Annotated in this window: 34 protein-coding genes (2 of these 34 running past the window's edge); 14 read left to right on the plus strand and 20 right to left on the minus strand. The window is 72.0% G+C overall.

The genetic code is table 11. The features are described 5' to 3' along the window. Together Adu01nite_RS27470 and Adu01nite_RS27475 are read right to left on the minus strand one after the other, a co-directional pair. Positions 1 to 229, minus strand: partial view of a sigma-70 family RNA polymerase sigma factor gene (locus tag Adu01nite_RS27470; protein WP_203730719.1) — the beginning only. It extends 311 nt beyond the left edge of the window; 229 of the gene's 540 nt are visible here — the first part of the coding sequence; it begins with the start codon at positions 227 to 229; its stop codon lies beyond the left edge, outside the window. A gap of 56 nt (positions 230 to 285) precedes the next feature. Next, positions 286 to 1572, minus strand: coding sequence for a S8 family serine peptidase (locus tag Adu01nite_RS27475; protein WP_203730721.1), 1287 nt, complete (start codon positions 1570 to 1572; stop codon positions 286 to 288). A gap of 128 nt (positions 1573 to 1700) precedes the next feature. Between Adu01nite_RS27475 and Adu01nite_RS27480 the strand changes: the two genes are divergently transcribed. Both Adu01nite_RS27480 and Adu01nite_RS27485 read left to right on the plus strand, forming a co-directional pair. Continuing rightward, positions 1701 to 2702: a LysM peptidoglycan-binding domain-containing protein gene (locus tag Adu01nite_RS27480; protein ID WP_203730723.1), complete on the plus strand. Its 1002-nt coding sequence runs from the start codon at positions 1701 to 1703 to the stop codon at positions 2700 to 2702. Beyond that, complete coding sequence (locus Adu01nite_RS27485) at positions 2690 to 3952, plus strand: S8 family serine peptidase (protein WP_203730725.1); 1263 nt, start codon at positions 2690 to 2692, stop codon at positions 3950 to 3952. The genes Adu01nite_RS27480 and Adu01nite_RS27485 overlap by 13 nt, the downstream gene beginning before the upstream one ends. Before the next feature lie 394 nt (positions 3953 to 4346). Here Adu01nite_RS27485 and Adu01nite_RS27490 read toward each other — a convergent pair whose 3' ends face one another. From Adu01nite_RS27490 to Adu01nite_RS27540, 11 genes are all read right to left on the minus strand, one after another. Next, on the minus strand, positions 4347 to 18959 hold the full coding sequence (locus tag Adu01nite_RS27490; protein WP_203730727.1) for a WXG100-like domain-containing protein: 14613 nt from the start codon (positions 18957 to 18959) through the stop codon (positions 4347 to 4349). Between the two features lie 6 nt (positions 18960 to 18965). Further along, on the minus strand, positions 18966 to 19316 hold the full coding sequence (locus Adu01nite_RS27495) for a hypothetical protein (protein ID WP_203730729.1): 351 nt from the start codon (positions 19314 to 19316) through the stop codon (positions 18966 to 18968). Between the two features lie 31 nt (positions 19317 to 19347). Beyond that, positions 19348 to 22104, minus strand: a complete 2757-nt coding sequence (locus tag Adu01nite_RS27500; RefSeq protein WP_203730730.1) for an AfsR/SARP family transcriptional regulator — start codon at positions 22102 to 22104, stop codon at positions 19348 to 19350. Positions 22105 to 22126: 22 nt separating this feature from the next. Beyond that, on the minus strand, positions 22127 to 23020 hold the full coding sequence (locus Adu01nite_RS27505; RefSeq protein ID WP_203730732.1) for a hypothetical protein: 894 nt from the start codon (positions 23018 to 23020) through the stop codon (positions 22127 to 22129). Between the two features lie 122 nt (positions 23021 to 23142). After that, positions 23143 to 23760 (minus strand): class I SAM-dependent methyltransferase, encoded by a 618-nt coding sequence (locus Adu01nite_RS27510; protein ID WP_203730734.1) that lies wholly within the window; start codon positions 23758 to 23760, stop codon positions 23143 to 23145. A 69-nt stretch (positions 23761 to 23829) separates the two neighbouring features. Continuing rightward, entirely contained in the window at positions 23830 to 25527 is a 1698-nt protein-coding gene (locus Adu01nite_RS27515; RefSeq protein ID WP_203730737.1) for a DUF1996 domain-containing protein, read from the minus strand. 283 nt (positions 25528 to 25810) lie between these two features. Next, positions 25811 to 26560, minus strand: coding sequence for an SDR family NAD(P)-dependent oxidoreductase (locus Adu01nite_RS27520; protein WP_203730738.1), 750 nt, complete (start codon positions 26558 to 26560; stop codon positions 25811 to 25813). A 1-nt stretch (position 26561) separates the two neighbouring features. Further along, positions 26562 to 27569, minus strand: a complete 1008-nt coding sequence (locus Adu01nite_RS27525) for a zinc-dependent alcohol dehydrogenase (RefSeq protein ID WP_203730740.1) — start codon at positions 27567 to 27569, stop codon at positions 26562 to 26564. After that, positions 27569 to 28420 (minus strand): fumarylacetoacetate hydrolase family protein, encoded by an 852-nt coding sequence (locus tag Adu01nite_RS27530; RefSeq protein ID WP_307836655.1) that lies wholly within the window; start codon positions 28418 to 28420, stop codon positions 27569 to 27571. The genes Adu01nite_RS27525 and Adu01nite_RS27530 overlap by 1 nt, the downstream gene beginning before the upstream one ends. A 23-nt stretch (positions 28421 to 28443) precedes the next feature. Next, the gene (locus tag Adu01nite_RS27535; protein WP_203730744.1) at positions 28444 to 29307 is read right to left on the minus strand and encodes an SMP-30/gluconolactonase/LRE family protein; all 864 of its coding nucleotides are present in this window, start codon (positions 29305 to 29307) and stop codon (positions 28444 to 28446) included. After that, the gene (locus tag Adu01nite_RS27540) at positions 29304 to 30068 is read right to left on the minus strand and encodes an IclR family transcriptional regulator (protein WP_203730746.1); all 765 of its coding nucleotides are present in this window, start codon (positions 30066 to 30068) and stop codon (positions 29304 to 29306) included. Before Adu01nite_RS27540 ends, Adu01nite_RS27535 begins: the two co-directional genes overlap by 4 nt. Positions 30069 to 30175: 107 nt before the next feature. Between Adu01nite_RS27540 and Adu01nite_RS27545 the strand changes: the two genes are divergently transcribed. The 7 genes from Adu01nite_RS27545 to Adu01nite_RS27575 all read left to right on the plus strand — a co-directional run bounded on the left by Adu01nite_RS27545 (position 30176) and on the right by Adu01nite_RS27575 (position 39134). Continuing rightward, complete coding sequence (locus tag Adu01nite_RS27545; RefSeq protein WP_203730748.1) at positions 30176 to 31942, plus strand: dihydroxy-acid dehydratase; 1767 nt, start codon at positions 30176 to 30178, stop codon at positions 31940 to 31942. Then, positions 31942 to 32631, plus strand: a complete 690-nt coding sequence (locus tag Adu01nite_RS27550) for an SDR family NAD(P)-dependent oxidoreductase (RefSeq protein WP_203730750.1) — start codon at positions 31942 to 31944, stop codon at positions 32629 to 32631. The genes Adu01nite_RS27545 and Adu01nite_RS27550 overlap by 1 nt, the downstream gene beginning before the upstream one ends. A gap of 37 nt (positions 32632 to 32668) precedes the next feature. Continuing rightward, a complete protein-coding gene (locus tag Adu01nite_RS27555; protein WP_203730752.1) occupies positions 32669 to 33607 on the plus strand; it encodes a TIGR03560 family F420-dependent LLM class oxidoreductase in 939 nt (312 codons plus the stop codon). A 151-nt stretch (positions 33608 to 33758) separates the two neighbouring features. Continuing rightward, the gene (locus Adu01nite_RS27560) at positions 33759 to 34982 is read left to right on the plus strand and encodes a hypothetical protein (protein ID WP_203730754.1); all 1224 of its coding nucleotides are present in this window, start codon (positions 33759 to 33761) and stop codon (positions 34980 to 34982) included. Then, positions 34982 to 36151: a hypothetical protein gene (locus tag Adu01nite_RS27565; protein ID WP_203730755.1), complete on the plus strand. Its 1170-nt coding sequence runs from the start codon at positions 34982 to 34984 to the stop codon at positions 36149 to 36151. Before Adu01nite_RS27560 ends, Adu01nite_RS27565 begins: the two co-directional genes overlap by 1 nt. 15 nt (positions 36152 to 36166) lie before the next feature. Next, positions 36167 to 37423 carry a hypothetical protein gene (locus tag Adu01nite_RS27570; protein ID WP_203730757.1) on the plus strand — a complete coding sequence of 419 codons (1257 nt, stop codon included), beginning with the start codon at positions 36167 to 36169 and terminating at the stop codon, positions 37421 to 37423. Between the two features lie 58 nt (positions 37424 to 37481). Then, positions 37482 to 39134: a serine/threonine-protein kinase gene (locus tag Adu01nite_RS27575; protein ID WP_203730759.1), complete on the plus strand. Its 1653-nt coding sequence runs from the start codon at positions 37482 to 37484 to the stop codon at positions 39132 to 39134. Here the strand turns inward: Adu01nite_RS27575 and Adu01nite_RS27580 are convergent. Next, positions 39131 to 40561 carry an RICIN domain-containing protein gene (locus tag Adu01nite_RS27580; protein WP_203730761.1) on the minus strand — a complete coding sequence of 477 codons (1431 nt, stop codon included), beginning with the start codon at positions 40559 to 40561 and terminating at the stop codon, positions 39131 to 39133. The two genes, Adu01nite_RS27575 and Adu01nite_RS27580, sit on opposite strands and share 4 nt — an antisense overlap. Before the next feature lie 24 nt (positions 40562 to 40585). Continuing rightward, positions 40586 to 41644: a LacI family DNA-binding transcriptional regulator gene (locus Adu01nite_RS27585; protein WP_239132736.1), complete on the minus strand. Its 1059-nt coding sequence runs from the start codon at positions 41642 to 41644 to the stop codon at positions 40586 to 40588. A gap of 129 nt (positions 41645 to 41773) precedes the next feature. Here Adu01nite_RS27585 and Adu01nite_RS27590 point away from each other — a divergent pair, with 129 nt between their 5' ends. Next, a complete protein-coding gene (locus Adu01nite_RS27590) occupies positions 41774 to 43201 on the plus strand; it encodes an RICIN domain-containing protein (protein ID WP_203730763.1) in 1428 nt (475 codons plus the stop codon). Between the two features lie 53 nt (positions 43202 to 43254). Here the strand turns inward: Adu01nite_RS27590 and Adu01nite_RS27595 are convergent, their stop codons facing one another. After that, complete coding sequence (locus Adu01nite_RS27595; protein WP_203730765.1) at positions 43255 to 44511, minus strand: M14 family metallopeptidase; 1257 nt, start codon at positions 44509 to 44511, stop codon at positions 43255 to 43257. A gap of 166 nt (positions 44512 to 44677) precedes the next feature. On the opposite strand from Adu01nite_RS27595, the gene sigK reads away from it, so the two are divergent. The 4 genes from sigK to Adu01nite_RS27615 all read left to right on the plus strand — a co-directional run bounded on the left by sigK (position 44678) and on the right by Adu01nite_RS27615 (position 48404). Continuing rightward, the gene (sigK, locus tag Adu01nite_RS27600) at positions 44678 to 45292 is read left to right on the plus strand and encodes an ECF RNA polymerase sigma factor SigK (RefSeq protein WP_203730767.1); all 615 of its coding nucleotides are present in this window, start codon (positions 44678 to 44680) and stop codon (positions 45290 to 45292) included. Further along, on the plus strand, positions 45289 to 46023 hold the full coding sequence (locus Adu01nite_RS27605) for an anti-sigma factor (RefSeq protein ID WP_203730769.1): 735 nt from the start codon (positions 45289 to 45291) through the stop codon (positions 46021 to 46023). Before sigK ends, Adu01nite_RS27605 begins: the two co-directional genes overlap by 4 nt. 72 nt (positions 46024 to 46095) lie before the next feature. After that, entirely contained in the window at positions 46096 to 46734 is a 639-nt protein-coding gene (locus Adu01nite_RS27610) for a fasciclin domain-containing protein (RefSeq protein ID WP_203730771.1), read from the plus strand. Then, positions 46734 to 48404 carry a molybdopterin-dependent oxidoreductase gene (locus Adu01nite_RS27615; RefSeq protein WP_203730773.1) on the plus strand — a complete coding sequence of 557 codons (1671 nt, stop codon included), beginning with the start codon at positions 46734 to 46736 and terminating at the stop codon, positions 48402 to 48404. Before Adu01nite_RS27610 ends, Adu01nite_RS27615 begins: the two co-directional genes overlap by 1 nt. Positions 48405 to 48876: 472 nt before the next feature. On the opposite strand, the gene Adu01nite_RS27620 is transcribed toward Adu01nite_RS27615, so the two are convergent. The 4 genes from Adu01nite_RS27620 to Adu01nite_RS27635 form a co-directional block, all read right to left on the minus strand. Beyond that, entirely contained in the window at positions 48877 to 49458 is a 582-nt protein-coding gene (locus Adu01nite_RS27620) for a hypothetical protein (RefSeq protein WP_203730775.1), read from the minus strand. Then, a complete protein-coding gene (locus Adu01nite_RS27625; protein WP_203730777.1) occupies positions 49449 to 55589 on the minus strand; it encodes a polymorphic toxin-type HINT domain-containing protein in 6141 nt (2046 codons plus the stop codon). Before Adu01nite_RS27625 ends, Adu01nite_RS27620 begins: the two co-directional genes overlap by 10 nt. A gap of 148 nt (positions 55590 to 55737) precedes the next feature. Then, complete coding sequence (locus Adu01nite_RS27630) at positions 55738 to 56814, minus strand: substrate-binding domain-containing protein (protein WP_239132737.1); 1077 nt, start codon at positions 56812 to 56814, stop codon at positions 55738 to 55740. Continuing rightward, positions 56811 to 57671, minus strand: the end of a protein-coding gene (locus tag Adu01nite_RS27635; protein WP_203730779.1) for a heparinase II/III domain-containing protein. Its footprint extends 936 nt past the window's final position; the window shows 861 of its 1797 coding nt (coding positions 937–1797); its start codon lies beyond the right edge, outside the window — the gene reads right to left on this strand; its stop codon occupies positions 56811 to 56813. Before Adu01nite_RS27635 ends, Adu01nite_RS27630 begins: the two co-directional genes overlap by 4 nt.

The following is a 57671-nucleotide window of genomic DNA, read 5'->3' on the forward strand; positions in this document are numbered from 1 at the left end:
CCACGATGAACAGCCAGCGGCGTTGCGTCTCCGGCTCGGTGTCCAGCGACTCGATCGACCGCCAGGCCCGCACCATCGTCTCCTGGAGCAGGTCCTCGGCCAGCTGCCGGTCGCCGAGGGAAAGCTTGAGCAGGAACCGCAGCACCGCTTCGGCGTGTGCGTCGTGCAGGCCGCGCATGACCTCGGCCGCCCGGCCGTCCGCCGTCTCGGGCACAGTTGTCGCCACCATTCAGCGACTCCCTCCTGCCGGTCCGTCCGGCCACCGTGGAACCTACCGGGCGCGTGTTAATCGTCTGACATCGCTGGGTGTGAGGTGCGTCGCCGGCGCGCGCCGAACAGCAGGGCGCCCACCGCGAGCAGGCCGAGGAGCACCGTGGCGACCAGGCCGCCGGGGGAGCTGAGCACCGACGAGCCGGTGCCGGATCCGCGGACGGCGGCGGCCACGTCGAGGAAGCCGGTGCTGTCCGTGCCGTCCACGATGCGGTCGGCGACCTGCGCCGGGGTCAGGCCGGGCTGGGCGCCCCGGATCAGCGCGGCGGTGCCGGCCACGAACGCCGCCGCGAACTCCGGGCCGTTCGCCCGGACCTGCCCGGAACCGGTCCGGGCCAGGCTGACGATGTCCGATCCGGGGGCCACCAGGTCGGCCGCGCCCTCGGCGTACGTGTCGACGGGTTTGCCGTTCGGCCCGGCCCCGGCGACCCGCAGCACGCCCGGCGGCACCGGCACGTCGGCGGCCGCGGCCGGGACCACGACGAGGACGCCGGCCGCGACCGCCGAGGCGAGCGCGGTCTGCACCCGCGGGTCGGTGAGGTCGGTGCGCACCCCGAGCAGCGCCACCTCGGCCCGGCCGTCGATCGCGGCCCGCAGCCCGGCGGTCAGGGCGTCCCGGCCGGCCGTCGTGCCGGTGCCGATCCGCACCGGCAGCAGCGTCGCTTCGGGGGCCACCCCGACCAGGCCCGCATCCTTCTGCGGAGCTGCGGCCAGCACCCCGGCCAGTGCGGTGCCGTGCCCGGTGCAGTCGTTGTCGGCCCGGCCGGTGCCGTCGGCGGCACTGACGTCGGCACCGGGCAGGACGCGGCCGGTCAGCGCCGGGCTGGCGCCGGTGATGCCGGAGTCCAGGACGGCGACCAGCACGCCGGTGCCCTTGCCCCGGGTCCAGGCGGATTCGGGCGCGAGCTTCAGCTGGGCCCAGGACAGTCCGGAGACCGGGCGGCCGGTCGCCGTTCCGCAGTCGCCGACGGCGTCGGGCGGGGCGGCGTCGGGCACCGCGCCGTACTCGACGCCGGTGCCGGCCGCGTCCCACGGCAGGATCAGCACCCAGCCCGCGGCGAGCGGGCCGGAGCCGGTGACGGTGACGCCGCCCGGTTCGGCGCGGCCCCGGTTGAGGGCGAGGATCTCGGCGGCCCGGCCGTCGTCGCCGAGGGCCCGCAGCGCGATCTGGGCGGGGCTCTCCGGATGGCCGTCCACGGCCCGGACCACGGTGTACTTCCGGTACTCACCGGACGGGCTCGGGTCGGCCGCGGCCGGCGCACCGGCCCAGCACAGGATCACGGCGAGGCAGGCGGACACCACGGCGGCGCGCGAGGGGAACAGCGCGGAACTCCTGTGCTCGAACGGGACCAGGGGCCACCGGAATCTACCGGTCGCGGATTGCTTTTCCGCAACGGTGAACCGTCCGCGCCGGATCACGTAGTAGACGCGTGAACGCTGTCATCCGGCGCCTCGCCGCGCTGCTGCTGGGATGCTCGGTGCTGCTTGCCGCCGCGCCGGCCCATGCCGATCCGGCCGGCAAGTATTACGTCGTCGGCGCCGGGGACTACCTCTTCTCGATCGCCCTGCAGACGCTCGGCACCGGCGACCGCTACCCGGAGATCTACGACCTGAACCGGGACCGGCCGCAGCCGGACGGCGGCCGGATGACCGATCCGACGGTGCTGGAGGCCGGCTGGATCCTGCTGCTCCCGGCGGACGCGCACGGCCCGGGCGTGCTGGATGCCGCGCCGTCGACGGCCGAGGCGCCGCCGCCGAACGAGCCGAAGTCCGAGCCGGGGAACCCGCTGTGGCTGGTGGTGACGGCGCTGGTCGCAGCGACCGCGATCGTCGGCATGGCGGTGGCCGTCTTGATCGTCCTGCGCCGCCGCGCGAGGCCGGCACCGGAGCCGGCCGCGCCGAGCGATCCGCCGCCGGCTGTCGAGGACGGACAGGATCTGACCGTACGAGGATCGGCCGGCGCCCTCGACGTACGCGTAACCGGATCTTCGCAATGGTTGCCGCCGGGTGAGACGCCGAGCGCGATGGGTCTGCCCGCCGAGCTGGGCGTGGCCGGCGGCTGGCATCTCTGGATCGACCTGTCGCTGGTGCCGGACGTCTTCACGATGACCGGCGACACCGAGCTGAGCCGCGCGCACGGCCGGGCCATCGCCGAATGCCTGGACGCGGCCGGCCACCGGGTCATCGTGGTCGGCGAGGCGCTCGGCCGGAAGACGCCGGCGAGCTGGCAGCGCCTGACCGCGTTCCCCGCCGACCCGGCCGGACTGGCCGGCGTGGTGTTCAGCGGCGGCCTGCGCGGCGACGAACTCGCCGCCGCCCGCCGGCTGACCGCCGACACCGGCGGCCGCGCGGCCCCGGTCCTGATCGGACGAATGATGCCGGCCCGCTGGTCGGCCGTGAGCCGGGCCGAGGGGCAGAGATGCGCTTCCTGATCGCGGCGGCGGTGCTGCTGGGCTGGCTGGCCGGCACGGCGGCCCCGGCGGCGGCCGAGGACGGGTACGTGAAGTACTACGTGGTGGCCGACGGTTACGCCGGGAAGCCGGAGACGGCCGCCGAGGTCGCCGGCCGGTTCCTCGGCGGCGCGGCGCGGGCCGCCGACATCGTCCGGCTCAACGAGGGCCGCACGATGTCCGGCGGCATCGGGCTCACCACCGCCGGGCAGTCGCTGCCGGCCGGGTGGCCGCTGATCCTGCCGTGGGACGCCAACGGGTCCGAGGTCGGCTACGGCCGGCTCCCCGAGGTGGTCGCGGCGAAGACGGCCGCCGCGTGCGGCCCGGCGGGTCCGGCGAGCGCCGGCGGTTCGTGGCCGGACGAGGTGCTCGGCCTGGATCGGGTGCGGTCGCTGACCAGGGGCGCCGGTGTGCTGGTGGCCGTCGTGGACTCGGGCGTCGACCGGGCGGTCCCGGGCTTGGCCGGGCGGGTCGACGTCGGCGCCGACCTGACCACCGGCCGGACCGGCGACAGCGACTGCCTGGGCACGGGCACGGCGATGGCCGGGCTGATCGCCTCCGCCGACGGCGGCGTCGCCCCCGAGGCAAGGATCTTTCCGGTACGGGTGACCAGCGGCCCGATTCCCGCCGATCCGGCCCGGGTCGCGACCGGGATCGAGGTGGCGTTGTCGGCCGGCGCCCGGGTGATCGCGCTCGGCAGCTACGCCGGCACATCGGCTCCCGCGGTCGAGGCGATGGTGGCCAACGCGGTGGCGCACGACGTGCTGGTGGTGGCGCCCGCCGGACCGGAGGGCAGTACGCCCGCCACCGACGGCGTACTCCGGGTCGGCTCTATCGCGGCCGGCGGCGCGTCCGCCGACGTCTCCGCCGCCGGGGTGGCGGAGGTGACCGCCCCGGGCGTGGACGTCACCGTTCCCGGCCCGGGCGAATCCGGAACCCGGGTGGCGAGCGACCCGGCGTACGCCGTCGCCTACGTGGCCGGCACCGCCGCCCTGGTCCGCGCCGCTTTCCCGAAGCTTTCCGCCGCCCGGGCCGAGCAGCGGATAACGCAGACCGCACGCGGCACCGGCCTGCTCGACCCGCCGGCCGCCCTGGCCGCGACCAACGCCCCCGAGAGCGGCCGGGTGTGGGTCGCCGCCGCCCCGGCCGCCGGCGTCGCCATCGCCGCAGCCGCGATGTTCGCCCGCCGCCGTCGCCACGCGCTACACCCGAAAGCGGCGTCCCTGCCGTGACCGACCCCGGACACCGCCCGGAAACCAAGCCACCCGGCCGGGTGCCGGGGGCCGGGGCTACCGACTTTGCGGAAGTTGGGCCCTCGCCCCGGCAGTCAGAGGCCGGGATCCTTGAAATCGGGGTCTCGTCGCACGCCCAAGGCCCCGACATCAAGAAAATCGAGTCCTGACCCCCGCCGCGCAGACCCCGCTATCCAGGAAATCGGGCCAGCCGGCTCGCCTCACGTCGACATACGGCCACGCCCTGCCACGTGAAGCCGCTGCGCGAGGTAGCCCCAGCCCACCCGAAGCCGACTTGATCTCCCGAACCACCCGGCATCTCGCGCAGGCCGGTGGCATCTTGCGCAGGCCGGCGGAGGGCCGGCCGACGGGACGAGTGCTCAGCGGGACTCGGTCATCGCGTTGTCGGGCCGGCGCCCAGGGCCCAGCTTCCGTTCCCCACCCGGGTGGTGCCGGCCGGTGCCGGGGTGCTGATCCAGACGCTCAGGCCGGAGCTGGTCAGGCGCTGCCAGAGGGTGTCGTTCCCGGTCACGATCACGACGTGCGGAGCTACCTCGATCTCGCGGTCCGCGCCCATGTCGAACAGCGCCCGGCGCACTTCCCGTTCGAGGCGTTCGACGATCTGCGCGCGGGTGGCGGTGGCGCCGGCGCCGGCCTCCACGTTGACGATGACCTCCTCGCCGCGGGCGATCTTCTGGGCGGTGTCGAAGGCCAGCTGCTGGAATCGCAGCGGGTCGAGCCGGGGTGTGTCGCCGTCGAACGTGACGTCGAGGGACGCGGGCGGGTCCCAGGAGAACGGGCGGACCCACGCGGGGACCTCGTGGTGCACGTTGTGGGTGGCGCTGTTCAGCCTGCCGGTCGGTGCCATGCCGGGCGCCCAGGTGGCCGTGCCCTCGTCGTCGACGAAGAGGTAGGTGTGCACGCTCGCCCACGGCTTGTACCAGCGGCCGGGGACCTTGGTGCCGTCCTCGTCGAAGTAGCCGTCGGCGGCCAGCGCCCGGTTGAACCACGCCTTCTGCTCATGGTCGTGGTCGCCGGGGCGGGCCGGCGAGAACTCGTTCGTGGCCGACAGGTCGCCCCACACCAGGACGCCGTGGAAGTCGATGCCGACCGCGCTTCCCTGCGTGGTGATGATCCGGTGCCCGTGCTGGTCGGCGGCGGCGAAGCCCTGCGGCAGGCCCGCGTGCACGGGCGTGGTCGGGCTCGGCGGCGCGGCCGCCTGGCCCTGGTGGCCGGAGACGGTGCGGATCCAGCGGCGCATGTCGTCGCCGGTCACCACCTCGGCCGGGTCGATCGGCATCAGCTGCAGGAACCCGTTGAGCAGCGTGGAGAGTGCGACGTCGGTGGTGAACAGGGCGGCCTTCTGCGGGTCGAGCTTGCCCTCCTTGGCCAGCTCCTGCACCACCTCGGCGAACCCGCCGTTCCTGACCTTGTCGACGATGGTCTCGCGGGTGTCCGACCAGACCTGCCGCAGGGCGCCCTGCAACCGGGTCGGCTGGGTGTCCGGGCTGCCCTCCTCGACCACCGCGATCTGCTGCTTCGCCAGGCGCAGCCGCTCCTGGAGGATGCTCTCGGACACCTTGGTGATCACCAGTTTGGCGATCTCCCAGCCCGGCGCCAGGCCGAGGCCGATGGACGCCGCGTCGAGCATCAGGCCGAGGCCGATCCGCTGCTTGTTGGCGATGTACTGGGCGAGCGCGAGCGGGTTCTCGTCCAGGGTGCTGACCGCGACCAGGGCGGAGTTGCCGGCCCGGAACACGTGCCGGTGCCAGACGGCCAGGGACTCGATCACGGTCTCGCGGCCGAGGCTGACCCCGAACGCCACCAGGCCGGGCACGAACGAGCCACCCACGTCGAACGCCCCGACCACTGTATTGATCTTGTCGGCGTGGTCCTTGACGAGGTCGCGCACGGCGTCCTCCCGGGCGTGCACGTGCGCGTTGACCGCCGCGTTCTCGATCGCCTCGCGGGCCGACCGGCCGGCGTTCTTGACCGCCAGGTTCAGCGCCGCCACCGCGGTCATCAGGGCGGCGGGTGAGCTCTCCGGGTCGAGCCGCAGGCCGGCCGAGGCCCGGTCGACGGCCAGCAGCGCCATGCTGATCGAGCGCCGGCCGGTGTTGACCGACATCGCCACGATCGGCTCCTGCCAGACGAACTCCCGGTGGACCAGCTGGTCGAGGGAGGAGAGCACCCGCCGGCCCACGCTGATCGACCGGAACAGGCCGACCAGCAGCTCGTCGTCGGGGCTTGGCCGGCCGGCCAGCGCCAGGGCCGCGGCCGGGTTCGTCGGGTGCAGGACCTGCAGGGGGACGGGTACGTCCATCGCGTTCGCCACCGTGGCCAGGCTGTTCCGCATACCGGCCGCGAGCACGCTGCCGTCCTGCTCGGACGGGCCGACCCGGCGCTTCTGGAGTTTGTTGGCGTCGCGCTTGCCCTGCGGATCGGTCGTGGTCGGCGGGTCGAGCAGGGACAGCACGCCATCGCTCGCGGCCGAGGTCACGTCGAGCGGCGCCGGGCTGGAGACGACCCGCCGGGTGCCGTCGGTGGCGAGCTGCCGCAGGTGCCCGCGGCCGTCGGTGACGGTCCGCATGATCGCGAAGCGCGGGTCCTCGGCGTCCAGGTAGGAGTAGCGCGGGCCGCCCTGAGTCTCGACCAGCACCAGCGCGTCCCCGGCGCGGGCGACGAGCACCGCGTGCCGCGGCTTGTCCGGCGGCTCCAGCACGACCACGGTGGCGTGGCCGGGCTGCAGCGCGGTGCGCAGGCCGGGCAGGCCGGCCCGGGTGAACGCGCCGCCGAGCCGGTCGGCGATCGTGTCGACCGGCCGCGACCCGGCGCCGCTGTCGGTGGTCCGGCCCACCCCGCCGAGCTCGCTGAGCACCTGGTTGACCCGCAGCACGCAGTCGACCAGCGGATCGCGGGTGTCCAGCGGGGGTGAAGTGTCCAGGGTGGTCATGGCCGTCCGCAGCTGCGCCGGGAGCACGTCGGCGGCGTCCGGGGTGGTGTTCTCGACGATCCGGGTCGTGGCGCCGGGCGTCACCTCGATGAGGGTGGCCGGGTCCACGGTGACGTCGGCCCGGCCGCGCGCCCAGGTGGCCTTGCGGATCTCGGCGCCGACCCGCTCGACCAGCCGTTCGCGTACCGCGGCCGCGTCCTTCCCGCCGACCTCGACCTTCGCGACCGGTACGCCGTGCGGCGCGTCCACGATCCGGCGCGCCACCTCGGCCGCGAACAGCTGGAAGCTCAGCGGGTCGGCCGGATCGGTGAGGGTGCCGGTCGCCGCCCAGGCGAAGGGGTGCACCCATTCCGGGCGCTTGCGGAGCTCGGTGGCGACGTTGTACTCGCCGCTGTTGATCCCGCCGGTCGTGGCGAACGCGGGCGCCCAGGTCACCGCGCCGTCCTCGGCCACGAACAGATAGTTCTGCTCGCCCTTGAAGGGCTGGTACCAGCGGCCCTTGACCTTCGCGCCGCCGCTCCGATCGGTGTAGCCGTCGTGGTGCAGGATCCGCTTGCGCCACTTGGTCAGCGCGAGGTTGTGCTCGGCCGGCCGGGTGGGGGTGAAAGCCTTGGTCTCGGGGTCGAGGGTGCCTTCCACGAGTACGCCGTGGAAGTCGACGGCGACCATGCCAGGTTTGATCAATACGATCGGCCGGCCCGCACCGTCGACCCGGTCGGAGTGCGCCGGCAGCGGGTCGTGCTCGGGCGCGACCGGACTGACCGGCGACGGCGGGACCGCCTTGGTGTGCCCGGTGATCTCGCGGATCCACCCGTACATGTCGGCGGTGGTCACCGGCTGCACCGGGTCGACCCCCATCAGCTCGAAGAAGCCGGCGAGCAGCGGCCCGAGCGTGAGTTCCTCGATCATCTGGCCGGCCTTGAGCGGGTCGAACCCGGCCCCGGTGGCGGCGTCGGCCATCATCTTGACGAGGTCGCCGGAGGCCATCTTCTCCCGCATGGCCTGGTTGAACTCTTTCCAGACCCGCGCCTTGACCCGGGCCACCTTGGACACCGACGGGTCGGCGCCGAGTTCGTCGTGCACGCTGACCCGCAGCCGCTCGTCCAGGTAGCTGTTGGCCGTGGTGGACAGCGCGATCCGGACGAAATCCCAGGCCGGCGTCATGCTGCCGGCGATCGAGAGGGCGTCGAGCAGCAGCGTGAAGCCGCGTTTCTGCTGGGCGATCACGTGCTCGGCGACGGCGTACGGGTTCGTGTCGAGGGTCGCCATCGCGGCCAGCACCGAGTGCTCGCCGTTGAACTCGCGCTCGCGGAACACGGCGAGGGAGCTCAGCGCCGTCTCCCGGACCACCGAGACGCCGAGCGAGGCGGCCGCCGGAATCGGCCCGGACCCGAGGCTGAGCAGGCCGAGGATGCCGTTGAGGCGCTCGCTCACCTTCTTGATCGTGGTGCGGGCCCGGCTGGGCTGCTGCTCGACGTGGACCTCGATGCTCTTGTGTTCGAGCATGGCCTTGACGTCGTGCCCGGCCTCCGAGATCTCCCGGGCGAGCCGGGTGGTCTGCTCGGCCACCTCCGGCGTCAGGGTCTCCGCGCGGTTCGCCGCCACGTACTGCTCGAGCACCCCCTCCAGCTGCTGGACGGCGGTGTCCACGTCCCGGCGCGCCGACCAGACCTGGTAGGTGGCCAGGGCCGAGGTGCTGACGAACTCGGAGTCCAGCAGCTGGGCGAGGATCGCGGACTGCCGGTGGCCCTCGCCGACCTTGCGGATCACGCCGGTCATCAGCATGGCGTCGGGGTGGTCGGGGCCGAGCGCGATGGTGGCGGCCGGGCCCGCGGCGGTCAGCCCGAGCTCGGGCGCCGCGACACCGGTCGTCTTGAGGGCGGCCATCAGCGCGTACCCCTGTGGCCAGCGGAGCGTGTCGCCCAGCGGCGGCGGGGGATGGGGGTTCGGCTTGTGCAGGCGCCGCCGATTGTCGAAACCCTGCGCATCGTTCGTCGACGCCGGGTCGGTCATGGCGCGCGCGGTCCGGCCCGCCGTCTCGGGGACCACCGCGCCGGCCACCACGCCCCTGCCCTCGGTCACCCGGACCTGCAGCAGCTTGCGGTCCGGGCCGAGCACGACCTTGACCATCGGCAGGTCGTCGTCGCCGAGGATCTCGTAGCGATGCTCCGGGACGGCCTGCGTCTCCAGCCGCACCAGCCCCTTCGCGGTCATCTGCACCGGCACCACGTGCTTGGCCTGACCGGGCGCGTCGATCAGCAGAACCGTCACGGTGCCCTCGGCGAGGGCCGCGCGCACGTCGGCCACGGTGGTGTCCTGGAAGGTGCCGCCGAGCCGCTGGGCGATCCGGTCGGCGCCCTTGGCCGCCGTGGCCTCGTCGATCGTCACCGCGGTGCCGCCGAGCTCGCTGAGCACGGTGTTCACCCGGCTCACGCAGTCGGTCAGCACGTCCTCGTCCTCCCGGCGGACCGGGTCGAGCTTGGCCATCGCCTCGCGGACGCGCGGCGAGACCAGCTCGGCGACGGCCTGCTCCGGCGGTGCGGTCACGGTCGGAGCGATCTCCGGGGTACGGGTGGGGGTGGGGGCGCTCATCCAGGCGACCGCCCGCGGATCGCGGGTGAGCATTCCACGGCGTACGGCAAGCGGCTTGGGGGTTTCGGTCTTCTGCCCGTCGTCGACGATTTCGATGATCGAGGCGTGACTCTCGTCGGTCCGATCCAGGCCGCGCATCAGCTGGGCCTTGCCGACCTCGTGGTCGATCCGCTCGGCGAGGCGGTCCCGCACGGCCTCCGCCCGCTGCCGCGCGTTCTCCGGGCGGAACGCGTTGCTGCTGTGGCCCTCGATGTAGACGGTGACCGGGGCGGCGTCGACGATCCGGCGGGCCGCCTCGAACGCGAACTGCTGCATCTGCAACGGGTCGACCTTGGGCGTGGCCGTGTCGGTGGCGTCGAAGTCGACGTCGAGGCGGTCCGGCGCGGTCCAGGTGAAGCTGGTGGCGAGCCACTTCGGGTGGTTCATCACCTCGTGCCGGATGTCGTGCTGCACGCCGCGGGAGCCGCCGGTGGCGGCGGTGGCGGGCGCCCACAGCGACCGGCCGTCGTCGGTGACGAAGAGGTAGTCGAGGCGGTCCGGCCACGGCTGGTAGAGACGCCCGGTCACCGCGTCCGTGTCCACCATCTCGCGGTACTGGTCCTTGCCGAGCGTGCGGCCCTGCCAGCGGGCCTTCTCGACGTGATGGTCGCCGGGTTCGGCCGGGGTGAACGTGCCGTCGGTCAGGTCGCCCCAGATCAGCGAGCCGTGGAAGTCGATGCCGACCCGATGCCGGCCGCCGCTGTCGTCCACGGCCACGATCGGGAAGCCGTTCCGGTCGGTTCGCGGGAACCCGATCGGCGGCCGGGGGTGCACGGGCGTCTCCGGCGCCGCCTCGATCGTCTCGGCGGCCGGCAGCCCGCCGATCCGGTTGCGCCAGTCGTGCACGTCGTCGCTGGTCAGCACGGACAGGGCGGAGATCTCCAGCCACTGGAAGACGCCGCCGAGCACGGCTTCGAGGACCGTGTCGGTGACCAGCTCGCCGATCTTGAACGGTTCTGCGCTCTCCTTGGCGACCTCGGCCAGCGTCGACTTCAACTCCGCGCTGGTCAGCTTCTCCTTGAGGGTCACCTTCGTGTCCGCCCAGACCCGGACCATCGCGCCGTGCAGGTCGGTGTCGCGCGGGGTCCCCTCGAGCAGATCCTTGGTGTGCTTGAGCTTCTCGTCGAGGTACTTGTCGGCGATCTTGCCGATGGCGGTCTTCACGATGCCCCAGCCGGGCAGCATGCCGCCGCCGATCGACACCGCGTCGAGCGCCATCTTGACCGCCAGCTTTTCGCGGGCGTTGACGTACTCGGCCATATCGGCCGGTTTGAGTCTCGCGACGGCGTCGAGGGTCGAGTGGTCCCTGGTGAAGTTGTGCAGGCGGGCCGCGGCCAGGGCTTCGAGCAGGCCGGCCTGCAACGCGGAGAAGCCGAACGAGACGGCGCCGGCGATCGGCCCGCCGGGGATCTCGAACAGGGTGGTGATCTCGGCGAGCTTGCTGCCGTGCTCCTCGATGAGCTGGCGGACGCTGTCCGGCTGGGCGCGCAGGTAGGCCTCGGTGACCCGGGTCTCCAGCGCGGTGCGGGCCGACTCGGCGGTCCGGGCGGCCGTCCGGGACACCCACTCGATGCTGCTCATCAGCTCGGACGCGATGAGCAGCGCGTCCTCCGCGTCCGGCGGGATCCGGGTGAACGCGATCAGGTCCTGCTGGATGGCGGCCACCGCCCGGTCGATCTGCAGGCGCGCCGCGAAGATCTGGGTCCACGCGACCGGCCCCGAGGACACGAAGTCCTGCCCGCGCAGCTGGTCGAGGACGTTGCCGAGCCGCTGGGCGTTGCCGGCGACGCGCAGCGCCTCGCTGACCATCGAGGCGTGGTCGAACCCCTTGTCCACCGGCGAGGCCAGCACCGCCTCGGCCATCGGGGTCAGGCTCGAGTGCAGGTCGGGCACCGGCGCGTCGAGCGGTGCGAACACGGCCCGGGTCGAGTTGCCCAGCAGCATCTTCACCGCGCGCGGGCCCTGCTTGTGGAGCACGTTGGCGTGTGGCCGGCCGTTCTCCATCAGGAGCTTGGGCAGGGTCTCGACCGGTGGGGCCTCGATCTCGTCCCATGAGTCGGAGCGGGACGGCTCCGGTGTCAGCTTTCCGTGCGGGCTCACGGTGGCCGGCGGATCGAGCTGGGCCAGCACGGTGTCGCTCGGGGCGCCGTCGACCACCATCGGCTCGGCGCTCGCCACCACCCGGCGGTCACCGGCCTGCAGCAGTCGCCCCTCGGCGTCCGCGGGCACCTGCATGAACCGGAACCGCGGGTCGTTGTCGGCCAGGTATTCGAAGCGCGGGCGCCCCTGGCCGGGCTGGGTCTCCACCAGCACCAGCGCGTCCCCGGCCCGGACCACCAGCACCGCGTGCCGCGCCTGGCGCGGCGCGTCCAGCACCACCGCGGTGGCGTGGCCGGGCCGCAGCGACGCGCGCAGCGACCGCAGGCCGGCCCGGGTGAACTCGCCGCCGAACCGCTCGGCGATCGTGTCGATCGGGCGCCGGCCCGAGCCGTCGTCGACGGCGCCGCGGCGGACCGCACCGAGCTTGCCGAGCGCATGGCCGACCCGGACCGCGCAGTCCACCAGGGGGTCGTCGGACGGCCGGCGCGGGCCCGGGAACCGGTCGGTCTCGGCCAGCGCCTCGGTCACCGCCGCCGGCACCAGGTCGGCCGGCCGCGGGGCGGTCACCTCGGCGAGTTGGACGGTGGCGCGGCCGCGGCCGGTCAGGCCGGTCACCGTGGTCTCGGTGGTGTCGGCCACCACCGAGACGTACTCGGCCGGGTCGACGGTGGGCTCCGGAATGCCGCGGACCTGCGCCGCCGCGCGCACCGCGGAGCGCAGCCGCTCGGCCACCGCCGCCCGGACCGTCTCGGCGCGCCGGCCCGCCCGCTCGGTGTCGAGGCCGAGCGTGCTGCGGCCGGAGACCTGCACCCGGACGGTCGGCACGCCGTGCGGCGGGTCCACGATCTGCCGGGCCGCCTCGGTCACGAACTGCTGGAGCTCCCACGGATCGAACTGCGGGCCGGTCGTCTCGGAGCGGGCGAAATCCACCTCGAGGGCATCCGGCGCGGTCCAGTCCAGGCCCAGGTGCACCCAGTCCTGGTGCTTGCCGAGCTCGGTGGCGATGTTGTACTCGTCGCTGTTGGTGCCGCCGGTCGGCGCGAACGCGGGCGCCCAGGTGGCGGTGCCGTCCGCGGCGACGAACAGGTAGGTCATCTTCGCCGGCCACGGCCGGTACCACTTTCCCCGCACCAGCTCGGCGCCGCCCTTGCCGACCATCGTGTAGCCGTCGCGGTGCAGGATCCGCTTACGCCACCGGGTCAACTCGCGGTCGTGGTCGAGCGGCTCGTCCGGCGTGAAGGCGTTGGTCCCGCTGTCATAGGAGCCGCCGACGAGTACGCCGTGGAAGTCCACCCCGGCCCGCCCGCTCGCCCGGTCGGCCGTGATGATCGGGTGACCGGCCGCGTCGACCCGGTCGAAGTGCGCCGGAACGGGGGCGTGCACCGGCGTCGCGGGGGAGAGCGGCGACGGCGGCATCTCCGGGGTGTTCCCGGTGACCACCCGGATCCACCGGTGCATGTCGGCGCCGGTCACCTTCTCCACCGGGTCGACGCCGAGCAGCTCGAAGATCGCGCCGAGCACCGACTTCAGGCCGATCTCCTCGGCCAGGTGGCCGGCCTCCATCGCGTCGCCGCCAGACACCTTCTGGTAGAACTCCGGGCTCGACGTCTTCTCCTTGACCTGCGCGCCGAAGTCCTTCCAGAGCTGCTTCTTGGCCGCCTCGATCCGCCGCGCGCGGGCCGCCGCCGTGTCGCCCGGCTGCGCCGCGATCTCGTCGGCGAACTTCGTCCGGACCCGGGCGTCCAGGTAGGCCTCGGCGATGCTCTCCAGGCCGGTCTTGACGAACTCCCAGCCCGGGACGAGGCTGCCGCCGATCGAGGCCGCGTCGAGCAGCAGGGTGAACGCCCGCCGCTGCTGCTCGATCGCGTGCTCGGCCAGCACGAACGGCTTCGCGTCGAGGGTCTGCATGGCCGCCGCCACCGAGTGGTCGCTGCGGAAGTGGCTCTCCCGGTAGGCGGCGAACGCGCTGATCGCGGCCTCCCGGGCGGCCGACACGCCGAACTCGGCCGCCGCCGCGATCGGGCCGGTGGCCAGACTGAGCAGGCCGAGGCCCTGGTTGACGCCCTCGCCGACCGCGGTGATCCCGTCCACCACGCCGGTCTTCTGCAGCGAGACGTGCCCCTCGACGGCCTTGTCCTCCAGCACCTCCCGCACGTTGTGCCCGGCGTGCTCGATCCGCACCGACAGCCGCGACACCATCTCGATCAGCTCGACGGTGAGGGCGTCGGTGCGGCCGCCGTCCTGGTACTCCCGCACCACCTCCTCCAGCTGCTGGATCGCCAGATCCACGCTGTGCCGCGCCGACCAGACCCGGTAGGTCGCCGTCGGTGAGTTGTTGATGAACTCCTTCTCCAGGAGCTTCCGCAGATCCAGGGACTGCCGCCGGCCCTCGGTGACCTTGCGGGCCAGCGCGGCGATCAGCTCGCCGTCGTGCCGGCCGGGGCGGATGTCGAGGACGGCCGCGGCGGTCGGGCCGCTCGGGCTGAGGCCGGCCAGCTGCGGCCGGATGCCGGTCCCGAGCATGGCGGTGCCGATGAGGGACGCCTGGAACGACCGGACCGCGCCGCCGCGCCGCCGCTGCTTCCGCAGCCGGCCCTGCGCCTCGGTGGAGAGCGGCGGGTCGATCAGCGCCCGGGCGGTCTGCCCGCCCGGCGTGATCTCGCCGCCGGAGACCATCCCGCGCGGGCCGTCCCCGGCCCGGACCTGCCGCAGCTGGTTGCCGCCGTCGACGACCACCCGGAACGGCCCGATGTGCTCGGCGGACAGGAACTCGTACCGGTCCTGGCCGGCCGCCTGGGTCTCGGCCACCACCAGGCCGGTCTCGGTGTGCACGACGAGAACCATGTGGCGTACGCCGTTGATCGGCTCGAGCAGCACCGGCGTCGCGTGATCGGGCAGCAGGGCCGCCGTCAGGTCGTCCACGGTGGCCGCCGCGAACCGGCCGCCCATCCGCTGCTGCACCCGGTCCTGCGGCCGGGCCGTGCCCTCCTCCAGCGTCCGGGCCGTGCCGCCGAGCCCGCCCAGCACCTGGTCGACCCGGATGACGCAGTCGGTCAGCGGGTCGGTGACGTTCTCGTCGATCGGCGGGAGGTTGCCCATCTCGCCGATCACCCGGTTCGGGACGTGCGCCGAGACCGGATCCGGGGTCGCCGTGGGCGTGACCGTGGACGCGGGGGTCCCGTCGATCCAGGCGAAGGCCCGGGCGTCGCGGGTGAACGCCCCGGTGCGCCGCGACGGCGGTGCCTCGGCCGCGTCGCCCTCCTCGATGACCACGATCCGGTCGGTGTCGAGCTCGGCCGGTTCCAGGCCGCGCAACATCCGCGCCTTGCCGTACTCGTGCACGACCCGGTCGGCCACCCGCTCGCGGAGGGCCTCGGCGCGCTTGGCCGCGTTCTCCGGGCGCAGCGCGTTGCGGCTGACGCCCTTGACGTGCAACCGGATCGGTTCGTTGCCGGGGGTGTCCAGCAGCCGGCGGGCGTACTCGGCGCCGAACAGCTGCATCTCCAGCGAGTCGACCTGCGGGTCCGCGGTGTCCAGGGTGCCGAAGTCGGCTTCGAGCCGGGCCGGGGCGGTCCAGTTGAACGACGTCCGCAGCCAGGTGGGGTGGGCGATCAGCTCGTGCTGCACGTCGTGCTCGTCGCTGACCAGCCCGCCGGTCTGCGCGGTGCCGGGTGCCCAGAACGCCCGGCCGTCGTCGCTGACGAACAGGAACGTGAAGGAGTCGGCGAACGGCTGGTACCAGCGCCCGCCGATCGTGACGTCCTCGGCCATCGCGTGGAATTCCTCGCGGGCGACCGTGCGGCCGAGCCAGCGCGGCTTCTCCACCAGATGGTCGCCCGGCTCGATCGGCGTGAAGTTCCCGTCACCGCCGAGCCATCCCCAGACGAGTACGCCGTGGAAGTCGGCGCCCACCCACGCGCGGCTGCCGTCCTGCCTGCCGGGGTCGACGGTGACGATCGGGAAGCCGTTCGCGGAGACCTTGCGGAACCCGTCCGGCGGCGGCGCGTGCACCGGGGTCGCCGGGGTCGCCGGGGTCTCGGTCTCGTGCACCGCCGGGGTCTCGTGGCCGGTCACCCGGCGGATCCAGCCCCGCATGTCGGCGCCGTCCACCACGCCGGCGCCGTCGATGTCGGCCAGCCGGAAGATCGCGCCGAGCACCGAGTCGAGCACGACCTCGGTGACGAACGCGGCCACCTTGGGCGGCTCGACCTTCTCCGCCTTGGCCGTCTCCAGGAGCAGGTTGCCGAACTCGGCGCCGGTCAGCTTCTCCTTCAGGGTGTTCCGGGTGTCGTCCCAGACGCGCCGCCCGGCCTCGCGCAACCGCCCCGGCACGTCGGCCGGCCGATCCTTCCCGGCCAGCCAGTCCTCGGTGATCTTCAGCCGCTCGTCGAGGTACTTGTCGGTGATCTTGGTGAGCGCCACCTTGACCACCCCCCACTCCGGGACCAGGCTGCCACCGATCGAGGCCGCGTCCAGGGCCAGGTGCACCAGCAGCTTCTGCCGGGCGACCACGTACTGGGCCATCATCAGCGGCTTGTCGTCCAGGGCCGCCACCGCCTGCAGCGACGAGAAGTCCCGCTCCAGCGCGTGCACCTGGACCAGGGCCCGGCCCTCCAGGAACGCCGCCTGGGCCGCGGTGAAGCTGAACTGGACCGCGCCGGCCACCGGGACGCTGCTGAACTCGAACAGCTCGACGAGCGCGGTCACCTTGCCGCCGTACTTGTCGATCAGCTCGCGGACGGCGTCCGGCCGGTGCTGCTGGTACGCCTTGACCGTCCGGTGCTCCAGGGTCCTGCGGACCCGCTGCCCGGATCGCTCGGCCGTCGCCTTGACCACGCCGATCGCCCGCCGGGTCTCGTCGAGCACGCGGTCCATCTCCGGCGAGTCCGGGGCGAGCCCGGCCAGCTCGTGCAGGTGCGTCTGCAGCTCCTGCCGGGCCGAGTTGAGCGCCATCTGGCTGAACGCGACCTTGGTGAAGGCGGACATCGAGTTCGCGATGAACCCCTCCTGGCGCAGCCGGCCGAACAGCGCGGCCAGCCGCTGCGCGTCCGCCGCCGCGCGGACCGCGGTGACCAGCATGTGCTGCTGGATCGGGCTCGGTTCGGCGGTGACCGGGCCGGCCGTGGGGTCGGCGGGGCGGCCGGCGTCGAGGCCGGGCATCGCCAGCGCGGCCAGGGTGGAGCGGGCGGCACTCGCCCGCAGGACGGTCTTGTCCGCGTCCTTCGGCCGGGTCTTCTGCAGCCGGTTGCCCTTGCCGTTGCGGGCCATGCTCCGCGGCAGGCCCTTGACCTCGTCCGGTTCGACGAGCGTCCAGTCCTCGACGTCGCCGGCCTCCTGCGCGGCGCCCTCCTCAGCCGGGCCCTTCACCCGGCCGCGTGGGCTGATCGACGTCGGCGGGTGGAGCAGGGCGCTGAGCGTGCTGTCCGGCCGCACCTCCACGGGTATGCCGACCACGCCCTCCCTCTCCGGATGCACCTGGCGCAGGTCGCCGCCGGATTGGACGGCCTTCATCGGGGCCGTCCACGTGAACGGCTCGACCCGGCTGTCCGCGCCGGCCTGCGTCTCGACCGTCACCAACCGGCCGTTCGACTTGGTGACCAGCATCATGTGCTTGTCCTGGCCGGCCGGTTCCAGCAGCAGGGCGGCGACGTTGCCGTCCGTCAGCGACGCCTGCAGCGCCGCCTCGGTGACCGGGGCGAATCGGCCGCCGAGCCGCTGCTCCACCACATCGACCGGTCGGGCCATGGCCAGGTCGTCGAGAACGGCGCGGGCGCCGAGCTGGCCGAGCACGTCGCCGACCCGGACCGCGCAGTCCGCCAGCGGGTCCGCCGACCGGCCGGCGGGAACCGGCGCGAGCTTGTCCATCGCCTCGGTCAGCTTCGGCGCGACGGTCGTGGCCGCGGCGACGGGCGCGACGGCCGACGCCGGCGTGCTGACCGGCTGCGCCTGGGCGGGCGTCGCGAAGGCCCGCTCGGCGGGAGACGCGCTGTCCACGGTGGCGCTGTCGACCGTGGACGGCCCGGCGGCGGTCGTGTCCGCCGTGGCCGCCGCGTTCAGGTCGTAGGAGCTCTCTGCCGACACCTCGGACGGCCCGGACACGGTCGACGAGCCTGAGGTCGACGAGCCGGACGCCGTGGTCCCCGTTGTGGTCCGGCCCGCTCCCGGGGTCGCGGCTGCGGTGCCGGCCGCGGTCGCGCCCGCGGCGGGGGTCACCCACGACGGGACCGGGCCGGTTTCGCTGGGCGGCGCGGTCTCGCCTTCCCCCGGCGTACCCAAATCGGGATCTTGATCTTTGGGGAGGGTGGTTTCGGTGTCCGAGGACGGGACCTCGGACGGCGTGGTGACCGAGGGGCGGTTCCAGTTCGGGGCGTGCGACTTGTTGAGCATCGCGCCGATGCTCGTGCCGCCGAGGCCGGCGACCGCCGAGATGCCGCCGGACAGGCCCGCGTACACCGCGTTGACCTTGAAGCCCTCGCCCTTCATCGAGTTGTACAGGCCCTCGGTCATGATCTCCGAGGAGGCTTCGGTGGTGATCTCGTGCACCGCGTGCGGCACGCTGTGGCTGAAGAAGTTCTTGGTCTTGTCGCTGAGCTGGATGTTGTCGAGCATCTTCGGGGTCGGGATGTGCGAGCCGACCTTGTTGAGCAGCTTCCCGATGCCGCTCAGCCCGCTGCCGATGCCGAAACCGACCACGCCGCCGAGCGAGCCGATCTCGACCGCCGCGATGGTGGCTTCCTTGTTCCAGGTGTCCCGGGTGCCCTGGCTGAACTGGTAGGCCTGCACCAGCACGTCCATCGCGGTCTGCAGGCCGATCCCGACCACCTGCGCGGCGATGACCCGGGCGATGATCCGGGCGACCAGGCTGCGCTCCAGCAGCTGCATGATGAACCGGCCCTGGAGCAGCTTGGCGACCGCCGCCCCGGGATTGATCCAGGCCATCGCGAGCGCGACCAGGAACTCCAGCAGCAGCTCGATCAGCGCCGCGATCACCATCAGCTTCGCGTACTGCAGCTCGGTGGCGGTGTTGCGGTAGCTGTGGCCGAGACGGTTCACGTATTTGGCGGTGATCCCGATGTAGCCGGGATCGTCCATCACGTAGCGCCGCATGTCCTCCACGAACTGGGTCTCGGTCTGCCCGTTGACCCCGTTGCGGAACGCGTTGACCCCGGCCACGAACTGGTCGGCCGAGTCGGTGACGTCGTCAGCCGCCTTGTGCAGCGCGCGCGACTGTGCGAACAGGTTGTCCTCGTCCGCCTGCGGGAACTCCTCACCCGTGAGGACCTGGAGGAACTTCGCCAAATCGCCGCTGATCTCGATGGACATGGCAGATCAGTGCCGGCCGCCGCCGTCGGCGTGGGTGTCGGTGCCACCCATCGAGTCGGCCAGCTCCTCCTCCATGTTCGCGAAGATCTGCCCGGCGTCGTTCATGTTCTGCTGCCCGTTCTTCGGCAGGGCACCGAGCATCTCGATCACCGGGGGAGCGACGTCGACGGCCTTCGGCAGGGCGGTCACCGCCTCGTCGGCCTCGCCGGTCGCCGCCCGGCCCGCCTTGAACGCGGGGTGCGCCTCCAGCTCGGTCTTCAGGTTCCGCCCGATGTCGCCGACCCGGCCCATGAAGCCCTGAAAGAACTCCCGGGCCAGGATGCTGGTGTCCACGTCGAAGTTGTTGTTCGCGGCCATGTCCCTCACTACGGGCGCCGCGGGAATCGGTTCAGGAGAATTTTGCGGCCGGTTCCAGAATCGTGGTGATCCGCTCCAGGTCGGGGTAGTGCGCGATCTCCAGCAGGCCCAGCGCCTCGTCCCGGGCCCGCGCGGCGGCCGCGGTGTCGCCGGCCCGCAGATGGCACTGGTAGAGGCCGACCAGCGGCTCGATCCGCAGTGGCCGGCGGTCGCCGAAGATCTCCAGGGCCCGGCCGAACTCGTCGATCGCCTCGGCCACGTCGCCGGCGAGCAGCAGCATCCGGCCCAGCTCCATCCGGGCGTTGGCCTCGCCGTACGGGTTGGCCCGGCCGTGCACCTCGACCGCCTCGCGCAGCAGCCGCAACGCCTCCGGGCGGCCGCCGGGGCGATACCAGTGGTACCAGCCGATCACGCCGAGCGTGTTGGCCTCCTCGGCGGTCGCCACGTTCGGCGGCAGCCGCTGGTAGACGGCGCGCGCCTCGGTCGCGTACGGGAACGCAGCCTCGGCCTGCTCGGCGGTGGGCACCGTGTTCACCGGGGTGATCGACATGGCATAGGCGAGCAGCCCGTGCGCCAGCCGCCCAGGGTCGTCGGTGGTCCGGCCGACCGCGATCGCCCGCTCCAGATGCGGCTGCCCCTCGGCGCCCCGGTCGAGCCGCAGCCAGGCCCGCCCGACCATGAAGTGCAGGTAGCCGATCCACCACTGGTCGCCGTCCCGCTCGGCCTCGGCCAGCGCCCGGGTGGTCAGCTCGATCGTCTCGTCCAGGTGGTACCGCACATCCTGCTGGAACTGCCCGATCGCCCACACGAACCGGCCGAGCAGGGCCGGGCGCAGCGACGCGAGGGCCACCACGTTGTCGTACTCGGTGTCCAGCCACGACAGCGCGGCCTCCCGCTCGGTGAACGCGGGCGCCGACATCTCCGGCGGCGGTTCCTCGACTCGCGGCGGCTGCCGGAACGGATAGAGGACCTTTGCCGCATTCGCGGCGGCGTAGAGGTGGTGCCACGCGAGCCGGTCGAGCGTCTCCCGCTCATCGCCGGCAAGTTCCTTGGCGTACGCCCGGAGCAGATCGTGATAGCCGAAGCGCCCCGGCCGGCTCTCCACGATCAGGTGGGCGTCGGCGAGTTGGCGCAGCAGGCGGTGGGTGTCCCGGCGGTCACCGCCGGCCACCGCGGTGGCCGCGTCGAGCGTCACGTACGGCCCGGGGTGCAGCGCGAGCCGCCGGAACAGCTCGGCCGCGTCCGGCGGCAGGTGCCGGTACGACCAGCTGAACACCGAGCGCGGGTCGCTGCGGTCACCGGCCGCTTTCCGGTCGGCCGGAGTCGTGAAGGCGTCCAGCCCCGGCTCGCCGGCCAGCTCCCCGGCGACCACGGCGAGGGGGTGCCGGGCCGCGCGCGCCCCGACCACGGCCAGCGCCAGCGGCAGCCCGCCGCAGCGGGCCACCACCGCGTCGCGCGCCGCCGGGTCGGCGTCGGCCACGTCGGCGCCGAGCCGGGCGCGCAGGTAGTCGCGGGCGTCGTCGGCGCCGAACGCCTCCAGCCGCAGCAGGTGGGCGCCCTCGGCGACGACCAGGCCGGCCAGCTCGCTGCGGCCGGTCACCACGACCGCGCAGCCGCGGGCGCCGGGCAGCAGCGGCCGCACCTGGGCCGCGTCCCGGGCGTTGTCGAGGACCAGCAGCATCCGGCGGCCGGCCAGCACACTGCGGTAGAGCGCGACCCGCTCGTCCAGGCCCGGCGGCACCCGGTGCTCGGGCATGCCGAGCGCGGCCAGGAACGCGAACAGCACCTCCGACGGGCCGGCCGGCGCGTCCTCCGGACCGAAGCCGCGCAGGTCGGCGTAGAGCTGACCGTCCGGGTAGCGGCTCGCGGTCCGCTGCGCCCAGGCCAGGGCGAGGGTCGTCTTGCCCACCCCGCCGACGCCGGAGATCACCGCGAAGGGGGCGTCGCCGTCCTCCTCCATCAGGCGGTCCAGCTCGGTGAGCTCGGCGATCCGGCCCGCGAAAGTGCCGGCCCGGGCCGGCCCGACCGCCCCGGCGAGCACGCCGGTGCGCTGCTCCAGGATCGCCCGCTCCAGGGCGGCGAGGGCCGGCTCCGGATAGAGGCCCAGCTCCTCGCCGAGGCGGGCGTGGTGGGCGCGGAGCACATCGAGGGCGTCGGCCGGGCGGTGCGACGCCCACAGGCCCAGCGCCAGCAGCCGCCACGCCTCGCCGCGCAGCGGTTCCGCGTCGGCCAGCTCCCGCGCCGCGCGGACGGCGTCGGCGGTGCGGCCCAGCCGCAGCAGGGCGGTCGCCGCCCGCTCCTGCGCGACGCACCGCGCCTCGTGCAGGCGGGCGATCTCGGTACGCGCCCAGTCCTCGTCGCCGAACTGCTCGTACGGGCGGCCGCGCCACCGCTCCAGGGCGGAGCGGAGCAGCTCGACCGCGTCGGCCGGCGGCAACCCGGCGGCCAGCCGGACGTCGCGTTCGAAGCTCCAGGCGTCCACCGCGTCGTCCGGCAGGCGCAGCGCGTAGCCGCCGGCCTCGGAGACCAGCGTGGTGGCCGGGCTGCGCGGCGGGCGGTCCGGTTCCAGCAGCCGGCGCAGGCGGGACACGTAGACCTGCAGGACCGATCCGGCCCGGGCCGGCGGTGCACCGTTCCACACCTGGTCGGCCAGCCGATCGACCGAGACGACCCGGCCGGCCGCCGCGACCAGCACGGCGAGGACGGCCTGCTGCCGATCGCCGCCACCGGCGACGAGCTCGCTCCCGTCTCGGACCTCCACCGGCCCGAGCACGCCCACCCGCATCATCGCGGCGGAGCCTACCGCCGAATCAGTACACGTTCAGGGCGCCGCCCAGCATCTGGAGGGCCGGTGCCATGCCGCCCGGCTCCAGCGCCGGGACGGTGCCGGCCGCCGCGTCGGTGACCGCCTTGCAGGGCTCCCCGGTGGCCACCTGCGTGCGCAGCTCCTGCCGCAGGTCCGCCTGCGACGCCGCGGACAGCACCCAGCCCAGCGGCGCCTCCACCCCCGGATGCTCGTTGGGCGCCACCCGGAACACCCGGCTGTTGCCGCACTGATTGGTCCCGACCCGCACCTGGCCGAGTTCCTCGCCGGGCGGCCGGCCGGACAACTCCATCAGCGCGTCCTGCAGCATGATCGGGTCGGTCTGCGCGGCGTGCGGGGCCATGTACGCGTTGATCGGCGCGATCAGCTCGGCCGGGCGCTGCGCGGCGGCCGCCGCACCACCGCGCTGGTAGTGGTTGTCCAGCACGACCAGCATCGGCACGATCAGCGGCTGGTCGCCGGCTGCGGCCCGGTTGCGCCGGGCCACCTCCGGTTCGAGGGCCCGCCAGAGGTCGAGGGCGAGCGCGATGCCGTTGTTCTCCAGGTAGCCACCGTCCACGTCGAACGTCTTGGCGGGGGTCCCGTCGCCTTTTACGGGGCAGAAGACCAGCGATCCGGTGGGGGTGATGAACGGGAACCGGGCCGACATCAGCGCCGCGGTGGAGAGTCGCAGGGTCGCGTCGGTGACCGACCGGTGCACCCACGGCACCCCCGGACCGGTCAGCGCGCCGGCCCCGTAGGACGGCTGGCCGGCCAACTGCAGCCGGGCGAGCAGGCCGGAGGCCTCGCCCATCGCGATGCTCGCCGCCCCGCCGACCAGCAGCGCCAGCAGCGGCACCCACGACTTGAGCTTCTCGGGAAGACTCGGGCGCTCGGCCATGACGGTCACCGATCTCGCGGCGGGCTGATCGGGCGCATGTTTCTCCGCCGGACGCGGCGCCACTGTCCGCTCGGCGACGTGTCGGCCGATGCGGCCGGATCATCCGACCCGGTTCGATCCGATCATCGGGGCCGGCGCAGCGTCAGGGACTGAAAGCGGAATCCTTTGTCGGTGATCACCGGATGGAAGTCGGCGATTTCGAACAGCGGCCGGGCGAACGCGCACAACTGCTCGTCGGACCGCCAGGAGAAGAAGCGCGGCGGGTCGTGCTGGTCGCCGTCGAGCGGCCCCTCGAACGGCGTCTCGTTGCCGTAGACCCCGACGAACACCAGACCACCGGGCCGCACGACGTCACGGATCGCGGCCAGCGCGGCCGGCAGGTCCTCGTTGGGCACGTGCAGCAGGCAGTTCATCGCGAACACCACGTCGAACGACTCCGCCGGAAAATCAAGATGCAACAGATCCTTTACGTACGCGTCGATGCCCTTGGCCCGGCACAGCTCGACCATCGCGGGGGAGAGGTCGGCCGCCACGACCGACATGCCCTCGGCCCGGAACCAGGCGCTGTCCTGCCCGGGCCCGGCCCCCACCTCCAGCAGCCGGGACCCGGGCTCGAGCCGATCCCGGAAGGCCTGCCGCTCGGCCACCTTCCACGGCTCCTTCGACAACCCGTCGCGCCAGGCGGCATGCCCGTCGTAGGCGGTGCGCAGCGGCTCGAGAACGTCCTCGTATCGGGGCATGCCCCATCGAATCATGTACTGCCCGGGTGACGCCCGCCCGTCTAGCGCCACCCGCGCCACCCGCGCCGGTCAGCCGCAACGGCGGCCCGCGTTGATACAGGCGGCGATCTTCGTCATCTGCCGGTCCGAGTTGACGTTGACGAAGTCGTTGTGGTCGGAGAACGGGTTGTGGTTCTCCTCGGGGAACGAGTCCAGCGCGTACTGGCCGCGCTCCTGGACATCCCGCGGGATCGCGTACGACACGGTGATCCGCAGCTGCGGGATGGCGACGAAACCGGCCGGGCAGGCGCCGCTCCGCGGGTCGGCGAACGCCACGTGCGAGCGGTGGTTCTCGCTGTCGATGTTCTTACCGTCCCAGCAGCCGGGGAAGTCCTGGACCCGCTGCACCCGGCGGCCGGCCGGGCAGATCGGGTACTTGTCGGCGAGCCGGTCGGCGAAACCGGAGCAGGTCCAGGTCGCCCGGGCGTTGGCCGGGCCGCGGCTGGTCGGCTTGGCGTCGCCGGTCAGCTCCCGCAGGAACTTCGGCATCGGGGTGACCTTGCCGGTCGCGTTGCCGCGGTACTCGATCAGCACCGACACCGGCCGCAGGATCTTGCCGGTGTTGTTGGGCAGCTCGAGGTTGGGCCCGGCCGGGGCGGGCAGAGCCGCCGCCGGTGGCGTCGTCTTCGCTGGGGCCACCCCGTTGAGTGCGCAGCCGGCGAGGGCGTCCAGGCCGGCCGGTGGGGTGCCGCGCCGGCCGATGGCGATGCGGATCCGGTCGATGGTGGCCGCCCGCTTGGCCTTGAGCGGGCCGAGGACCGCGTTCTCGGCGAAACCGGACCCGCCCTGGCCGGCGGCGGTGACCAGGCGCTGGTTGGCCTCGGCGATCTGCCGGTCCAGCTCGGTGAGGTTGCGGTCGACCTCGGCGGCGGCCTGGTCCGGCACCCCGCTGACCTTCCCCTTCACGTCCGGGCAGGAGACCGTCGGGGTCGCCCCGCTCGCCGCGGCCGCCGCGGCGGTGTGCCCGGCGTGCAGTCCCTCGTAGCCGATCTCGCAGTCGACGGTGGAGACCAGTCCGGACGGACGCATCCCGGCCCGGGCCATCGTGCGGCTGATCTGCTTGATCACGGCGGCCCGCTCGCCGCGCAGACCGGCCAGCACACTGTTGTTGCGGCGGGCGTCGATCCGGTCACTGCCGCCGAGCTTCGCCTGGGCCGCCCGGGTCAGCTGATCCAGCCGGGCCAGCTGCGCGGCGACCTGCGCCCGCACCGAGGCCGGCACCACCGGCAGCCGGCCCGCGACGTCCGGGCAGGACACCGTGGGTGCGGCACCGCCGGTCACCGGCCCGGCCTCGGCCCGGACCGAGCCGTCGATCCGGACGACCGGCCAGAAGTACGACGACCGATCGCCGTCGGCACAGGTGGTGTCCGACGACGCGAGCACGTCGTCCGGGGTGTCGGCGGTGATCGCCAGGTTGCCGACGAAGTCGTGCACATGCTCGGCGCCGTTCTTGATGCCGGGCTGGGCGACCGGGTTGTCCGGGCTGAACTTGCCGTTGCCGTTGGTGCCGCAGTCAACCGTGAAAACCCCGGTGGCGGCGTTCCGGCCGGGCTTCGGCACGACGACGTTGGGCGCAACCCGCCCGATCGGAACGTATTGCGCGAGGCTGGTCTGCGCCGACGCCGTGCCCCGGCCGCCGCTGGAGACGAACACGACGGTGACCGCCCCGGTGGCCACGAGAACTCCGAGCGCGGCCCACCGGCGGACGGTGCGTGGTCTTGCGTTCATCCGGATCCCTTCCTACGTGCAGCACCCGGGCGTGGGGGCTGCCGGCAGGCGGGGATACGGCGGCCGGATCGACGCCGATGAGGCTCGGACCATCACGTCACCGGTCCGTAAGACCTGGTCGTAATGGGTTTGTAAGACCTGGCCCTCGCGCCGGGCCGGTTGTCGCGTCGGGCCGGTTGTCGCGTCGGGTCGGTTGTCGCGTCGGGTCGGTTGTCGCGCTGGGTCGGTTGTCGCGTCGGGCCGGCCGGCCCGGCGAGCGTGGGCCGGCCGGGGCGGCCTGTGCTCAGGTGCGGGGGCGCAGGCGCAGGCCCTGCATGCCGCCGTCGACGGCCAGGGACGTGCCGGTGGTGGCCGCGGCAAGCGGGCTGGCCAGGTAGGCGATGGCCGCGGCCACCTCATCCGCGCTGACCAGGCGGCCGGTCGGCTGGCGGGCCGCCAGGGCGGCCCGCTCGGCGTCGGGGTCGTCGGCCTTGGCGAGCAGCCGGCCGATCCACGGGGTGTCGGCGGTGCCGGGGTTCACGCAGTTGACCCGGACGCCCTCGCGGAGGTGGTCGGCGGCCATCGCGAGGGTCAGCGACAGCACCGCGCCCTTGGTCGCCGAATACAGCGCCCGCTGCGGCAGCCCGGCGGTGGCCGCGATCGACGACACGTTGACGACCGCCGCGTGCGACGACCGGCGCAGGTAGGGGAGGGCGGCCCGGGTCGTGCGGACCATGCCCTGCACATTCACGTCGAAGACCCGCGCCCACTCGGCGTCGTCGTTGTCCTCGACCGTGCCCTGCGCCCCGATCCCGGCGTTGTTGATCACCAAGTCGATGCCGCCCAGCGCCTCGGCGGCCGCATCCACCGCGGCCCGGATCGACCGGTCGTCGGTGACGTCGGCGAGGAAGCCGGTCAGCGGCTGCTCCACCTTCGGATTGAGGTCGAGGCAGGCGACCCGCGCACCGCGCGCGGCGAGCAGCCCCGCGGTGGCGAGCCCGATCCCGGACGCACCCCCGGTGACGATCGCGGTGAGGCCGTCGAATTCGCTCATCTCATCTCCTGGGGTCCGCGTGGATCTTCGGCCCGGCGCCGGGCGGGCGCCGGCCGGCAAACACATCGACGATCTCGTCGAGACTCACGGTGGCGGCGACCAGCGGACGCGGGTCGACCGAGCCGTCCGCATACGCCTCGATGGCCCCGGCCAGCCCGGCCGACGCGCCGAGGATGCCGACCGCGGTGACGTCCTTCAGCACCAGATCCCGGGTGTCGATCAGGCTGGGTGGCACGGACAGCCCGATGTAGACGACCCGGCGGCCCGGCTCGACCCGCTCGAGCGCGAACGGCGGCATCTCGGCGCCGGTCGACGCGTCCACCACCCCGTCCCACGGCTGGTCGGGCAGCGTCTCCCTGGTCCAGGCCTGGGTGAAGCCCAGCGATCTCGGCAGCGCCAGATCCTCCGGGCCCCGGCCGATCAGATGCACCTCGGCCCCGCGGGCCCGGGCGAACATCGCGACCAGCAGCCCGATCGTCCCGGTGCCCAGCACCAGCAGCCGCTCCCCGGCGGTCAGCCCGGCCGCCTCGACGCTGCGCAGCGCGTTGCCGCCCGGCTCGACCATCGCGCCGAGTGTCGCGTCCACCGCGTCGGGCAGCGCGTGCAGGTAGCCGGCCGGCACCGCGACCCGCTCGGCGAGCGCCCCGGGCAGACCGTCCCGGATGCCCAGCTCGAACCGTTGCTCGCAGACCCAGTGCCGGCCCTGCAGGCAGCGGCGGCAGTGTCCGCAACCGATCATCGTGTCGCCGGTGACCCGCCGCCCGGCCCAGCTCTCGTCGACCCCGGCGCCGACCGCGGTGACCGTGCCGCACCACTCGTGCCCGGGCCGCAGCGGGTAGGACGACGCCCCGGTGTGCAGGTAGCTCATCTCGCCGCTGAACAGCTCCATGTCGGTGCCGCACACGCCGACCCGCTCGACGTCGACCACCACCTGGCCGGCCGCGGGCTCGGGCGCCGGAACGTCGAGCACCTCGGCCTTGCCCGGACCGGTGAGGACGACGGCGCGCATCAGCGGGGGCCGATCACGCTCTGCCGGGCGGTGCCGAGCCGGGAGATGGACAGCTCGACCACGTCGCCGGCCTGCAGCCACACCTGCGGCCGGAAGCCCATGCCGACGCCGGGCGGGGTGCCGGTGTTGATCAGGTCGCCCGGCTCCAGAACCATGAACTGGCTCAGGTGGTGCACGATGAAGAACGGGTCGAAGATCATCGTGCGGGTGTTGCCGGTCTGCCGCCGCACCCCGTTCACGTCCAGCGTCATGTCGAGGTCGAGCACGTCCGGGATCTCGTCCGGCGTGGCCAGCCACGGGCCGGCCGGGTTGAACGTCTCGGCCGACTTGCCCTTGCTCCACTGCCCGCCGCGCTCCATCTGGAACGCGCGCTCGCTCACGTCGTTGACCAGCACATAGCCGGCGATCACGGCGGCCGCGTCGGCGACCGAGTCGAGGTAGGAGGTGCGGCTGCCGATGACGATGCCGAGCTCCACCTCCCAGTCGGTCTTGGTGGAGCCGCGCGGGATGCGGATGTCGTCGTTCGGCCCGATCAGGGTGTTGGGCGACTTGGTGAACAGGATCGGCTCGTCCGGCACGGCCTGACCGGTCTCGGCCGCGTGATCGCGGTAGTTGAGGCCGATGCAGAGCAGCTGATGCGGGCGCGCGATCGGCGCCCCGATCCGCTGGCTGCCGAACGACTCGGTCCGGCCGGCGGCGATCCGCTCGGCGACCGGCCCGGCGAGCCCGGCGGCGCCGCCGCTGCCGAAGAAGCTCTCGTCGAAGTCGGTCACCAGGTCGGAGACGTCGACGTAGGAGCTGTCATCGACCCGCACGACGGGCTTCTCGGCGCCGGGGGCGCCGATGCGCATGAGATACACAAGGTCTCCGATTTCTACAGGGACGGATTCCAGTACGGAGTGGGCAGGCCGGTGGCGCCGACCGACGCGGTGAAGACCCGGCCGGAGTCGGGGTGGGCGGCCAGGTCGGTGGCCGACATGCCCTCGGTCGCGGTGGTGATGACCAGGACGTCGAGGCCGGGCCCGGCGAAGGCGACGCTGGTCGGCTGGGGCGCGCCGACCTCGATGACGCCGAAGAGGGTGCCACCCGGACTGCGGCACTCGACCCGGCCCGCGCCGTGCACCGCGATCCACAGGTTCCCGTCGCTGTCCAGGCACATGCCGTCGGGCAGCCCGGCCTCCACCGCGAACAGGTCGTGGCGCTCGCCGTCGGGGTAGTCGCGCCTGCGGATCAGCCGCGCGACCGAGTCGATGCTGAAGAGCCCGCTGCCGTCGGCCGTCCAGGCGAGCCCGTTGGAGAGCGTCAGGTCGTCGTCGAGCGTGGTCAGCCCGCCGTTCTCGAAGCGGACCAGCACCTCCTCGCCGGTGCGGCCGTCGGTCGCCATGCTGCCCACCACGAAGCGGCCGGCCGGGTCGACCGCGCCGTCGTTGAGCCGGCTGCCGCCGCCGGCCGGCAGCACCCGGGCCAGCTCGGTGCGCGAGCCGTCCGGGTCGACCCGGGTCAGCGTCTCCCGCTCGGCGACCAGCAGCTCGCCGCCGGCCGCGACCGCGACCGCGGTGGCCAGGCCGGGGAACTCCCAGGTGTCGGTCACCGTGAACGGGTCGAGCCGGCCGGCGAACACCTTGCCGGCCAGGATGTCGACCCAGAGCAGGCGCTGCCGCTCCGCGTCCCAGATCGGGCCCTCGCCCAGCTCGTAACGGCCGGGGCTGACCGCGACCGCGTCCAGTGAGCCGGTCACGGTGTCTCCCTCCCGGCGACGATCGCGAGGATCGCGGGCACGTCGCCGACCAGCTTCTCGATCGGGGTGCGATAGGCGAGGCCGCTGATGCTGATCGCGCCGCTCGGCACGGTCGGCGAGGTCAGGTAGGCCGGGACCGCCAGGCAGTTGACGCCCGACTCGTTCTCCTGGTCGTCGACCCCGAAGCCGCGCTCGCGGGTGATCCGCAACTCGTCCCACAGCTGGCCGGCGGTGGCCACCGACCGGGTCGTCGGGGTGGGCAGCTCGGTGTCGCCGACCCACGCGCGGACCGCGGCCTCGCTCTCCAGCACCGTGGAGAGCAGCAGCTTGCCCACGGCCGTCGTGTGTGCCGGGTTGCGGCCGCCGACCACCGAGGTGAGCCGGACCGCGCCCGAGGGCGGGTCGAGCTTCGACCGGTAGACCACCGAGCGCCCGTCCAAGGTCGCATAGTGCACGGTCTCGCCATACCTCTCGCAGAGGGCGCGCAGCACCGGCAGGACCCGCACGTGGTCGGGGCGGGCCTCGTGGTGGGCGAACGCGAGCCGCAGGAACTCGTCGCCCAGAACGTACCGCCCGTGGCCGTCCTGGGCCGCCAAACCGGCCCGGCGCAGCGACGCGAGGCAGCGGTGGACCGTCGGTTTCGGGCTGGCCATCGCCCGCGCCATGTCCTCCAGACCGATGCCCTGCGGGTGCCGGGCGAGCTCGGCCAGGACGGCCAAGACACGGTCGGCGCCCACCAGGCGGCTGTCGGGTTCGGTCATGTTCCGGATGCTAGACCCTCGTTCCGACAGAATGAAAGCTCTATCTTTCCGGGACGGCCCGGCGGTAGCGTTCGAACACCCATTCGAATCCTCGAGGGAGGTCGGAGATGACCGAGGGGCACACCGAGAGGCATCCGGAGAGGCATCCAGAGAGGCATCCGGAGAGGCGCAGCGCCGGCTGGTATGGCGGCGACGACCGCAACAGCTACATCCACCGAGCCTGGATGCGTCGCGGCCTGCCCGAGGACGCGTTCGACGGCGAGCGGCCGCACATCGCGATGGCCAACACCGCCTCCGACCTGACCCCCTGCAACGCCCATCTCAACGAGGTGTCCCGCAGCGTCGCCGACGGCATCCACGCCGCCGGTGGCATCGCGCTCAACCTGCCGGTGGTGTCGCTGGGGGAGACGCTGGTCAAGCCGACCGCGATGCTCTGGCGCAACATGGCCGCGATGGCGATCGAGGAGATGCTGCGGGCCAACCCGATCGACGGCGTGGTGCTGCTCGGCGGGTGCGACAAGACCATCCCGGCGCTGCTGATGGCGGCCGCGTCGGTCGACATCCCGGCGGTCGTCGTGCCCGGCGGCCCGATGCTCACCGGCACGTTCCGGGGCGTGCCGCTGGGCTGCGGCACCGGCGTCTGGCAGCTCTCCGAGGAGGTGCGGGCCGGCACGATGAGCGCGGCCGAGTTCCGCCGCTCCGAGTCCTCGATGATCCGCAGCCGCGGCCACTGCAACACGATGGGCACCGCCTCGACGATGGGCCTGCTCGCCGAGGTGCTCGGGATGACCCTGCCCGGCATCGCCGGCACCCCCGCCCCCGACAGCCGGCTCCTCGAGGCCGCGCACGCCACCGGGGTCCTCGCGGTCGAGATGGTCGACGCCGAGCGGCGGCCGAGCGGCGTGCTGAGCCGCGCGTCCTTCCTCAACGCGATCGTCGCCCTGGCCGCGATCGGCGGCTCCACCAACGCCGTCGTGCACCTGCTCGCCCTGGCCGGGCGGCTCGGCATCGAGCTCACCCAGGACGACTTCGACCGGGTCGGCTCGGCCGTCCCGCTGCTGGTCGACCTGCAGCCGGCCGGCCGCTTCCTGATGGACGACCTCTACCGGGCCGGCGGCCTGCACGCGGTCCTCGCCGAGGTGCGCGACCTGCTCGACCCGGCCGCGCTCACGGTCACCGGCCGCCCGCTCGTCGACCACCTGGCCGACGCCCGCGTCTACGACCGGGAGGTCATCCGGGCCCGGGCCGAGCCGCTGCAGGCCGAGGCGGGGATCGCGGTCCTCTACGGCAACCTCGCCCCGGGCGGTGCGGTCATCAAACCGGCGGCGGCGTCCCCGGAGCTGCTCACGCATCGCGGCCCGGCGGTGGTGTTCGACTCGATCGAAGACCTGCACGCCCGGCTCGACGACCCCGACCTCGACGTCACCGCCGACTCGGTCCTGGTGCTGCGCGGCTGCGGGCCCAAGGGCTACCCCGGCATGCCGGAGGTGGCCAACACCCCGCTGCCGCAGAAGCTCCTCGCCGCCGGGGTGCGCGACATGGTGCGCATCTGCGACGGGCGGATGAGCGGCACGGCGTACGGCACGGTGGTCCTGCACGTCACCCCCGAGGCGGCGGCGGGCGGGCCGCTCGCCAAGGTCCGCACCGGCGACATGATCGTGCTCGACGTGGCGAAACGCCGCCTCGACGTGGAGGTCCCCGACGACGAGCTGGCCGCCCGCGCGCCGTCGGCCGAGGCCGCGGCCGCCTACGCGGCACCCACCCGCGGCTGGGAGAAGCTCTACGTCGACACCGTCGGCCCGGCCAGCACCGGCGCCGACCTCGACTTCCTGATCGGTGCCAGCGGCTGGCAGGTCTCCCGGGAGTCGCACTGATGCGCCCCGAACCGATCCGGACTGCATTGGTCACCGGCGGCCGCAGCGGCATCGGTGCCGCGGTCGCGGCCCGGCTGGCCGCCGACGGCGTCAAGGTCCGCACCCTCGACCTGGCCGACGGCGCCGACCTGCGGGTCGACGTCACCGACGCGGCCGCGGTGCGCCGGGCCGCGGCCGAGACCGGCCCGGTCGACATCCTGGTCAACTCGGCCGGCATCGTCGGGCCCAACGCGCCGCTGTGGGAGATCCCGCTCGACGGCTGGGAGCGCACCTTCGCGGTCAACGTCCACGGCACGTTCAACACCTGCCAGGCCTTCGCGCCGGGGATGATCAGCAACGGCTGGGGGCGGATCGTCAACATCGCGAGCATGGCCGGCAAGGACGGCAACCCGAACATGTCGCCCTACTCGGCCTCCAAGGCCGCCGTCATCGGCCTGACCAAGTCGCTCGGCAAGGAGCTGGCCACCACCGGCGTGCTGGCCAACGCGATCGCCCCGGCCGTGATCGAGACCCCGATGAACGCCGACACCGGTGCCGAAGCCCTCGCCCACATCACCGGTCTCATCCCGATGCGCCGGGTCGGCCGGGCCGAGGAGGTCGCCGAGCTGATCGCCTGGCTCTGCTCCGACAAGGTCACCTTCTCGACCGGTGCCGTTTACGACATCAGTGGGGGCCGGGCCACCTACTGAGGGGCAGCGGCAACGCAGGAGTGGTAAGGCTGGGGGTATGACGATTCGCCTGGGATACCAGATCCCGAACTTCACCTACCCGGACACGCCGGTCGAGCGGCTCTTCGACACCGTGATCGCCCAGGCCCGGGAGGCGGAGGCGTCCGGTTTCGACACCGTCCTGGTGATGGACCACTTCTATCAGCTGCCCGGCATCGGCACGCCCGACCAGCCGATGCTGGAGGCCTACACGGCTCTCGCCGCGCTGGCCACGGCCACCGAGACCATCCAGCTGTCGACGCTGGTCACCGGCAACACCTACCGCAACCCGCCGATGCTCGCCAAGACCGTCACCACTCTCGACATGGTGTCGCACGGGCGGGCCATCCTCGGCATCGGCGCCGGCTGGTTCGAGCGGGAGCACGACGACTTCGGGTATGAGTTCGGCACGTTCACCGACCGGTTCGAGCGGCTGGAGGAGGCGCTCAACATCATCGCCCCGATGCTCCGCGGGGAAAATCCGACCTTCGCCGGTAAGTGGTACAAGGTCGAGAACGCGATGAACAACCCGCGTTACCGCGGCCAGATCCCGATCATGCTGGGCGGCTCGGGGGAGAAGAAGACGTTCCGGCTGGCGGCCCGCTTCGCCGACCACATGAACATCATCTGCGACCGCGGCGACGTGCCGAAGAAGGTCGAGGTGCTCCGGCAGCGCTGCGAGGAGGCCGGCCGTGACCCGGCCACCCTGGCCACCAGCTACCTCGCCATGCTGCTCCCGACCGAGTCCGAGGCGGAGGCCGAGAAGCTGCTGGCAAGTGTTCCGCCGGAGCGGCTGGCGCGGGTCTTCGTCGGCACCTTCGACCAGATCGCCGAGCAGCTCCAGAAGGACGTGATCGAGCCCGGCATCACCGGGATCACGCTCAACCTGGTCCGGCACGGCCACGTCCCCGGCACGGTCGCCGCCGCCGCCGAGGCCTTGAAGCCCCTGGTCTCGTAACCCACGGCCGGCCGCCGGCCCGACGGCCGGGGTAACGGCGGGGACACGCTGGGGCAACGGTCGGCACACCGGCCGGGGCCGGGGCAGACAACGTCGACGTTCGTCGCTACATTCCTCCCCGTAGCTTTGCCGCTCACGGGGAGCCATTTCCATGTTTCTACGTAATCTCGGCCGCCTCGGAGTGGCCGCATTCGTTGCCGCCGGCGCCGTCGGTCTGACCGCGGCGCCGGCCTTGGCAGCCCGGGTCGCGCCGGCTCAGGTCGACCTCGGCATCGACGTTGCCGGCACCACGCTCACGGCCGACTTCGTGGGCAAGTTCTCCACGGTCGACGTCCACAACTTCGGCACGACGAAGCCGGCCGCCGTGGTCGTGACGTTCGACGCGTCCGCGCTGGACACGAGCAAGGTGAAGCTCTCCGGGTTCGACGGCTGCACCACCGACAAGGGTGTCAGCACCTGCGCGGTGGCCGACCGGGACGTGCCCGGCCCGGGGCAGACCACGAAGTACGTCGTTCCGCTGCTCGCCGTCGCGGGTGCCACCGGCTCGGCCGGCAAGCTCACCGTCGCGGTCAAGGTCGCCGGGGACGCGGTCGCCGCCAACGACAGCCGCACCGTCGACGTCACCATCAGCACGGCGCACGGGGCCGACCTCGGCGTCGTCGCCAACGACGTGAAGTGGCAGGACCCGAACGGCGCCTTCACCGACGACCCGATCCCGCCGGGCAAGACGTCGATCTTCATCCCGCTGATCCTGAACCAGGGCGACATGACCGCCACCGGCGTCCGCGTCACGATCAAGCTGCCCCCGCACACCTCGTTCACCCAGCGGGTCTACAACGGCTGCGTGAGCGGCTCCGGCGGCCGGACCCTCGACTGCAAGTTGCCGCAGTTCCCGCTGACGCCGCGCCAGAACATCGGCGAGATCATCGACGACGGCAACGGCATGTTCTTCTCATTCGAGGTGCTGGTCGCCGCGGACGCGAAGGGCCCGGTCATGCTGCCCGGCGGGGCGATCACGGTCGAGGCGCTGGGCGAGGCGCCCTACGAGGCGGCCATCGCCAAGCGCGCGGCCGTCCCGGCCCTGCCGGATTACATCAAGTGGGCGACGGCCGACCAGCTGCGCGACGTCGACGCCTCCGACAACGTGGACACGTTCGGCGTCTACGCCGGCGGCCAGGCCACCACTTCGCCCTCGGCCTCGGCCAGCCCCAGCGGCCAAGGTGGCGGCCAGGGCGGCGGCGACGAGGACGGCGGCGGCCTGCCGGTCACCGGCCCGGCCGGGATCGCCATCGGCGGCGCCGGCATCGCCGTGCTCGTGGTCGGCGTCTCGCTGATGGTGGCGGCGCGCCGTCGCCGGGTCCGGATCGAGATCTGATGGCGACCACGTGGCGGGGTAACCTCGCCCGCCTCGCCGCGGCCGTCCTGATCGCGGCCGGTGCCGTCGGTGTCAGCGGAGGGCCGGCCTTCGCGGCCGATGTCGACTTCGGCATCAGCCTCTCCGACGTCACGCTGTCGGCGCCCGGCCTCGGCAAGCCGGCGTTGTTCACCCTGGAGAACCACGGCACGACCAGGCCGCTCTCGGTCACCTACATGATCGACTGGTCCGGTCTGGACCTGACGAAGGTCAGCGTGCCGCGGTTGAGCCGGAGCTGCCCCGCCGAGGAGAACAAGGTCACCTCCTGCGAGTCCGACTGGCGTTTTCTGCCGAACCCGGGCGGCACCCACCGGGAGTACCTCGGGGTAAGCGCGCGCGACGGAGCCACCGGCTATGCCGGCCGGGTCACCGTCTCGGTCAAGGCCGACGGTGACGCGGTGGCCGGCAACGACAGCCGGACCGTCGGCGTCACGATCGCCGACAAGCGGCACGGCGTCGACCTCCGCACCACGATGTGGGACGTCACCTTCCGGGACGAGTTCGGCCGCAACAGCAACGAACCGATCCCGCCCGGCCGGACCAGCCCGCTCCGGTTCGTCGTCACCAACTACGGCGACCTGGCCTCCGAGGGCGTCGCCGTCAAGATCAAGCTGCCCGAGCACACCGCATTCAGCCAGGAGTACGGCGGCTGTGTGATGACCGCCGACCGCCGGGCCGCGGACTGCCGGTTCTCGCAGGTTCTGAAGCCGCTGTCGGCGTCAAACCCCACCGGCGACTACATCGAGTACTGGTTGGACCTGAAGGTCTCCGCGGACGTGCGCGGCCTCGTCGGCCTGGGCGGCGGCAGCGTCACGGTCGCCGCTCCCGACCTGGTGGACAGCGACCTCTCCGACAACACCCAGTCGTTCGCGGTCATCGCCGGGTGGTACCCGAGCGCCGCACCGTCGACGTCCGCCACCACCGGCCCGAGCGGGTCCCCGTCGGCCTCGGCCGGAACGAGCCCGTCGGCCGGCACCGGCGGTCAGGCGGGCGGGGACGACGACGGCGGTGGCCTGCCGATCACCGGCCCGGCCGGGATTGCCATCGGAGGGGCCGGAGCCGCCATACTCGTGGCCGGCATCGCACTCGTGGTCGCGGCGCGCCGCCGCCGTATCCGGATCGAGGTCTGATGGAGGGCCCCTTCCATGTCTCTGCGTAATCTCGGCCGCGTCGGGCTGGCCACGTTCATGGTGGCCGGTGCCGTCGCGCTCGGCGGGGCGCCGGCGTTCGCGGCCGACGTCGATCTCGGCGTCAGCGTCGTCGACACCGACGTGGTCGTCTCGCCGGCCGGCACCGCCGCGCTGCCCGGCATCACCGTGGCCGGCAACGGCGCGGTGAAGCCGTCCTCGGCCACCCTCGTGATCGACCTGTCGGCTCTGGACGAGACGCAGGTGAGTGCGAGCCGCGGGGCGCGCGGCCAGGTCTGCCGCGAAGACACCACCACCATCACCTGCCCGCTCGACCAGGCCGCCCTTCCGGGCGCCGGGGCGTCGGCCGTCTTCCAGTACGTCGGGTTCGTCTCGCAGCCGGGCTCCGTCGAGGGGGAAGCCGGGGCGGTGACCGTCTCGATCGTGGCCGCCGGTGACGTTGACGCGACCAACGACAGCGCCACGTTCGGGGTGCGGATCGGCTTCAAGACGCACGGCGTGGATCTGGCCGTCGCCGCCCCCGACGTCTACAACTACGACCAGCTCGAGGGCACGGTTCCGGTCGCCAATCCGATCACGCCCGGCAAGACCGGCAAGCTGACGGTGTGGGTCACCAACCTGAACGACACGGCCGTCGAGCGCTTCGGCCTCCAGATCAAGCTGCCCGAGAACGCCACGTTCGCCCGGAGCAACGACGACTTCTTCGGCTGCGTGTACAGCGTCGGCCGGCAGTATGCGACCTGCGGGTTCAGCCCGGTCAGCGGACCCATCCAGCCGCCCTCGCGGCCGCCGATGCGCAACACCACCTCGCAGGACTTCGAGATCACGGTCTCCGCGGACGTCACCGGTCCGGTGAAGCTCGACGGCGGCATAGTCGAGATCTCCAGCATCCGGCCGGGCGCGATCGACCTGAAGCCGGCCGACAACTCGGCGACGTTCAGCGTCATCGCGGGCGCGGCGGTCAGCCCCACCCCGGGGCCGTCGGACTCCACCGAACCGACGACCGACCCGTCGGCCGGCCCGAGCGTCAGCCCGTCGGTCAGCGCCTCCGCGACCGGCCCCACCAGCGCTTCCCCGTCCGCGTCGGGCGGCACCGGCGGGCAGGCCGGCAGTGACGGCGATGACGACGGCGGTGGCCTGCCGACCACCGGCCCGGCCGCGTTCGCCATGGTCGGAACCGGGCTCGCGGTGATCGTGGTGGGCGTCTGTCTCGTGGTCTTGACGCGCCGCCGGCGGGCCGGCATCGAACACTGACAGTATTCGTACGCTTGCTACTGGCCGGGCCCACGGGTCCGGCCAGTACCATGACCGGGTGCTGTCCCCCGGAGCCGTGCTCAGCGAGCGCTACGAACTGACCGAGCGGATCGCCGCCGGTGGCATGGGTGAGGTGTGGCGCGGCACCGACCTGCTGCTGCACCGGCCGGTCGCGGTGAAGGTGCTGCTGGAAGGCCTCGCCGCCGACCGGGAGTTCATCGCCCGTTTCCGCACCGAGGCCCGGATGATGGCGTCGCTGCGGCACCCGGGCATCGTGCAGGTCTACGACTTCGGCGAGAGCGGCGACGGCGGCGTCGACTTCCTGGTCATGGAGTTCATCGAGGGCAGGTCCCTGGCCAAGCGGATCGAGGCGGCCGGAAAGCTCAGCGCGACCGAGACCGTCGCGGTCGTCGGGCAGATCGCCGAAGCGCTGCAGGCCGCGCACGACGCCGGCATCATCCACCGGGACGTGAAGCCGAGCAATCTCCTCGTCCGGCCCGGCGGCGCCCTCGTGCTCGTCGACTTCGGGGTGGCCCGCTCGACCACCGGCGCCGGCCTGACCGGCACCAACGTGGTGATGGGTTCGGCCCACTACATGGCACCCGAGCAGGCCGAGGGCAAACCGGTCACGCCGGCCACCGATGTGTACGCGTTGGGCGCGGTCGCCTACACGTGTCTGACCGGCCGCCCGCCCTACATCGGGGACAACCCGCTGCAGGTGATCGCCCAGCTGATCGTGGCCGACCCGCCGACCCTGCCGATGGATGTGCCGCCGCAGGTCGCGGCGGTGGTGCTGCGCGCGCTGGAGAAGGACCCGGCCCGCCGGCACCAGAGCGCGGCCGCGTTCTCGGCCGCGGCCCGGGTGGCCCTGACCGGCCAGGGCCCGTCCCGCCGCATGCCGGTCTACACCCAGGTAGCGGCCGCCCCCATGCCGGCGCCGCCCGTCTCGTCCCCACCGCCCACCTCACCCACGATCGTCCAGGCGGCCGGCCCGCCCGAATCTCCGAAAAACCGGCAAAAAGGCGGGCGCAAGACCGCCCTCGCCGTGCTGGCCGCGGTGGTCCTGGCCGCGGCCGGGGTCGGCATCGCGGTCGCCGTCCGCCCCGATCCCAGCCCCGCCCAGGGCGGCCCGCCCGGCGCGAACCGGATCGACGCCCCCGACTTCGGCAAGGGCGGCGGCCCCGGCGAGCAGAAGCCGATCGGCCTGCCGACCGCGGGGCAATCCACCGCACCGGTGCCGGCGTCCGCGGCTTCCACCCGTACATCAGCAGGGGTGTTGCCGTCGGCGACGGTGCCCGGAGGGGCCGAACCCACCGCAACCACCCCCGATGATCCGGCCCCGGAGCCGTCGCAGACGAGCTCCGCCGCCGTGGCGAACCCCTACACACCGCGCGATGTGTGCGGGTCGGCGTTCGTGATCATCGATCAGGCGCCGCTCAAGGACGGCGGCACCGTGCTGGGCCGGGTCTTCCTGCTCTACAACGCGACGACGCTGAAGAACTGCACGGTCACCCTCAAGGCCACCGACGTCGGCGCGAAGACCGACGTCGGTGCCTATCTGGAGGTGGAGGGGGACGAGCGGATCACCGACAGCGGTGCGTATCAGTACTATGCGGGCCCGGTGAAGGCCAAGGCCGAGGCGCTGTGCGTGATGTGGGGCGGATCGATCGGCGCGGCCGCCTACGACAGCCCGCTGGAGCACTGCAACTAGGCCGCGGTCCGGCTCCACTGCTGGTTGGTGCCGCCGTTGCAGGTGTATTGGGTGATGTCGCCGCCGTCGGCGGTCGAGGCGCCGACCACGTCCAGGCATTTGCCGCTGTGCCGGGCCTTGAGCAGGTAGTACGAGCCGGAGGCGACCCACTGCCACTGCTGGTTGGTGCCGCTGCCGCAGGTGTACTGGATGACGTTGGCGCTGTCGGCGGTGGAGGCGGAGGCGACGTCGAGGCACTTGCCGCTGTTCTGGTTGACCACCCGGACGTAGCCGGTGCCAAGGTCCTCGAACGCCCACTTCTGGTTGAGCCCGCCGTTCCAGGCGTACTGCTTGACCTCGGCACTGTCCGCCAGCGACGCGCTGACCAGGTCCATCGCCTTCCCGCTGTTGCGGTTGTCGACCCGGTAGTGGGTGAGCGCCACGTTGCCGCCGCCGTCCAGGCCCCACGAGTAGCGGAGTTGATCTCTTCCGGAGGCGTTCGTGGTGGTGAGACCGCCGCTACTGGTGATCTCCTGCAGCCGGTACGGGTCGGCGATCCGGACGCCCGGCCAGTAGACGGTGCCGAGCCCTTCGGCGCGCGCCTCGGCGGCCGTGCCCCGGATGAACGCGACGAAGCTGTCGCTGGTCGACGTGGTGTTGTAGTTGCGCCCGTCGGTCATCGGCGCCCCGAACTCGGTGATCAGCACCCGGTCCCGGTAGGCGCCGACGCTGGTGCGCAGCGACTCCCGCCACGAGTCCTCGGTGGTGCGGCTCGAGTCGAAGAACTGGTAGGTGTGCCGGGAGATCAGGGTGCCGTCGAAGCGGGTGTCGCTGCCGATCGTGGTGAGCCGCTGGTTGTAGCCGGCCCCGCTGATGATCACCCGGCCGCGGGGGACGCCGGAGTAGGTGGTGAGCCACGAGGCGGCCAGGTTCTTCCAGTCGGTGTCGCTGTAGCCGTACGGCTCGTTGAACGGCTCGAAGTAGACGTTCGCGTTGCCCGAGTACTTGGTGACGATCGTCTGCCACATCGACCAGTACTGGGTGGTGTTGTCGACGGTGCCGTTGCGCGAGCTGGCGCCCTCCCAGTAGGACAGGATGACCTTGAGCGATTTCGCGGTCGCGGCGTCGATGGCGCCGGTGTAGGAGTTCCAGTACGACCCGGACACGGTCGCGTAGTTGACCGGCATCCGCACGGTGTTGGCGCCCAGGTTGTTGACGAACCCGTCGAGGATCCCGTTCGCCTTGGTCTGGGTGGTCGCGTAGCTGTCCGAGGTCGACAGCCCGCCGAGGACCAGGGTGTCGTCGACGAAGTTGTCGCGCTGGTCGGCCCAGTTGACGCCGCGGAAACCGGCGGTGGCGGCGACCGCGGGGGTGGCGGCGGGCACGGCCAGGCCGGCCGCGACCAGGACGAGGATGGTGGCGTTCCGCAGAGTCTTCACGGGTGCCATCGGAGCTTTTTTCGTACGCCGACGCTACGAAGCGAACCGAGGCAGTCCGAAACGTTCAGAACCGAACGACGATTCGCGTACGACCAGCTCGGGCGCGACCAGCATGCCGCGGGCCGGCCGCCGATCACCGTCGAGCAGCCGGGACACGATCAACTCGACGGCGAGCCGCCCGACATGGTTCTTCGGCGGCCGCACCGCGGTCAGCGGCGGCTCCCCGAGGTGCGCGATCTCGTCGTCGTAGGAGATCAGCGCCAGATCCTCGGGCACCCGCAGGCCCTCCTCGGCGCAGACCTGCGCCACCGCCATCGCGTGCGGATCACTGTGCACGATCAAAGCGTCGACGGTGCGCCGGGCGAGCAGGTCACGGATGACCCGCCGGTCCGGCGGATCGTCGAGGACGACCGGTGGGTGGTCATTGCGGGCGGTCAGCCACGCTTCTTTGAGGTACGCCGAGGTAGGGCTGCCCCGCGACACGAGCAACCCGATCCGGCGATGACCGTGCTCGTGCAGGTGATGCCGGGCGATCTCCAGGCCGAGGGCGTGATCGCTGCGCACCCATTCGACCTGCCGGGACGCCGCCGTCCACCGCCGCGGCTGCCGTTCGACCAGGATGGCCGGGAGCCGCAGCCGCCCGATCCAGTCGATCATCGCGTCGTCGCCGTCCAGACTGGGCGCGAGCAGCAGCCCGCGCACCTCACCGGCCTCGACGAGCCGGCCGATCTGCCGCCGGTCCTCGTCCGGGTCGTAGGTGGAACCGCGAAGCTGGACGGTGACGCCGAGCGCGGCCGCGGCGGCCCGCGCCCCGGCCACCACCGGTGGCCAGTAGAAGTCGAGGGAGGGCACGACCATGCCGACGGTCAGCGCGGTGGTGCGCGGCCGGCCGATCGGGCGGGCCCGGCTCGGCAGGGTGGCGCCGCCGTGCACCCGGGTGACCAGGTTGCGGGCGGCGAGCGCGGCGATGTCGCGCCGGATGGTCAGCTCACTGACGCCGAGGTCACGGGCGATCTCGCTGACCCGGACGGCGCCGTGCTGCTGCAACTCGCTCATCAGGCGCTCGTGGCGCTGCACCTGGAAGAGGGTCACGGCACGCTCCCAATTGTTTCGTGAACGTTAACATAACCTCCCGCGTATAGATGGTCAACGATGTGCGAGTGGTTTCGTCTATGAACGTTTCATGGCGGCGCGACCGTCGGCTCGGTTACCAACGGGGGCATGAAAAGGCGACTCGCACCGATCCTGGCGGCGCTCATCCTGGGCGCGGTGCCTCTGCTCCTCGCGCCCGCCGCCGAGGCGGCGGCGGTCACCGTGACCAACGGGACCCAGTTCACCGACACCTCCGGCGCGGCCGTGCAGGCGCACGGCGGGGGAGTGCTGCAGGTGGGCTCCTACTACTACTGGTTCGGCGAGAACCGCAACGCCGACAACACGTTCAAGGCGGTGTCCGTCTACCGCTCCACCGACCTGCGCAGCTGGGAGTTCCGCAGCAACGTGCTGACCTCGTCGTCGGCCAGTGAGCTGGCCAGCGCCAACATCGAGCGGCCCAAGGTCATCTACAACGCGTCGACCGGCAAGTATGTGATGTGGATGCACAAGGAGAACAGCACGGATTACGGCGAGGCGCGGGCGGCGGTGGCGGTGTCGTCCACGGTCGACGGCGCCTACACGTACCAGGGCAGTTTCCGCCCGTCCGGGACCTATATGTCCCGGGACATCACGTTGTTCAACGACAACGGCACGGCGTACATGATCTCCGCGGCCAACGAGAACTACGACCTTATGATTTATCGCCTGACAGCCGATTTTACCGGCATATCGGCTGTAGTCGGAAATTTCTGGCCGGGTGGGCATCGCGAAGCACCCGCGCTCTTCAAGCGGGGGAGCACGTACTTCATGCTCACCTCCGCCGCCACGGGTTGGAGTCCCAACCAGGCCCAATACGCCACCGCGACCAGCATCAGCGGCCCCTGGAGCGGCTGGACCAACGTCGGCGACTCGACGACGTTCAGCTCCCAGCCGACCTACGTGCTGCCGATCCAGGGGACCTCCACCACCAGCTACCTCTACCTGGGGGACCGCTGGGCGGGTGCCTGGGGCGGGCCGGTCAACGACTCGACGTACGTCTGGCTCCCGATCGCCTTTCCCTCGGCGACAAGCATGAGCCTCAGCTGGTATCCGACGATCACCATCGACACCGCGGCCGGGACGATCACCGGTAACGCGGCCACCTACTACCGGATCACCAACCGCAACAGCGGCAAGGTGATGGACGCGGTCAGCGCCTCGACCGCCAACAATGCCGAGATCAAGCAGTACACCTGGAACGGCGGCGGCAACCAGAAGTGGGAGTTCCAGGACGCCGGCGGCGGCTACTTCCGGATCGTCAACCAGAACAGCGGCAAGTGTCTCGACGTGGCCAGCTCCTCGACCGCTGATGGCGGCAACATCATCCAGTACACCTGCGGCAGCGGCACCAACCAGCAGTGGCAGTGGCTCGCGACCGGCAGCTACTTCACGATCAAGGCCCGGCACAGCGGGAAGTGCCTCGACGTGGTCAGTTCGAACACCGCCGACGGCGCCGACATCCAGCAGTACACCTGCGGCACCGGCACCAACCAGCAGTGGAGCCGTACGCAATCCTGATCCTCTGGTGAAGGCCGGGGTGGGAGGTCCCGCCCACCCCGGCCGTTCAACCATCAGCAGGACTTGTTGATCACCTTGTACGGGCAGTCGGCCACCTCGGCCAGGATCAGCGCCGCATCCTTGTTACGGGCGGTCTCCCGGTTGATCACGCTGGCCGGCGGGTAGAAGCCGCCCTGACCGGCGCTGGTCGGATACATCTCGAACGTGTACGCGAAGATCTTGTAGGTCGCCCACAGCCAGTCGAGCAGCCCACCGTCGGTGATGTAGAGATCGCTCGACTGCTCCGGGGTGTAGTTGTTGGTGGCGGCCATCTGCTCACCGAGGGTCTGGAACGCGTTCGCGTCGTCGGCGGTCATCCCGGTCGCGGTGGCCGCGGTGGTGTAGCCGTACGGCCAGAGGATCAACTCGGCGTAGGTGTGGAAGTCCATGGTCGCCTTGATCTGCTGCACCCCGCCGACCACCCGGCTGGCCACGAAGTCGCGCAGGACCACGGTCTCCGGAGCCGAGAACGCCGCCTTCCCCCGATAGGTGGCCGAGGACGCCGTGCCCGACGAGCCGCCGCAGCAGCCCCACTTGTAGCTGTAGTTGCGGTTGAGGTCGGTCCCCACGGCCGACGCCCCGCTGTTCGGCTGCCGGTTCTTGCGCCACGACCGGTACGAGCCGGTGGCCACGTCGTACTCGGAGCCGTCCGGGTTGACGGTCGGGATGATCCAGATCTCCCGGCTGTCGACGATGCTCTTGATCCGCGCATCGCTCGTGTAGTTGTCGGTGTAGAGGTGCAGCAGGTAGACCGCCATCTCCACGGTCAGGTGCTCGCGGGCGTGGTGGTTGGCGTCGTAGAGAACTTCCGGCTCGGCCTCGTCGGTGCCCACGTTGTCGGAGATCTTCACGGCCACGATGTCCCGGCCCTCGTACGACTTGCCGAGCACCTTCTTACTGGCAATCGCCGGATATTTCGTGACGACGTCGTTCACCTCGGTGATGATCTCGGCGTAGTTGTGGTACGCCGCGTCCGAGGCGGGGAAGTCGTAGGTCTGCAGGATCGGCTGCACGAGGAAGCCCTGCCGGCGCAGCGTCCGGACCTCGGTGTCGGCGGCGGTGACCGTGACGACCTGGTGCTCGACGTCGTCGATCGCCGCGCCGGAGCGGGCGATCCGGTCGAGCTGCGCCTGGGTGCGCACGTCGTAGACCTCGTACTGGGCGGGCTGCGGCTCGGCGACCGGCTCGGCACCGGCCGGACCGGCGCCGGTGAGGGTGGCGGTGGCGCCGAGGAGGGCGATGGCCAGGGCCACCGAAGTGCGTCGTCTCATGAACGAACCTCCGCAAGTGGGGGTTTGATGCCATCAGCCGACCACTTGAGATAGACATCTGCCAATCCCAGTGAATACCTCCCCCGTGCGTGATGGGACCTATCCGCAGGTCCGTCCGCTCCGAATAACCCTGAGCGGGACCGAACCCTCGCGGAGGATGGACCACATGACCGAGTACAGCGCGGGCCGCCGGACCGACCATCTGTCGGCCGTTCCCGGTGGCCGGGCCGGCCCCGACGAGAGCGATCTCCTCGGCGCGGTGGCGGCCGGCGACGAGAAGGCCTTCGCCACGCTGTACGACCTGGTCGCGCCGCGGGTGTACGGCCTGGTCCGGCGGGTCCTGCGGGACCCCGGGCAGGCCGAGGAGGTCGCCCAGGAGGTGCTCGTCGAGGTGTGGCGCACGGCGGCCCGGTTCGACCCGGCCCGCGGCTCGGCCACCTCGTGGGTGTTCATGATCGCGCATCGGCGGGCGGTCGACCGGGCCCGGTCCGAGCAGGCCTCGGCCGACCGGACGTTCCGCACCGGCAGCTCACAGATCGACACCCCCTACGACGCGGTCGCCGACGAGGTGGCCGGCCGCCTGGAACGTCAGCAGGTGCGGCACTGCCTGGACGGGCTCACCGAGCTGCAGCGCCAGGCCGTGGTCCTCGCCTACTACCAGGGCAATTCATATCCGCAGGTGGCGGAGCTGGTCGGCGCGACGCTGCCGACCGTGAAGGCAAGAATGCGAGACGGGCTGATCCGACTTAGGGACTGCCTGGGAGCGGGGGTTCGGGCATGAGTGCGGACATCCACGCCCTCCTTGGGGCGTATGTGCTGGATGCGGTGGACGACATCGAACGGGCGGCGTTCGAGCGGCACCTGCGCGAGTGCGCGGAGTGCCGGGAGGAGACCGACGATCTTCGTTCGGCGGCCGCCCGGCTGGCCGACGGGACCTGGTCGGTGCCGCCGCCGCGGCTGCGCGAGAACGTCCTCGCCACGATCACGGCGACCCGCCAGCTTCCCCCGGTCTCGGCCCCGGTGCCGGTGCCGGCTCGCCGTCCGGCTCCCGGCTGGCGCCGGTTGACCGCCGCGGCGGCCGTGGTGCTTGCGGTGGGTGGGTCGGTCGCGGTCGTTCAGGAGCAGCGGGTACGCCGTGAGCACACGGCCGCCGTCACCGCGCAGGCGGCCGAGGCGCGGATCAAGGCCGTGCTGACCGCCCCCGACCTCACCGTGCGGGAGCAGACCCTGAGCAACGGCGGCCGGGTGACGGTGGCGATGTCCCCGCTGCACAACGCCGGCGTGATCATGCTCGCCGCCGACAGCGCACCCTCCGCGGGCCGGGTCTACCAGCTGTGGACGGTGGCGGGCGGCATCCCGGCGTCAGCCGGTGTGCTGGTGCCGGGCCAGACGGCATACGCGCAGATCGTCGAGGGGATGTCCGGGGTCTCCGACGTCGGCGTGACGGTGGAGCCGCCGAACGGTTCGGCCCAGCCGACCACGACGATGCTGGCCGATTTGAAATTGACCTGAGATTCCACCTATCCGCGGGCTCCGCCGCTCCGAATTACTGGTGTTAATCCCGATAGATGGAGGAAAAACACCATGCGAGCAACGAAGCTCACCGCCCTCGCCGCTGCCGTAGCCTTCTCGATCTCGCTGACCGCCTGCGGCAGCGACGACTCGACCGACTCCGGCAGCACCGCGGCCGCTCCCACGACGACCACGATGGCGCCGACCATGGCACCGTCCTCGGCCGACTCGATGGCCACGTTCGGCGCGGGTTGCGCGGCAGTGCCGACCGACCCGTCCGACAAGGGCAGCTTCCAGGCCATGGCCCAGGTGCCGGTGGCCACCGCCGCGTCCGGCAACCCGCTGCTGTCCACCCTGGTCACCGCGGTCAAGCAGGCCGGCCTGGTCGACTCGCTGAACTCGGCCAGCGACATCACCGTCTTCGCGCCGACAAACGACGCCTTCGCCAAGATCCCGGCCGCCGACCTGAAGAAGGTGCTGGCCGACAAGAAGACCCTGACCAGCATCCTCACCTACCACGTGGTGCAGGGAAAGCTGACCCCGGCGGAGCTGGCCGGCAGCCACAAGACGCTGCAGGGCGGCGAGGTCACCGTCAGCGGTAGCGGCGAGGACTTCAAGGTCGACGGCGCCGCCTCGGTGATCTGCGGCAACGTGCAGACGGCGAACGCCACCGTCTACATCATCGACTCCGTTCTGATGCCGAAGAGCTGATGCGAGGCTCTCTGGCCGGGCTTGTCGCCGCCGGCTTCGGGGTCGCGGTCGCGGAACTTCTCGCGGCCGCGACCCGGCCCGAAGCGTCCCCGCTGGTAGCGGTGGGTGCAGCGGTCATCGATGCAACCCCGACCCCGATCAAAGAATTTGCCGTACGCGAGTTGGGCACCCACGACAAGCCGGTCCTGCTCGCTTCGGTCGGCCTGGTCCTGATCCTCCTGGCGGCCGGCACCGGCGCACTGGGCCGCCGGCACCGGTGGGCGGTGGCAGCGGGCGCGTCGGTACTGGGGGCAGCCGGCGCGTCCGCGGCCCTGTCCCGCCCAGCCGCAATTCCGTTCGACGCGGTCCCGTCCCTACTGGGCGCAACCATCGCCGGCGTGACCCTCTGGTGGCTGCTCCACAGAGCAGCGCCCGCCACGGCCGCGCCGAGCACGGTGTCCGCGGATGCGCAATCGGTGGCAACGCCGGGCATGGGGTCCGCGGATGTGCAATCTGCGGCAACGCTGGGCATGGCGTCCGCGGATGTGCAATCTGCGGCAACGCCGGGCGAGGTGGACTCGGATGCGCGGTCCGGGGCGGCTGCGGCCGTGTCGGAGGAAGCGCGTCCGGTCGGTGACTTCGATCGGCGGCGTTTCCTGCAGGCCGCGGCGTTGGTGGCGGGCGGTGCGGTGGTCGCTGAGGGCGGCGCGGTGGGGATCCGGCGGATTCGCGGCGGGTCCGCCGCCCGTTCGCGGGCCGACATCCGCCTTCCCGCGGCGGCCGACGTGGGCCGGCCGGTGCCGCCCGGCACCGGGCCGGGTTTCGTCACCGGTAACGGCGACTTCTACCGGGTCGACACCGCGCTGACCGTGCCCCGGATCGACCCGGACTCCTGGTCGCTGCGGATCCACGGGATGGTCGGCAACGAGATGCGGCTGTCGTTCGAGGATCTGCTGCGGCGCCCGCTGGTCGAACGGGTGATCACCCTCAACTGCGTGTCCAACGAGGTCGGTGGCCCCTACATCGGCACCGCGAAATGGCTGGGCGTGCCGCTGGCGCCGCTGCTGGCCGAGGCCGGCATCAAGGCCGGTGCCGACCAGATAGTGGCCCGCTCGGCCGAGGGCATGACGATCGGCACCCCGACCGCGACCGCCCTGGACGGCCGGGACACCATGCTGGTGGTCGGCATGAACGGCGAGCCACTGCCCCTGGAGCACGGCTTCCCGGTCCGCATGCTGACCCCGGGCCTGTACGGCTACGCCGGCGCCTGCAAGTGGCTGACCGAGCTGGAGCTGACCACGTTCGCGAAGTTCGACGCGTACTGGGTGGAGCGAGGCTGGTCAGCCGAGGGCCCGGTGAAGACCGCTTCGCGCATCGACAAGCCACGCCCGTTCGCCCACCCGGCGGCCGGCCCGGTCACCGTGGCCGGCGTGGCCTGGGCCCAGCGCCGGGGCATCAGGGCGGTAGAGGTCAGCGTCGACGGCGGCGACTGGAACAGGGCCGAGCTGCTCCCGGTCCCCTCGATCGACACCTGGGTCCAGTGGCGCTACACCTGGAAGGCCACCACCGGCCCGCACTCCCTGGCCGTGCGAGCAACCGACGCCACCGGCACACCCCAGACCGCCACCCGCGCCACCCCGTTCCCGAACGGCGCCACCGGCTTGCACACCATCGCGGTGACCGTCGCCTGAATGCCGCGCACCCGCGCCGGCTGCCCGCCCCGATCGTTCCGGTGTCCCCGGGGGCCACCTGTTCGATGCCGTGTTGGTGTCGGGGCGGCCGCGCGGCCGTCTCAGTCGGCATAGCGCACCACCCCGCCGACCGCCGGGCAGGTTCGTCGGGGTCAGGTCGCGTTCACCGGCGATCACCCACCCGAACGGCGCGTCGGGGAACAGGGCCAGACCTCCGCACTCGGCGTAGAACTCGCGCAGGTCGGCGGGCAGTCCATCGGGGACCGGGGGAGCACCGTCGCCCGGCGGCGCGAAGACACAGGACGGGTCCTCGCGCAGCCGGGCGACGATGTCCTGAATCTTGGTCAACGGACGTATCCCAAACGGTAAATGGGCCTCGGGCCGCTTGCCACGTGGCCCGTCCGGCGAGCCGCCCGGCGGCGTGCGGACGCAGGTCGCGTCGTTGCGCAGCCGGGCGGCTACTCGTGGAGGGTTAGTCCTCGTCGTCGATGTCCGCGATGGCTGAGGCCGTTCGGGTTGCTTCGCCGGCTGCTCTTTCCCGCAGCCGGGAGATGACCTCGGTGATCGGCGTGCCGGGCCGGGTGAGGTCGTCGAGGTCGGCCGACTGGAGCCGGATCTCGTTGTCGGCGAAGTCGGCCGAATCGTCGGCGAGATCGTCGAGGAAACCGGCCGAGTCGACGCATCGCGAAGCGCAGTGGACACCGAACTCGCGATTGTCGTCGCGAATGAGCTTCGTCGCATACCACAATGCGGCGACGGCATCCTCGCCGAAGGCCAGCGCGCCCTCCGCCTCCTCCTCGGACTGGAGCTCGGCGAAGTTGTCGAGACCGTCCCAGCTGCGCTCGGACGCGGCCAGGTCGCCGGCCGCCACGGCCCACAGGTCCGCCAGCGTCGTCTCGAACGTTGCCAGGTCGGCCTGCCGCCCCTGGTCGGGCAGCAGATCCACGCCGGGCTTGCGTCGCTGGACACAGGCGGCGGTGAACGCGACAGCTCGATCTTGATCGATCCGCGTCAAGCTGTCGGCCACGCCCGCCCGGTCGAATTTCAGAACCATCTGAACAACCTCATCCTGCTGCCTCGGCCGGGGAAGGTACCGCCGAACAGCCTAGCGCCCGACGCCCGGAGCCCGGCGGAACACTTTCCGCAGACGTTTCTCGATGCGCCACCGGCAATGGGTGTCCAGCCTTTCGACTCGATGAAGGCGAGCGCATTCATTTCGGCGTGCGACCGTTTCCCGGTGGACTTGGCGATGTATTCGCCGGCCCCCAGCAATTCTTTCTGGGCCCGGCTGAGCCCGCGTCCGCTGGCCGAGACGACGTCGACGATCTGGCCTTCGTGGTCGTAGGCCGAGATGACGGCGGTGGTCCGCTTGCTGCGGGCGATCGGGTCGAGCGCCTTGTGCAACTCGTCGGCGCGGTAGCGGGCCGCTTCGGCGAGCGACTCGGCGTCGGCGCCGGCGCCGCAGTTGTGGACGAGGACCGGGTTGTCGCCGGCGACCACGTAGTAGGTGTGCTCGTCGTCGACGGTGAGGTTGTAGACGGTGGTCTCGGCGGTGTGCTCGCTCAGCCCGGTGAGGGTGATCTTGCCGCCGCGGTTGTCGCGGAGGGTTTCGCCGAGTTTCAGCTCGCCGGCCGGGACCCACTGGTCGCGGTCGAGGCTGTAGAACTTGTGGCCCGTGGTGGCGGTGATGACCGCGGGCGGCCCGCCACCACCGGCACCGGCGCCGACCAGGGTCAGGTCCACCAGGGACTTCTCGCCGGTGCCGGCCACGGTCGCGATGACCTGCGACGGCGCGGTCAGGGCGGCCGACGGCTCGGTGGCCATGACGGTGTCGCCGGCCTGCACCTTCTCGATCGGCTTACGGCTGCCGTCGGCCATCAGCACCGGGGTGCCGGCGGCGAAGGAGTTGGACGCGAGCCGGGTCGTGCCGCCCTTGGCGACCTCGCAACTCTCCCCGGTCGTACTCTCCTTCTTCTTTGCCTTCTTGGCGTTGTCGGCGGCCTTCTGCGAGGTTGCCTTGGCCTTGCCGCCGGCATCCTTGGCGCCCTTCGCCGCCTTGGCCGCCTCGTCCGCGTACTTCTTCGAGTCGGCCGCTTCCTCGGCGGTCTGGGTGAGCTTCTTGATGTAGCGCGGGATCGCGGCGAGCGCGTTCTTCGCCGATTTCAGCCGGCTGTACGCGTCGACCAGGCGCCGGCCGACCCCGATCGCCTTGATCGCGACCTTGGCCGCCTTGAACATCTTGCCCCACGGCACCGCCTGCAACGCGGTGTTGATGCAGGCCAGGATGTCGCCCTCGGTGATGCAGGCCTTCGCGTCGTTGAAGCCGACCAGATCGAGGATCAGATTGACGATCTCGTCGCCGATCTTGCTGACGAAGCTGCCGGCCTCGTCCACCAGCTTCTTCGAGTTCTGCCAGTCCGGGTTTTCCACCTGCTGTTCGCCCTCACCGGCGGCCGCGGTGTTGGCGTCCGTGGTGGCGGCGCAGGCGGGCGGGTAGTTGGCGCACGCCATCGCCTGGTAGTAGTCGGCGTACGTGTCGGCCATGCCGTCCGGGTCGGCGCCGGACGGGTCGGTCAGCACGGTCGGCCGGGCGTTGGTGTAGGAGTAGGTCGACACCGCCTGGTCGGTGGCCGGCTGGGTGGCCGGGTCGGCCGAGGCGAAACGCCCGGTCGACGGGTCGTAGCTGCGGACCCCCATCGCGTACCGGTCGCCCTGGCTGGTGTCCTGGTAGGTGCCGGCATACTGGTACGGGTTGTCCGGTGCGTCGTCGGCCTTCTTGCTGGTGCCGCGGTCCACGCCGAACGCGTCGTAGGCGTACTCCCACTCGGCGGCGCCGGCGGGGGAGACCACCCCGGACACTCCGCCGAGCCAGTCCCGCAGGTAGGAGTGGGTGCCGTCGGCCGCGATCAGGCCGAGCGGCAGGCCGCTCGCGTCGTACAGGTAGTCGCGGGCGGCGGCGCCGGTCTGCCGCTCCTGCGCGAGCAGCGGCCGACTCGCGTTGACGTCCCAGCTCCACGTCTGGGTGATCGCGGAGGACCCGGTACCCGAGGTGCCGGAGACCCGGTTGCCCTGAGCGTCGTACGCATAGTTGGTGGTCGTGCCGTTCACCGAGGCCGACGTCATCGTGTGGTCGAGGGCGTAGGTGAACCTGTCCGTCCCGGCCTGGGTCTGGTTGCCCTCCAGGTCGTAGGTGAAGGCCCGGCTGCTGCTCCGGGTGCCGCTGACCGTCTCGGTGGTGAGCTGGTCGGCGGCGTCGTACGCGTACGACGTGGTGGTGTTCTCCCCGGTGGCGACCTTCTTCATGGTGGTGCGGTTGCCGACCAGGTCGTACGTGTAGTCGGTGCGGGCGGCCGTCGCCCCTGCGCAGGTCTGCGCCCCGTAGCACTCGGCGGTGATCCGGTTGGCCTTGTCGTAGGTGTACGCCGCGGCCTCGGTGATCGTCGGCTGCCCGGGCTCGCCGGTCGCCTTGATGATCTTCGTCGGGTTGCCGACCTTGTCGAGGGTCAGGTCGAACGCGGACAGCGTGGTGTCGCCCTTGGTGGCCGCGATCCGGGTCATCCGCCCGGCCCGGTCGTAGCTGCGGCTCTCGGTGATGCCGGTGGCCGACGGGTAGTCGATGCCGGTCAGGTTGTCGGCGGCGTCGTAGTGGAAGCCGTAGTTCGCGCTGGTGCCGCCGCGGGTGGCGGTCAGGCTGGTGATCCGGTCGCCGTCGTCGTAGTCGGCGCCGATCTTCGTGCCGTCCGGGTAGGTGCGGCCGATGATCCGGTCGGTCGAGTCGTAGTCGTACTTGAACACCTCGCCGCCGCGGGTGACCGTGGTCAGCCGGTCGGTGACGTCGTAGTCGTAGCTGAGTACGCCGCCCGGGTCGGCCGCACTGACCAGCCGGTTCTTGGCGTCGTACCCGTACGTGTAGGCGGTGCCGCCGGAACCCAGCTGCTTGCTGATCAGCCGGCCGAGGTTGTCGTAGGCGTAGAAGATCGTCCGGGCGGGCCGGTTCGGGTCGGGGCGGCCCAGCTCGACGATCCGGGCGGTGACCTCCTCGACCAGGTTGGAGTCGGCGTCGTAGACGTACTCGCGGCGCCGGCCGATCCCGTCGGTGCTGACCGTGGTGCGGCCGGCCCGGTCGTACTCGAGGGACGCGGTGTGGCCGAGCGGGTCGGTCCGCTTGATCACCTGGCCGTCGGCGTTGTAGCCGTAGGTCAGCGCCTGCCCGCCGGTCGCGTCCGGCCCGATGACCGAGGCGAGCCGGTCGGCGGCGTCGTAGGTGTACTTGGTGACGTTGCCGTTGGCGTCGGTGCTCGACGTGACCCGGTTGTTCGGGTCGTAGCCGGCCGCGGCCACGTTGCCGAGGGCGTCGGTCTCGGTGGCCGGGTTGCCGGCCAGGTCGTAGCCGTACCTGGTGGTGAAGTCGGCCGGGTCGGCGCCGGTGGCGTTGCCGCGCGGCTCGACGACCGCCACGACCCGCCCGTCGTCGTCGTACGACGTCGTGGAGACGCCCCCGGTCGGGCTGGTCTGCTTGATGACGTTGCCGGCGTCGTCGTACTCGACGGCGGCGGCGCCGGAACCACCGGAGCTGCCGGTGCGCCGGTTCGCCTCGTCGTAGAAGTTCTCCAGCTTCTCGCCGCGCTCGTTGGTCATCGAGACGACGTTGCCGTTGTTGTCGTAGCCGACCTTGGTGCCGTTCTTGAACTGGTCACCCTGCTCGGTGGGCCGGTCGAGCGAGTCGAACGCGGTGTCCACCTCGACCCGCCGGCCGTCCGTGCCGTACGGCCGGTCGGTGCGGATCAGGTTGCCGTTGAAGTCGTAGTGGAAGACCGAGGTGTACAGGGCCTTGTCGGCGCCGGTCACGTTGCCGCGCGGCGATGTCTCGGTGGACACCCGGCCGTTGTTGTCGTACGTCCAGCTGGTCCTGTTGCCCTCGCCGTCGGTCTCCGACGTGCGCCGGCCGCCGGCCGACCAGGTGGTGGCGGTGACGTTGCCGATCGGGTCCTTGACCTCGACGAGCCGGCTCGCCAGGTCGTAGGTGTACCGGCTCGAGTTGGACAGCGGGTCGGTCGAGACGACCACCCGGCCCAGCTCGTCGTAGGTGGTCCGGCTCGGCTGGCCCTTGCCGGGCTGCCAGGTCTCGGTGACCTGGTTCATCTGGTCGTAGGTGAATCGGGTGCGGTAGGTGTCCTTGCTGGCACCGGCCACCGTGCCGCGCGGGTCGACGACCGAGGTCATCCGCCCGGTGCCGTCGTAGAACATCTCGGTGCGGCGCCCGGTCGGCGCGACGTCCGCGGTCCGGTCGCCGTACGCGTCGTACTCGTATTCGGTGATCTTGCCGCGCGGGTCCTTGCGCGTGCTGACCTGGCCCTTGTCGTCGTACGTGTACTCGTAGCCGGTGCCCTGCTTCGGGTCCTTCTGCGAGATCATCTCGTTGAACTGGTTGTACCGGTAGTCCCAGGTGTTGCCCCGGCCGTCCTTGACCGCGGTGACGTTGCTGCGGTCGTCGAACGTGTTGACCTCGGTGAACAGGAACGGGTCCGGCGCCGTACGGGAGATCGGGTTGCCGGCGTCGTCGAACTTCGTCTCCTCCTGGTTACCCTTCGGGTCGATCACCAGGTTCTTGTTGAGCTTCCCGGTGTACCGATGGTTGACCGTGTCGCTGTTGCCGTTCTGGCTGTACAGCAGGACGTTGTTCTTGTAGCCGTCCGAGACCGTCACGCCGTCCGGGTCGACCGTGACAGCGATCTGCTCGGTCGGCTTCCAGTCGAAGGTGGTCTTGCCGCCCTCCGGGTCGAGCTGCTGGGTGACCCGGCCGTTCGCGTCGTAGGTGTTGCGGATCAGCTTGGCGCCGCGGGCGTCGGTGATCTCGGCGAGCCGCCCGCCCGCGTCGTAGGAGTAGCTGGTCACGTAGCCGCGCGGGTCCTGCGTCTTGAGCAGCCGCCCGTCCTGGTAGTCGAACTGGGTCGACCGGCCGTCCGGCAGGATGATCTTGGTGATCAGCCGCAGGTCGGTGCGGAACTCGAAGCGGACCACCCGGCCGCTGGCGTCGGTGACCGTGCTCAGCGGGCCGGCGGTCGCGTAGGCGAGGGTGATGCCGAGGCCGCGGGCGTTCTTGATGGACAGCAGCCGGCCGTCCGCGTCGAAGGCGAGCACCCGCTGGTCGGGCGGGACCAGCTTCCAGCCGGTGCCGTTGCGGGACAGCGTGGCCCGGATGCCGGCCGGCGCGTCGAAGCTCCCGTCGGCCCGGGCCAGGTAGACCGCCTCGGAGCCGTCCTCGGCCCGCACCCGCACCGCGCCGTTGTCGGCCGCGACGATCCGGATGTCGTAGGAGGAGCTCCAGCCCGGGCCGAACATGCCGACGTTGGTGTTGCCGGACGAGTAGTAGCGGGCGTGGTTGAACGGGATGCCGTAGGACGGCATCGTGAAGTCGCGCTCGACCCGAAGGTATTGGCCGGTCGCGGTGTTCACGGTGGCGCCGCGCAGCGCCTGCGCGGTGACCGTCGGGCCGAGCACGGTGCTGCAGCCGCAGCCGACGACCTGCCCGGCGGCGACGGTGGGCACGTCGTCGACCTTGCGCGGGTGCGCGGCGTCGGACGGCGGGCTGGTCTGCTCGGTGCCGTCGGCGGCGATCTCGGTGACGGTGACCGTGTAGGTGCGGGCCGGGTCGAGCACCCAGCCGTCGGCCGCGCCGAAGCTGCGGCACAGCAGCGCCGGGCTGGCGCAGCGGCTCAGGTCGGCCTGCCCGAGCTCGATCGAGCGCTGCTCGGCGCCGGTCTCGGTGTCGGTGACGGTGGCGAACCAGCGGCCCCAGGAGGTCGGGTCGCCGGTGTTGACCTCGGCGTCCCAGTAGACGACCAGCGAGGTGTCACCGAGCAGGAAGCCGCCGCGGGCGATCGGCTTGGTGGTCGGCGCCAGGGCCGCGGACAGCTTCCGTTTGGCCTTCTCGGCCGCGGTGGGCACGCGCGGCTTGCTGCCGTCGGTGGCGACCGCCGGCGGCACCGGCGGCGCGGACTCGCCGGCCGGCAGGCCGTGATTGGCCGCGGCGGTGGCCGGCAGCGGGCGGTTGACCGGCCCGGCTCCGGCCGTGGCGACCGGTGCCGCCGAGGCCGGCGTGAATGGGAACGAAACCAGATAGGCGGCGATCATCGCCGCGATCAGGGCATGGCAGAGCAGCCTGAATCGACTCGATACGAGCACCGAACACTCCCCCGTGGATGTGGGCGTTGCTAGTTCGCCCTGCACGTTTTCGTATCGATGTCGATCGACGCATCCACCGAACGGCTGATTCGATGTGCCTCGATGTGAGCGCTCCCATAGGGAGATTTCTTAACCGGTAAAGCAGAGGTTACGCAGGCGCGGCGGTGGAGGCGCGCACGGTCAGCGAGGGGCTGATGACCACCCGGTGGGTGGGCCGATCCGGATCGGACAGCCGGTCGGCGACCAGGCGCACCGCGGCCCGCCCGATCGATCGGCGCGGCGGCCGGATCGCGGTCAGGGCGGGCGAGAACAGCCCGGCCACCTCGTCGTCGTAGGCGATGATCGACAGGTCGCCGGGCACCGTGAGCCCGAGCTCCTCGCACCGCTGGACCAGGGCGATCGCCTCGGCGTCGGCGTGCACGAGCAGCCCGGTCATGCCGGTGTCCCGGCACTGGGCCAGGGCCTTCGCCAGCGCCGCCGCGCACTCGGGCAGGCGGGCGTCGGGGATCGTCGCCAGGGTGCCGGCGTCGAGGCCGCACTCGGCCAGCGCGGTGAGCCAGCCGCGCTGGATGTGCGGGCTGGTCGGGCTGTGCTCGGCCAGGATGGCGCCGACCCGTTTATGTCCGAGAGAGACCAGGTGCCGGACGGCCATCGCGGCGCCGAGGGCATGATCGGTCACCACCGACTCGAGGTCCTCGTGGTGCGGCCCGGCCGTGGCGGTGCGTTCCAGCAGCACCACCGGGATGTCCAGGCCGGCCAGCCACTCGATCGTCCGGGCCGACGTCGGCGCGTCCATCCTCGGCACCACCACGAGGGCGTCGGCGCCCTGCTCGACCAGGCGGCTGAGCTGCGGAAGGTCGTCCTCCGAGTCGTACGACGAACCGCGCAGCACGATCCGCATGTCCAGCTCGCGGGCGGCCTCCTCGGCGCCCTGGGCCACGCTCGGGTAGTAGTAGTCGAGCGACGGCACCAGCATCCCGATCGACTCACCGCCCGGCTCGTCCGCCGCCGGCAGGTCGGCGGACGGCAGCGCGACACCGCCGTGCACCCGCTTGACCAGGCCTTCCGACGCCATCTGGGCGATGTCGCGGCGGATCGTGACGGCCGCGGCGCCGAGCGCGTCGGTGAGGTCGGAGATGCGCAGGACACCGTTGCGCTGCAGCGCCTCGAGCAACTGGGCACGCCGGGCGACCTGCAACGGCCCGCGCTTGTCAGAGGTGCTCACCGCTGCTCCTTAACGATCAGATCGAGCCTACCGTCCGGCCCGAGCGCCGAGACGTCGATGTCGAGCCTGGTCAGGCGCTCGCCCCAGACGTCGCGCAGCATCGGGTCATCGAGTTCGCGCACGGTGACGGAGCAGGCTACCGCCGGCTCCCACGACATGATCAAGGCACCCGCCCGGTCGAGCGCGACGATCTCCGCCCGGCCTTCGCCGACCGAAACCGATCCGGCGAGCACGTAATGGACGACCGTCGATCCACTCCCGGCGGCGAGCGCCCACTCGTCGCTGACGACAACCACGTCCCGCGAAAGCCGAGCGGTCCGCCGCCAGCTTCCTTCTATTTCGTACGCGTCGGAAAGTTCCAGCGAGACCTGACCGTTCCCGGCCTCCACGTCACGGGCCGCGAACCGCCGACCGGCCGACTGCTGGACGCCGTGGATCGTCGGGGTGTTGTGCCACGAGCTACGCATGGTCCAGATCGCATAGCGGTCGGGCCCGAACGTCTGCCGCGTGTAGGTGGGCCGCCCCGGATCGACCAGCACCGGCACCCCGCCCAGGGCCACCACGACGCTGCCGACGTCGTTGTGGTTGTGGTTCTCCCCGTTGTGCCCACCCTTGACGGCCAGGGTCAGCCGCTCGCCCCGAGCGATGAGCACCTGGGTGGACGGGAACCAGACGTCCTCGGTCGGGGCCGCCGGCCCGGGCGTGGCCGCGTTCCACAAGGGATCGGTCAGTGCCCGCGCCAGCCGGCCGAGCCCCTGCTGCTCGTCGCCGGCCGGCACCCGGTGCGCGGCCGCGTGCGCCTCCGCCGCCCGGTCGCCGAACAGCCGGGCCGCCCGGTGCAGCGCATCCCACGGCTG

This window comes from Paractinoplanes durhamensis (assembly GCF_016862175.1).
GTDB lineage: Bacteria > Actinomycetota > Actinomycetes > Mycobacteriales > Micromonosporaceae > Actinoplanes > Actinoplanes durhamensis.

Coding starts and splice junctions, on each gene's coding strand:
- Adu01nite_RS27615 (WP_203730773.1), top strand. CDS start 46,734: ATGCGAGGCTCTCTGGCCGGGCTTGTCGCCGCCGGCTTCGGGGTCGCG.
- Adu01nite_RS27560 (WP_203730754.1), top strand. CDS start 33,759: ATGTTTCTACGTAATCTCGGCCGCCTCGGAGTGGCCGCATTCGTTGCC.
- Adu01nite_RS27505 (WP_203730732.1), bottom strand. CDS start 23,020: ATGGCCGAGCGCCCGAGTCTTCCCGAGAAGCTCAAGTCGTGGGTGCCG.
- Adu01nite_RS27580 (WP_203730761.1), bottom strand. CDS start 40,561: ATGGCACCCGTGAAGACTCTGCGGAACGCCACCATCCTCGTCCTGGTC.
- Adu01nite_RS27555 (WP_203730752.1), top strand. CDS start 32,669: ATGACGATTCGCCTGGGATACCAGATCCCGAACTTCACCTACCCGGAC.
- Adu01nite_RS27605 (WP_203730769.1), top strand. CDS start 45,289: ATGAGTGCGGACATCCACGCCCTCCTTGGGGCGTATGTGCTGGATGCG.
- Adu01nite_RS27490 (WP_203730727.1), bottom strand. CDS start 18,959: ATGTCCATCGAGATCAGCGGCGATTTGGCGAAGTTCCTCCAGGTCCTC.
- Adu01nite_RS27590 (WP_203730763.1), top strand. CDS start 41,774: ATGAAAAGGCGACTCGCACCGATCCTGGCGGCGCTCATCCTGGGCGCG.
- Adu01nite_RS27520 (WP_203730738.1), bottom strand. CDS start 26,560: ATGAGCGAATTCGACGGCCTCACCGCGATCGTCACCGGGGGTGCGTCC.
- sigK (WP_203730767.1), top strand. CDS start 44,678: ATGACCGAGTACAGCGCGGGCCGCCGGACCGACCATCTGTCGGCCGTT.
- Adu01nite_RS27620 (WP_203730775.1), bottom strand. CDS start 49,458: ATGGTTCTGAAATTCGACCGGGCGGGCGTGGCCGACAGCTTGACGCGG.
- Adu01nite_RS27510 (WP_203730734.1), bottom strand. CDS start 23,760: ATGCCCCGATACGAGGACGTTCTCGAGCCGCTGCGCACCGCCTACGAC.
- Adu01nite_RS27525 (WP_203730740.1), bottom strand. CDS start 27,569: ATGCGCGCCGTCGTCCTCACCGGTCCGGGCAAGGCCGAGGTGCTCGAC.
- Adu01nite_RS27515 (WP_203730737.1), bottom strand. CDS start 25,527: ATGAACGCAAGACCACGCACCGTCCGCCGGTGGGCCGCGCTCGGAGTT.
- Adu01nite_RS27550 (WP_203730750.1), top strand. CDS start 31,942: ATGCGCCCCGAACCGATCCGGACTGCATTGGTCACCGGCGGCCGCAGC.
- Adu01nite_RS27540 (WP_203730746.1), bottom strand. CDS start 30,068: ATGACCGAACCCGACAGCCGCCTGGTGGGCGCCGACCGTGTCTTGGCC.
- Adu01nite_RS27545 (WP_203730748.1), top strand. CDS start 30,176: ATGACCGAGGGGCACACCGAGAGGCATCCGGAGAGGCATCCAGAGAGG.
- Adu01nite_RS27500 (WP_203730730.1), bottom strand. CDS start 22,104: ATGATGCGGGTGGGCGTGCTCGGGCCGGTGGAGGTCCGAGACGGGAGC.
- Adu01nite_RS27530 (WP_307836655.1), bottom strand. CDS start 28,420: ATGCGCATCGGCGCCCCCGGCGCCGAGAAGCCCGTCGTGCGGGTCGAT.
- Adu01nite_RS27595 (WP_203730765.1), bottom strand. CDS start 44,511: ATGAGACGACGCACTTCGGTGGCCCTGGCCATCGCCCTCCTCGGCGCC.
- Adu01nite_RS27495 (WP_203730729.1), bottom strand. CDS start 19,316: ATGGCCGCGAACAACAACTTCGACGTGGACACCAGCATCCTGGCCCGG.
- Adu01nite_RS27610 (WP_203730771.1), top strand. CDS start 46,096: ATGCGAGCAACGAAGCTCACCGCCCTCGCCGCTGCCGTAGCCTTCTCG.
- Adu01nite_RS27485 (WP_203730725.1), top strand. CDS start 2,690: ATGCGCTTCCTGATCGCGGCGGCGGTGCTGCTGGGCTGGCTGGCCGGC.
- Adu01nite_RS27570 (WP_203730757.1), top strand. CDS start 36,167: ATGTCTCTGCGTAATCTCGGCCGCGTCGGGCTGGCCACGTTCATGGTG.
- Adu01nite_RS27565 (WP_203730755.1), top strand. CDS start 34,982: ATGGCGACCACGTGGCGGGGTAACCTCGCCCGCCTCGCCGCGGCCGTC.